The sequence below is a fragment of the Mycobacterium asiaticum DSM 44297 genome (genome assembly GCF_000613245.1).
GTDB lineage: Bacteria > Actinomycetota > Actinomycetes > Mycobacteriales > Mycobacteriaceae > Mycobacterium > Mycobacterium asiaticum.
This window is the reverse complement of sequence record NZ_HG964937.1, coordinates 1,398,407-1,447,193: the sequence shown is the minus strand read 5'-3', so window position 1 is coordinate 1,447,193 and position 48,787 is coordinate 1,398,407. Positions and strand designations below refer to the sequence as shown.

Here is a 48,787-nt window from a genome sequence, read left to right as displayed (position 1 = left end):
GGGATATCAATCCCTGGGATGCTGAGCCTCGGGAAATTGAACGCGCCCAGCGCTGTCCCCGCCGGGATGCTGACCGACGGGATGTCAATCGCCGGAATGCTCAAAGTCGGCAGGAAGGACGCGCCCAGCAACGTCCCGGCCGGGATCGAGATCGGCGGCACGTCGATTCTGGGGATGCTCAAGGCCGGCAAGTCGAACGCGGGAATCGCGATGCCGGGGATCTCCAGCGGCGGAAGCGTGATGTCGGGCGTCGTGATCAGGAAGTGCACACTGCCCTGGTTCACGCCCCGGTAGAAGACGCCGTTGCTGGCCTGGCCGGTATTGAACAGGCCGTTGTTCATATCGCCGAAGTTCAGGATCCCGGTGTTGACATTGCCGAAGTTCAGGAAGCCGGTGTTGGCGTTGCCGCCGTTGAAACTACCGGTGTTCGACCAGCCGGGATTGAAGTCACCCATGTTGAAGTTGCCGACGTTGAAGTTGCCGGTATTGGCGTCGCCGACATTGAACAAGCCGGTGTTGAAGGACCCCACGTTGAGGAAGCCGGTGTTGCCCGAACCTGAACTCCACAAGCCGGTGTTGAAGTTGCCGGAGTTGCCGATCCCGAAGTTGCCGCTGCCTGAGTTGAAGAAGCCGATGTTGCCGTTGCCGGAGTTGAACAACCCGAAATTGCCGGTGCCCGAGTTCAATCCGCCGATGCCGATCTGGCCGTTGCCGGTCAGACCGATGCCGATGTTGCCGGATCCGGAATTTCCGAATCCGAAGTTGCCGATACCGATGTTCCCGAAGCCGAAGTTGTTGCTACCCAAGTTGCCCAAGCCGAAGTTGCTCGAGCCCAGGTTTGCCGCACCGAGATTAGAGCTACCTGAGTTGCCCAACCCGATGTTCAGGTCGCCGAGGTTGCCAAAGCCGGTGTTGCCGCCACCGACATTGCCGATCCCCAGATTGATAACGAAGGCGCGGTCCGGCGTGATCACCGACGTCGCTTCGGCGGCGGGAAGACCGCCGGCGAGCCCGCCGGCAAGGGCTTGAAGCGGTTGGGCGAAGGGCGCCAGTGCGGATGCAATCGCCGCCGCCCCGGCATGATAGGCAGACATGGCGGCGACGTCGGCGGCCCACATCTCTTCGTACAGCGCCTCCGCTGTGGCGATGGCCGGGGCGTTCTGGCCGAAGATGTTCGAAAGCACCAGGGACACGAACTCGTTGCGGTTGGCCGCCACCAGGGCGTTGGGCACCATGGCGAGCCGAACGGCGTCGAATTCGGACGCCAGGGCACTGGCCTGCACCGCCGACTGCCCGGCCTGGGCCGCGGCCGCGCTGAGCCAGCCGGCGTAGGGCGCGGCGGCCGTCGTCATCGCTGCTGCAGCAGCACCCTGCCACGCTCCGTTGATCAATCCGGCTGTCACCGAGCCGAAAGAATCGGCCGCAGAAGACAATTCCTCGGCCAAGGATTTCCATGCCGCGGCCGCGGCCAGAATCGGTTCGGAACCGGCGCCGGCATTGATCAGGGCTGAGTTGATCTCTGGGGGCAGCACGAAAAAGCTCATGTGTCGACCTCTCTGGGGGCACGGGTGATTGCCATCTGGCGGGCGACGCACTCGGCCCCGAACCGGGGTCGCCTGCCAGGGTGCTTTGGTAGCGACGAAAGCTACGCCGAAGAAGCTACGCGACAGCTATGCATCGATAAGCCGTTGTTATACGACAAATATCTAACCGTTATCTTAACGTTATTCAGCACACAAGCTCTGCACATTTACTTTACAGCGCACACCTCGGGCATGGATTCCATGCTCGCTGTCAAGACTCAGAGGAGTGCCAAGACCAACTCCGTTTCCGCACAGATGTTTTGGCGTGCGCGTGAGAGGACTACAGGCAGGGTGATGATCTCGACGAGACCATTTCACCGCAGGTGAATATAAGGCTGGTCGCCGCAAATTCAATAAAAGTATTGACGACAATTTATGGAAAATGACGGCATTTTCAGCAAAAGGATCCCGACGCCCCCGTCGGAGCCTACCTCCCACGCGTCAGGTGCGATGCCAAACGAGCATTGTGTTCGCGTTCGCTACCCGATGTGGCCGCGAGACGAAGCCGTCATTCGCCAGAAGCGCACCGGGAGACCGGAACCGGCTGGGAAATCCCTAATGCAATCCGACGCTCAGGCACGCACAACCACTCGAGTTTCCACGCCCAGAGATGGGGGTATGCGACCCCGCATCGTTGAGACGCATCTTGGTGACGAGAGTGGAGATTGGTGAGATGAGAACTGAAGCTAGGACCGCTTTCGCGGTTTTGGGTGGTGGCGCGATGCTTTGCCTCACGGTCGCCTGCGGTGGCGGCGGCGATAAGTCGCCCAGCAGTAGCACCACCCCTTCATCGACAACGCCCACATCGGTGTCCACGACGCTGCCCAGCGGCGCAGTGCCCTCGGAAACCCAACCGGGCGGAGCACCGGCCGGACCCACCGGCGGCGGTGGACCCGGCGGCGGAGGCGGCGGCGTGCCCGGCGGACCCACTGGTGGCGGTGGTCCCGGCGGTGGCGGTGGCGGCGTGCCCGGCGGACCCACCGGCGGTGGCGGACCGGGCGGCGGAGGTGGCACCATTCCCGGCGTCGGCGGCGGCGGCGGGGGCCCGGGTGGTGGCAGCGGCTGCGTCGGCAACATCTGCGGCAGCATCCCGTGATCGGCAGACATTACTGACATCGGACAAGGACCGGGGCTGACCCGGTCCTTGTCTGCTTTTCCGTGGGGTTAGTGTTCGGTCAGCACCGATCGCAAGGGAGCCCGACATGGCGAAGCTCAGGTTCGGATATTTCATCGCCCCGTTTCACCGGGCCGGCACCAATCCCACGCTCGCACTCCAGCGCGATCTGGAGTTCGTCGAGCATCTCGATGCCCTCGGCTTCGACGAGGCTTGGATCGGCGAGCACCACTCCGCCGGCAGCGAAATCATCAGCTCGCCCGAGGTCTTCATTGCCGCCGCCGCGCAGCGCGCGAAGCGAATTCGATTCGGTACCGGAGTGATTTCGCTGTCCTACCACAACCCGCTGTGGGTCGCGGACCGGTTGATGCTCTTGGACCACCTCACCCACGGTCGCATCATCGGCGGGGTGGGACCCGGTTCCCTGCCCACCGACTCAGCGATGATCGGGCTGACTCCTACGGACACCCGCGAGCTTCTTGAAACCAACCTCGACATCGTCGTCCGGCTGCTGGCCGGCGAGACCGTGTCGGCGAAGACCGCCACCCACCAGTTGTTCGACGCCAAGCTGCAACTCGCCCCCTATTCCGACGGTGGCATTCCGCTGTCGGTCGCCGCGGTCGCCTCGCCGACGGGCGCTCGGCTGGCCGGCAAGCACGGCATCGGGTTGCTGTCCATCGGAGCGACCCTGGTGGTCGAGGGCTTCGACGCGCTCGCCTACCACTGGGGCATCGTCGAGGAGCGCGCGGCGGCCTTCGGCACCCAGGTCGACCGCAGCAACTGGAGCCTGGTCGGGCCGATGCATATCGCCGAGACGGACGAGCAGGCCCGTGCCGACGTGAAATTCGGCATCGAATCGTGGTTCCGCTACTTCCAGAAGGTCGCCGCCTTCCCGCAGATGACAATGCCGGGCGATCAGGTCGACGAGATGATCGACATCATCAACGAGAACGGTGCGGGCGTGATCGGCACGCCCGAACGCGCCCGCGAACAGGTGCAGCGGTTGTGGGACCAATCCGGCGGTTTCGGGTGCATGCTGCAGATGGGCCACGAGTGGGCCAATCCCGCGGCTACCAAGCGGTCCGCCGAATTGTTCGCCGCCGAAGTCATTCCGCATTTCCAGGGTCAGGCGCAACCGACTCTCGATGCGGCCGCGCGCGCCGGCCACATGCGTGAGGACCTGGCCGCTACCCAGTTGCAGGCCATCGAGCACATGACCAAGAAGTATCAGCACGAGGTCGAATCGAAATAGGCATTCACAGCTGACCGCTAACTTGTGCTCAGCGGGCGGCTAGCGGCTGGGCGCAAACCTGAAGGATGACCACTACCGCCACCCCGCAATCCCGATTCGCCCGAATGGGTTTCGCCGTCGCCGCCATGGCGTTACTCGTTCTCGGTCACGACGTTGTCCCGCAAGCCCTGGGTCCCGCCTCGGTTCACCTGGCAGACGACGACGACCAAACTCTGCAGCAGCAGTTGCAAGCTCAGCAGCAGATGGAGCAGGCGCAGCAACAGGCCGAAGAGCAGAACGAAATGGCTGAGCAACAGGCACAGCAGGCCGAGCAACAGGGCCAGCAGGTCGAGCAGCAGGCCAACGACCCGTAGTCGTTACCGGGCGGTGCCCGCTTCGCGTTCGGCCGCCTGCACCAGCTTGCCGGCGAAGAATTTGACCGCCCCGCCCATCGCGGCACGCGCCGCCGGGCCCGTGCCGCGGGCCTTCTCCACGAAGGACCCGCTCCAGCTGATCTCGGTACCGCCCGACGGCGTCGGCGTCAGCACCACTTCGGCGATGTAGTCGTTGACGGGTGTGCGCGGGCCGACGAGCTTGTACACGTGCCGGCGGTCCTGCTCGTACTCGATGGTTTCCTCCTGTACGAACACCGGCCACATCCCCAGCTTGCGAATTGCCCCGACGCCACCCGGCGCCGGGTCACCTTGGCGCGTCCAGCTGGACGAGACGACGATCGGCTTGGCCCAGGCCGACCAGTTTCCCCCGTCGGTAACCAGGCGGAACACCGTCGCGGGAGGCGCGCTGGTGGTCTTGTTGACTCCGAACGAGAATTTCCGACCCGACATGGCTACTCCCAAGTGACGACTGCCCCAGTTATTGCCGCGTACCCTACCGTGCCCCGGTCGTTGCGCGAGCAGACGCGGTGTGGCGCACCACCGCACGCCGCCCGGCACCGCGTAGTCTTTCTCGCACCGTCATGACCGGCCAGCAGAAGGACAGGTTCGAGCAGACAATTGAATTCACCGTCAGCGGGCGCCCGCACAATATCTGCGCTGGCTGCCGCGCTCCTGTTGGCGGCGTGCACCGACCCGCACGGCGCGCACAGCTCCGCACCGGCCACCAGCGCGACAACGTCGACGGCGAAGGCGAGCGGCAGTCAGAACGTGCTGGACTCCGCGGTCAAGGCCGACGGGCCGGGCTGCTCGGCGGCCATCGGCGTCGAGGGCAAGGTCGCCTGGACCGGCGTGGCCGGATTGGCAAACCTGGCGATCGGCGCCGCGATCACCGCGGACACCGTCTTCGACATCGCCTCGGTGTCCAAGCAGTTCACCGCGACAGCGATCCTGTTACTGGCCGATACCGGCAAGCTCATCCTCAACGACTCACTGGCCCAATACATGCCAGAGATGCCCCCGTGGGCAGCCGGCGTCACGCTCGCGCAGATGATGCACCACACCAGCGGGATTCCCGACTACATCGGACTGCTGCAGGAACAAGGCTTCAGCTATGCCGACCGCACCACGCAAGCCCAGGCGTTACAGGCCTTGGTCGGCGCGCCGGAATTGGTGTTCAAGCCCGGCGCCCGCTACCAGTACTCCAACTCGAACTATTTGCTGCTCGGTGAGATCGTGCACCGGGTGTCTGGGCAATCGCTGCCCGACTACCTGCGCAGCCAGGTCTTCGAGCCGCTGGGCCTAACCATGGTGATGGACCCCGTCGCAAGCATCCCGAACAAGGCGCTGTCCTACACCGGTGACGGCCGGGTGGCCGACGCGAAGTGGGAGCAGGTCGGCGACGGCGGCATTCAGACCAGCCCTTCAGAATTGGTGCGCTGGGCTGACAATTACCGCACCGGCAAGGTGGGTGGACCCCAGCTCCTGGATGCGCAGCTGGCGGGAGCGGTGCAAACCGAACCCGGTGGCGGCGACCGCTATGGCGCCGGCATCTTCTCGCTCGCCAACGGCATGCTCGACCACGACGGCGGATGGGCGGGGTTCGTCAGTGCGTTCCGCATCAGCAGCGACCGACGCACCGCGGTCGCGATCAGTTGCAACGTCGACAACCAGGACCCCGATGCGCTGGCCGACGCGCTGGGCCACATCTGGATGTAGGCGACGCCGGCAAACAAATAGCGCATTCCTATGCCCGCGCCGCCGGGGGAGCTGTAATCATTCACGGTATGGCGCAACCGTCCGTTCTCACCACCGACAATGGGCTTCCTTCCGGAGTGCAGGGAGCCTGCGACTCACGCTTCTTGAATGTGATCCGCGCATTCGCCGGGCTGTACCCCGGCCGCATGTTCGGCGGGGGAGCGCTGTCGGTCTTCATCGACGGCCGACAAGTCGTCGATGTATGGACGGGGTACTCCGACCGCAAGGGCGACGTGCCCTGGACCGCCGACACCGGTGCCATGGTGTTTTCCGCAACAAAAGGCTTGGCGGCCACCATCATTCATCTGCTCGTCGATCGCGGTCTGCTTGCCTACGACGAGCCGGTCGCCACGTACTGGCCCGAGTTCGGCGCCAACGGCAAGGACGAGATCACCGTGAGCGACGTGTTGCGGCATCGCGCGGGACTGTCTCACCTCAAGGGTGTCGACAAAGACACCATCATGGACCACCTCCGCATGGAGGAACGCCTGGCCGCAGCCCCGGTGGACCACGCGCACGGCAAGATGGCCTACCACGCAATCACCTACGGCTGGTTGCTGTCCGGTCTGGCCCGCGCGGTGACGGGCAAAGGGATGCGAGAACTGTTCCGTGAGGAACTCGCGCGCCCGCTGAACACCGACGGTCTGCACCTGGGGCGCCCGCCGGCCGATTCACCCACCAAGGCCGCGCAGACGCTGTTGCCTCAGGCGAAGATCCCAACCCCGCTGTTGGACTTCATCGCGCCGAAGGTGGCGGGCCTGTCGTTCTCCGGGCTGCTCGGATCCATCTATTTCCCGGGAATCATGGGGATGCTGCAGGATGACATGCCGTTCCTCGACGGTGAGCTGCCGGCGGTCAACGGCGTGGTGACCGCGCGTGCGCTGGCCAAGACGTACGCGGTGCTGGCCAACGACGGGGTGATCGACGACACGAGGCTGCTGTCGTCGGAAGCGGTGGCCAGTATGAAGGGCAAAGCCGAGCTGTGGCCGGATCTGAATCTCGGCCTGCCGTTCACCTACCACCAGGGTTACCAATCATCGCCGTTGCCAGGCTTTTTAGAGGGCTACGGCCACATCGGCCTCGGTGGCACCGTCGGTTGGGCCGATCCGGAATCTGGCAGCTCGTTCGGGTATGTGCACAACCGGCTGTTGACACTGCTGCTGTTCGACGTCGGGTCATTCGCCGGTCTGGCCCCGCTGCTGACCAACTCCGTCAACTCGGCACGCATTGACGGGCCGCTGGAGGTACCACACTTCGGTGCGCCGTTCTACGATCCGGACGAGCAGGAGCCGGCCGCGGGGGAGTAAGGCGCCCCGGCAGCTGCGCGAGCGTGCGCAGCTGGACGGCGACACGCCCGCGCGGCTGGCATTGCGCGCACCTTCGCCGAGGCAGCGCCAGGTAACCAGAACCACACCAGCGCGTACCCGGCGAGCCGCGACCGGGTTTATAGACTGCGGTCATGAATGGCGGCGCCCGGTCCGGGCAGGCAGTGCGCGAAGGCCTGCTGCAGATCGAGGACTGTCTGGACGCCGACGGCAACATCGCGTTGCCACCGGAAACGACGCTGATCTCGTTGATCGATCGCAACATCAAGTACGTCGGCGAGGAGATCGCGTATCGCTTCCTCGACTACACCGGCTCGGGGGAGGGACGCGCCCTCGAAGTGACCTGGGACCGGTTCGGGGTCCGGCTACGCGCCATCAGCGCCCGGATCCAGCAGCTGGCCGGTCCCGGTGACCGGGTGGCCATCCTGGCGCCGCAGAGTATCGACTGGGTGGCCGGTTACTACGCCGCGATCAAAGCCGGATCCGTGGCGGTGCCGCTGTTCGCCCCCGAACTCCCCGGCCATGCCGAACGGCTGCAAACGGCGCTGCGGGATTCGCGGCCGTCTGTCGTGCTGACCACCGCCGCGGCCCGGCCCGGTATCGAAGACTTCCTGGCCACGCTTGTCGAGCTGCCCAAGCCGGAGGTGCTCGTCATCGACGAGATACCCGACTCGGCGCAGGAGTCGTTCGTCCCCGTCCATCTAGATATGGACGCCGTGTCATATCTGCAGTACACCTCGGGAGCGACCCGCCCGCCGATCGGCGTCGAGATCACCCATCGAGCGGTCGCCACCAACCTGGCCCAGATGATCCTGTCGATCGACCTGCTGAACCGAAACACGCACGGCGTCAGCTGGTTACCGCTCTACCACGACATGGGCCTATCGATGATCGGCTTTCCCACGGTCTACGGCGGACATACCACGCTCATGTCGCCTACCGCGTTTGTGCGAAGGCCGCAGCGCTGGATCCAGGCGCTCTCAGACGGATCGCGCACCGGCCAGGTGGTGACCGCGGCGCCGAACTTCGCCTACGAGTGGGCGGCGCAGCGGGGACGCCCCGCCGACGGCGACGACATCGATCTGAGCAATGTCGTACTGATCATCGGTTCGGAGCCGGTCAGCATCGACGCGGTCGACGCGTTCAACAATGCGTTCGCGCCCTTCGGCTTACCGCGCACGGCGTTCAAACCCTCCTACGGCATCGCCGAGGCGACCCTGATGATCGCCACGATCGACCACGACGCCCAGACGTCCGTGGTGTATCTGGACCGGGAGCGGCTCGGAGCGGGCGAGGCAGTCCGGGTCGCCGCGGACGATCCCAAGGCCATGGTCCACGTCTCGTGCGGTCAGCCGGCACGAAGCCTGTGGGCGGTGATCGTCGATCCCGACACCGGTGCCGAGTTGCCGGACGGCCGGGTTGGCGAACCATGGCTGCAGGGCGACAACGTCGGGCGCGGGTACTGGGGCCGGCCCGAACAGACCCGCGCGACCTTTGGCGCCAAGCTAGGCCCGGTGCTGCCGAACCGCAGCCATGCCGGCGGCGCCCAGATCGATGGGAACTGGCTGCGCACAGGCGATTTGGCGGTGTATCTCGATGGGGAGATCTATGTAGTCGGCCGCATCGCCGATCTGGTGACAATCGACGGGCAGAATCACTATCCGCAGGACATCGAGGCCACCGTCGCGGCGGCCTCGCCGATGGTGCGGAAGGGTTACGTGACGGCGTTCGCCGTGCCGGAGGCTGACGGTCACGGCCTGGTGATCATCGCCGAGCGCGCGACGGGCACCAGCCGCGCCGACCCGCAACCCGCTGTCGAGGCGATCCGGGCCGCCGTGCAGGCACGGCACGGGTTGTCCGTCGCCGACGTGCGCTTTTTGCCCGCGGGCGCGATCCCACGCACCACCAGCGGCAAACTGGCGCGCGTCGCCTGCCGGTCCGCCTACCTCGACGGCAGCCTCTGATGAACGACATCCCGGCCGCTGCGGAACCCGGCCGGGCTCCCGAACTGGCGGGATACCCGGTCATCCCGCCGCCCCTGTCCCGCCCGGTCACCTCCGACCAGCGTTGGTCCGATCTGACCTTCGTGCACTGGCCGGTCACCCCCGAGAGCGTGACGCATCTCTACCCGCCCGGGACGCGTCCCGACGTCTTCGCCGACGGCACCACCTATGTCGGGTTGGTCCCATTCGCCATGACCGGCACGAAACTCGGCACGGGGGTACCGGTTCCGTACCTCGGCCGGTTCCTCGAGACGAATATCCGGCTTTATTCGATCGACGACGCCGGCCGGCACGGGGTGCTGTTCCGGTCGCTGGAGACCGCCCGACTGGCCGTCGTGCCCGTCACCCGGATCGGTTTGGGCATCCCGTACACCTGGGCGAAGATGCGAATGACCCGCTCGGGCAACCGAATCACCTACCGCAGCGTGCGACGCTGGCCGCGACGCGGCCTGCGCAACCTGGTGACTGTCGACGTCGGTGAGGTGATCGAGCCGACGCCGCTGGAGGTGTGGCTCACCGCCCGCTGGGGTGCCCACACCCGCAAGGCAGGCCGCACGTGGTGGGTCCCCAACGAACACGACGCCTGGCCGCTGCGCGCGGCCAAGGTGGTGGAACTGGACTGCGAACTCATCGCCGCGGCGGGTGTCACGCCGTGCGGTGATCGACTGCGGGCAGTGTATTCCGCCGGCGTACGAACGCTTTTCGGCCGGCCCTGCCTGGTTCAGTAGGACAGCACGCGGAAATGCCCACGGGGGCAGTTGCCTTCGATGCCGCTGAACGGGTCGTCGTCGAACTCCCGCCAATCCCAGTGCTCCCCGCAATAGCACGCCGGGCAGTCGGGACAGTGGAAGGGCGCGTAGGCGTAGCCCATTCGGTAGAGGGCGGCGGCGTCGGCGTCCGCGATCGCGTACCCCATCCATTCCACGCTCTCGCTGGAGACGGGGTGCGTGGTGGCGCCGAAGAACGTGTCCACCAATAGCGCAGCTTGGCGCCCGGGCCGTTCCAGCACGTCGAGTTCGACCAGCGCCTGCAGCGCCGGGCGGGTGTCGTCGGCCACCGCGTCTGCGGGGGTGACGAACCGGACGCTGCCGGCCCGCTCGCCGCAGACGGCGCAGGGGAACTCGGCGAACTCAGGGGCAGGTGTAGCCACCGTCGATCACCACGTCGGAGCCGGTCATGTAGCTCGAAGCCGCGCTGGCCAGGTAGAGGTAGAGGCCGGTGAGTTCCTCGGGCCGGCCGATCCGTCCCATCGGGATCTTCGGCTCCCACTGCCGGTGGTACTCCGCCAGCGGTTCGACGAGTTCGGTCATGATGTAGCCGGGACTGACGGCGTTGACCCGGATGTCGTACTGGGCGAACTCCACCGCCATCGCCTTGGTCAGGTGAATGACCGCCGCCTTGGAGGTGCAGTAGTGGCCCACCTGCTGCGGAATGTTGATGATGTGGCCCGACATCGAGGCGGTGGTGATGATCGACCCGCCCCGTCCCTGGCGCACCATCGCCCGGGCCGCGGCCTGTGCGGTCAGGAAGACACCGGTCACATTCGTGCTCTGGATCCGCTCGAACTCCTCGAGCGACATGTCCAGCATCGGCGTCACCGACACGATGCCGGCATTGCACACGGCAATGTCAATGCCACCCAGCTCGGCGGTGACCGCATCGATCATGGCGCTCACCTGATCTTCTCGGGTGACATCACAGGCGATGGGCACCGCCCGCCCGCCGGCCGCCGCGATCTCGTCGGCCAACTCCTCCAGGGCGTCCAAATGCCTTGCTGCAATTGCGACTTCGGCACCGGCCTGGACGTAAGCCAGAGCCACCTTCTTGCCGATACCGCTGGACGCACCCGTCACCAGGGCCTTCTTGCCGCGCAGGTCGAACAGGTCCAAGACGCTCATACGCTCTAGTGTGTCCGGTATGGGCAAGTTCGCCAAAATAGAGATCGAAGAAGCCGTCAACCACTACACCGAAGTCGCCGCGGGGTGTTCAGCGTCCGGGGACTGGCGCCCCTTCGCGGACCTTTTCACCGAAGACGTCGTCTACACCGAACACCACTACGGGGTCTTCCACGGCCGTGAGGCGGTGCGCGAGTGGATCGTCGACGTCATGGCGCCGTTTCCGCACATGCGGTTTCCGTCGGAGTGGATCGCCTATGACGAGGACAACGATGCCGTCGTCATCATGATCAAGAACCTTCTCGACCATCCGACCGATCCGAACGGCGAGCCTTTCTGGTTCCCGAACTGGACCCGGCTCGTCTACGCAGGCGACGGATTGTTTTCCAGTGAAGAGGACATCTACAACCCGAATCGCGATGCGCCGCGGGTGGTCGCGGAATGGATGCGCGCGGGCGGCAAGCTTGCCACCGATGCGATCCCCGCGCCGAAGGCTTAAACCCCAGTACCCACCGGCTGCCGCTTACGCCGGCGGGACCGAACCGCCGAAATGGCCTGGTCCCAGGCCAGCAGCGTGGCGGCCTTGAGGTTGGCCGGCTTCAGGCTGTCCTTGGACAGCAACGCGGTGGCGGCGGCCTTGGTGCTCACCGATGCCTTGGACTTGTGGCCGGAGTCGAACGGTGGCTGCGGGTCGTATTCGATGGCCAGCTGGATCGCTTTGGCGCGGCTTGGGCCGCCGATCTGTCCCGCGAGCCATAGCCCGAGGTCGATGCCCGCCGAAACCCCGGCACTGGTGATGACCTTGCCCTCGTGCACAATTCGCTCATCATCCACCGGGATGACGCCGAACGTCTTGAGCACCGGCAGCGCGACCCAGTGCGAGGTAGCCCGCTTGTCTTGCAGCAACCCGGCCGCAGCCAGGATCACCGATCCCGAACACACCGAGGTGGTCCACGCCCCGGTCTGATGGACCTGACGCAGCCAATCGAGCAGTTTCTCGTCGCGGGCGTGCACCGGAGTCGACGGGCCACCCGGCACCAGAACCACGTCGGGCGAAGGCGTTTCGGCCAGGGAGTGGGTCGCGCCGAGCACCAGCACCCCGGAGTCGGCGGTGATCGGGCCGGGTTCGTGCCAGACGAACCGCACGTCGGTGTCCGGCAATTGGCGCAACACCTCGTAGGGGCCGATCATGTCCAGGGCGGTGAACCCCGGGTAGGCCACGAAGGCGATCTGAGTCATCGGTGTGCTCCTCACTGGTAGTTACTAGGCGAAAGCCTTGCGGTACTGATCGGGCGGAACGCCGATCCGGCGAATGAAGTTGCGGCGCATCGTTTCCGCGGTACCGAAACCGCAGCGCGAGGCGATCGCCACCACGGTGTCGTCGGTCTCTTCCAGTTGCCGGCGCGCGGCTTCGGTGCGGATACGTTCGACGTACTGGCCCGGCGCCTCACCGACCTCTTCGGTGAACACCCGGGTGAAATGGCGTGGACTCATCGCGGCCCGCCGGGCCAGTTCGTCCACACTGTGCATTCCACCGGGTTCGGACTCGATGGCCTCCTGGACATCACGGATGGACGGCCGCTTGGCCCTGGGCATCCACACCGGCGCGGCGAACTGCGTCTGTCCGCCGGGGCGGCGCAGGTAGAGCACCAGCCAACGGGCCACGGTCTGCGCAACTTCGGTGCCGTGGTCGTCCTCGACGAGTGACAGGGCGAGGTCGATACCCGAGGTGACACCAGCTGCGGTCCAGATCCGTTCGCCACTGCGGAGGAAGATCGGATCGGGGTCGACATCGATGGACGGGAACTCTTCGGCCAACCGGTCGGCGAAGGCCCAATGGGTGGTGACGCGCTGGCCGTCGAGCAGTCCCGCCTCGGCGGCCAGGAACGCGCCCGTGCACACGGTGACAATGCGGCGCGCCGATCGGGACACGGCCTTGACCCAGTCGATGAACTCCCGGTCGGTGCGCGTCGCATCGATCCCGGCGCCGCCGGGCAGCACCACGGTATCGACCGGTTCTCGAGGATCGGGGAGCGGCGCCGCGTGAAAGCTGAGGCCGGTGGGAGTGCTGACGGGTTGTCCGCCGGGGGAGCCCACGATCACCTCGTAGCCTCCCTCGGTCAACAGCGCAGCGCCGGTGAAGACCTCGTACGGTCCCACCACATCGAGCGCCTGCACACCGGGGAAGCCGGCGATGACCACCTTGCGAGCCATGCAGATAGTTTCAGCCAGCATCATCGTGGCGTCTACGCCCTGCACCCCACGAATTAGGACATCGGACCCGGGCAAGAACCGCGCTGGGCTTCTTGGCAGACTGTGCGCATGGCACAGATAACCTTGCGCGGAAATGCGATCAACACCGTCGGCGAGCTTCCCGCCGTGGGGTCTCCGGCCCCTGCCTTCACGCTGACCGGCGCCGATCTGGGCCCGGTCAGTAACGACCAGTTCGACGGGAAAGCTGTGCTGCTGAACATCTTTCCGTCGGTGGACACCCCGGTGTGCGCGACCAGCGTGCGGACCTTCAACGAGCGGGTCGCCGGAACCGGCGCGGCGGTGGTGTGTGTCTCCAAGGATCTGCCGTTCGCGCAGAAGCGATTCTGCGGCGCAGAGGGCATCGAGAACGTCAACGTCGCATCGGCGTTCCGGGACAGCTTCGGTGAGGACTACGGCGTCACCATCGCCGACGGCCCGATGGCGGGCCTGTTGGCCCGGGCGGTCGTGGTGATCGGGCCCGACGGCAACGTCGTGCACACCGAGCTGGTGCCCGAGATCGCGCAGGAGCCCGATTACGACGCGGCGCTCGGCGCTCTCAAGTCCTAACCCGGTGGGGCGGCGCAGACCGCCGCACGGAGTTCGAGCGGCGGCTGGGCCGTGACCGGGCAGCCGGCGAGCATGAACGCGCCGACGACCGTCATCACCACGCCCAAGGCCACCCGGACCGCCAGCGTTCTCTGTTTGTCGGTCATCTCGGCTCCTCGGGTCGGTTGAAGCGAAATGCTAGCGTCGCGGCCACTCGGCGGGAATAGCCGTTTCGAAATTGCTCGGAACTTCTTATATACCCGGTCAAGACCCGAAACACGTTGGGTCCGAACATGATTCATGTCAAGACCGTTGACAACGGCTGATCCGTTCCGCGGCCTGCGATCGTATGTCAACTTTGCGGACTTTGCCCGTCGCGGTCATCGGAAAGCCGTCGACCACATGGACGTAACGCGGGACTTTGTAGTGCGCCAACCGCTCCGCGCAGAAGGCGGCGACCACGTCCTGGTCCAGCGCCGCACGGCCGGGGCGCATCCTGATCCACGCGCAGATCTCCTCGCCGTACCTGGCGTCGGGCACTCCCACCACCGCAGCGTCGGCGATGTCGGGATGGGTGTGCAGGAATTCCTCGATCTCGCGGGGTGAGACATTCTCCCCGCCGCGGATGATCATGTCCTTGGTGCGTCCGACCACCGCGCAGTAGCCGTCTTCTCCCATGACCGCCAGGTCACCCGTGTGCAGCCAACCCTCTCCGTCGATGACCTGGCGCGTCCGCTCGTCGTCGCGCCAGTACCCGGTCATGACGGAGTAGCCGCGGGTACACAACTCGCCGGCTTGCCCTCGTCGCACCACCTCGCCGGTGTCGGCATCGACCACCTTGATCTCGACGTGCGGGTGGGCGCGTCCGACCGTCGCGGTGCGCCTGGCCAGATCGTCGGTGCTCAGGGTCTGACAGGAAACCGGGGAGGTTTCGGTCATCCCGTAGGCGATCGACACCTCGGGCATGTGCAGTTCAGCGATGCATCGCTTCATGATCTCCACCGGGCACGACGCGCCGGCCATGATTCCGGTGCGCAGCGACGATACGTCGCGGTCGGCGAGGTCGGGGTGCTCGAGCAGCGCGATGAACATCGTCGGAACGCCATAGATCGCGGTGCAACGTTCCCGTTCGATTGCCCGCAACGTCGCGGCCGGGTCGAAGCCCGCGGCCGGGATCACCATCGTGGCGCCATGACTGGTACAGCCCAGGTTGCCCATCACCATCCCGAAGCAGTGGTAGAACGGCACCGGAATGCACAGCCGGTCCCCGGCTCGCAGGCCCAGCAGTTCGGTGACGAAATAGCCGTTGTTCAGGATGTTGCGGTGTGAGAGCGTGACCCCCTTTGGCGAACCTGTTGTGCCCGAGGTGTATTGAATGTTAACCGGATCCGACGGGCGCAGGCCAGCCAGCCTGCTTCGCAGCCGGTGCTCGGGCACCCGGTCGGCACGTTGCAATAACAGCTGCCAGTCTTCGGTGCCGAGAAATATGACTTCACCCAACTCCGCCGCCAGCGGGCGGACTTCGCCAAGCATGCTGCGATAGTCGGAAGTCTTGAATGCGGTGGCGGATATGAGCAGTCGCACCCCGGCGTGGCGCAAGACGTGGCACAGTTCGTGGCTGCGGTATGCCGGGTTGATCGCCACCAGAACGGCGCCGACCTTGGCCGCCCCGTACTGCAGGATGGTCCATTCCGCGCAGTTGGGGGACCAGATACCGACGCGTTCCCCAGGCTCGATGCCGCTGGCAATCAACGCCTTTGCCAGGCAATCGATCTCGGCGTTCAGACCGTGGTAGGTCCAGCGGCGTCCGGCGGCGACGTCGACCAGCGCCTCGACGCCCGGATGGGTCCGTGCCGTGCGCTCGAAGTTTGCGCCGATGGTCTCGTCCAGCAGCGCTGGGCTGACCGGTCCCTTCTCGTAGGAGTCCATCACGAGTCCATGGCGCGGCGTCACAATCCCGCGCGGTCGGCGAGCAGCGCCCGGTGCTGCGCACTGCTGCCGAACAGCGCTTCGGTGCTCTTGGCCCGGCGAAAGTACCGGTGCAGGGGGTGCTCCCAGGTGAACGCGATGCCGCCATGAATCTGTATCGCAGACTCGGCGCACTGCACAAACGTGTCGGCGGCCTGCGCCTTCGCCAGTGGCGCCGCTATCGCCAGCTCCTCGCCGCTGGTGGCGCTCATGGCCGCGAACATCACGGCCGCACGGGTGGCGTCGATCTCGATCAGCATCTCCGCGCACATGTGCTTGACCGCTTGGAACGAGCCGATCGGCCGTCCGAATTGGGTGCGCTGGCGCGCATACTCGACAGCCAGCTCGAGGCAGGCTTCGGCGCCACCGAGCATCTCGGCCGCGAGCAGCACCCGGGCGAGGTCCACGACAGGCAGGAGCTCGCCGGGCCGGCTCGCCCGCAGCGCCTCTGCGGGCACCTGACTCAACCGCAACCGCGCGACCGGCCGGGTGATATCGAACGACGGCAGCCGCTCAACGGTGAGGCCGGGCGCGCCGGCCCGTACCACGCAGGCCGTGATCTCACCGCGGGATGCGATGGCCGGCACCACAAACAGGTCGGCGACGTGACCGTGCAGCACCGGTGTGCAGTTGCCGGTGAGCAGGGTGCGCCCGTCCCGTTCCTCGGCTACCACGGTCGCGCCACTCGCCGCACCGGGGCCACAGGCGGCGAACGCCCCGATCTGCGCACCCGACAGCAACTTGGTGAGCAGTTCCTTGCGTTGTTCCTCATCGCCGAGGCGCAGAATTGCTTCGACCGCAAAGGCGTTGGCCGCGAACGGAACTGGCGCGAGTGCTCGGCCGAGCTCGGTGCAGGCGATCGCGGTGTCGACGAGGGTGGCTCCGGCGCCGCCGTACTCGGCCGGGATGTGTAGGCCGGGCAGTTCGAGATCGCCGCACAGGCGCTGCCACAGTGCGGCGTCGTATTCCTCCGGGGTTTCCTCAGGGGTTGAGCGCTGCAGGAAACCGCGCAGCGCCGCGCGGAAGTCGTCCTGCTCGGTGCTGTATCGAAAGTCCATGTCAGCGCGGCAATCCGAGGAGCTTCTCGCCGATGACGTTGCGCTGGATCTGCGAACTGCCGGCATAAATCGTCGCGGCGCGGGAGTACAGCAACTCCTCCATCCAGCATGCGGGGGAGTTCGGCGTGCCGGCTTCGGGCACCACCCGGGCTCCGCCGTTACCCGGCCCGTCCGGGCTCAGTACGTCGAGCCCGAGGATCTCTGCCGCTAGATCGGTGTAACTGCGGAAGTATTCGCTCCAGATGACTTTGCTGATCGCGGCGTCGGCACCGGGCAGTTCGCCGTGCAGCGCCGAGGTCAGGCCGCGGTAGCCGCGGTAACGCATGATCTGCACACGGGAGAAGCACCACGCCAGCCCATCTCGGACGCGCGGATCGGTGTTCAGGCCTCGTTCGCGCGCGAGGTCGCACAACCGCTGCAGGTCGCGGGCGAACTCGAGCGCGACCGTCGTCACCGCTGAGCCGCGTTCGAACCCCAGCAGCGTCATTGCGGTGGCCCATCCGTTGCCGACGCCACCCAGCACATTGGCCGACGCCGTGCGGGCATCGGTGCAGAACACCTCACTGAAGGACGAATGGCCGGCGGCGTTGACGATCGGCCGGACGAGGATTCCCGGCTGTCCGATCGGCACCAGCAGCAACGACAACCCCTTGTGCTTGGGCGCGCTGAACTCGGTGCGCGCCAACAGGAAGATCCAATTCGCTGTGCTACCGGCCGAAGTCCATATCTTCTGGCCGTTGATCACCCATTCGTCGCCGTCGAGCGCCGCACGGGTGCGCACGGCCGCGAGATCTGAACCGGCGTCGGGTTCGGAGAAGCCCTGGCACCAGCGGTCCTCGCCGGACAGGATGCGCGGCAGAAAGTGCGCCTTCTGCTCCTCGGACCCGACGGCAATCAGGGTGTTGCCGAGCAGATCGATGCCGAGCAGGTCATTCTCGGCGCGCTCCGGGGCACCCGCCCGGCTGAACTCCTCGGCGAGCACCACCTGCTCGAGGGGCGACAAACCGCCGCCGCCGTACTCTTTGGGCCACGACACCGCCACCAGTCCGGCCGCGGCCAGCGACCGCCGCCACCGGCTGGCGAATTTCTCGCGGTCTTCGGGTGCAAGGGCACCGAGGCCTGCCCAGTCGGCCGGCAACTGCTCGGCCAGGAACTCCCGGATGCGGCGGCGAAATGCCGTGACCTCAGGCGGATACGTGACGTCCACGTTGCGTGTCCTGATTCAGGGCCGCTGCTTGTCGGCCGGAAGGATTTCCGGAGCGCCCCGCCAGTCGTCCAGGCCGTACTCGACGGTTCCGTAGGACAGTTGCCCGCCAGTCACCTCGGCCCAGTGGGCGTGGTTGAGCTGGTGGATCTTGAAACACCCATCCAGGGCTGTAGTGAAACCCATTGCGTCGACGCTTTGATTGACCGACTCCTTGATGAGCAGCGCCGCCAGCGTCGGCACCTTCGCGACTCGGCGGGCGAATACGATTGTGCGCTCCGCTAATTCGTCATCCGGAAACACCTTGCTGACCATCCCAAGACGGTGGGCCTCATCTGCGCCGATCGAGTCGCCGGTGAGCAGAAGTTCCTTCGCCTTGCGCGGCCCGAACTCCCACGGATGGCCGAAGTACTCCACGCCGCACATGCCCAGCCGGGTACCGACGACGTCAGCGAACACGGTGTCCTGGCCGGCCACGATCAGGTCGCAGCACCACGCCAGCATCAGGCCCGCCGACAGCACCGTCCCATGGACCTGGGCAATCGTAATCTTGCGCAGGTTGCGCCACCGCTTGGTGTTCTCGAAGTAGTAGTGCCACTCCTGGCGGTTGCGTGATTCCACCCCGCCGAAGCTGCCGCCGTTGCATTGGTAGGTGGGGTGCTGGTCCGGCCCGGGTGTGCGCTCGCGAACGTCGTCAGCCGAGCCCAGGTCGTGTCCGGCCGAGAACGCCGGTCCCGCACCGCGCAGGATCACCACGCGGACGGCGTCGTCCGCTTCGGCGAGGTCGAACGCAGCACCGAGTTCCACCAGCAGTCCGCGGGTTTGCGCGTTGCGCTGCTTCGGCCGGTCCAGCGTGATCGCCGCGATCCGGCCGTCATCGATCGTCTCGTAGCGAAGGAACTTGAAGTCGGTTCCGGGCCGGTCCCCGTTGGGCCGGTGATCGATCGAACTCACCCCGGTAACGCTCATAACGGCTCCTCGCTGCTCAATGCACACGGCGAACGCGTGACCCGTGCGAGATTACGCGCGCGTTCTACATTATGTCCATAGCCAGTACGCGCTACTAGCGCTTAGATCCGAAGGAATTACCAAGCAATCAGGCTCTTGTGTACAACGAAGTATCTTGCTAGTACTGTGATAGACCTACAGAACGGCCGACCTGGCACCCGACGACGAAGGGTTAACGATGGAGATCGGAATCTTCCTGATGCCGGCCCATCCACCGGAGCGCACCCTGTACGACGCGACCCAGTGGGATCTCGACATCATCGAGCTGGCCGACCAGCTCGGCTATGTGGAGGCTTGGGTCGGCGAACACTTCACCGTGCCGTGGGAACCGATCTGTGCGCCGGATCTGCTGCTGGCACAGGCGCTGCTGCGAACCAAGAACATCAAGCTTGCACCGGGTGCACACCTGTTGCCCTACCATCACCCGGTCGAATTGGCGCACCGCGTCGCGTATTTCGACCACCTGGCCCAGGGCCGCTTCATGCTGGGCGTAGGCGCCAGCGGCATTCCCGGTGACTGGGCGCTGTATGACGTGGACGGCAAGAACGGTGAACACCGCGAGATGACCCGCGAAGCGCTGGAGATCATGCTGCGCATCTGGACCGAGGACGCGCCATGGGAACATCGCGGAAAGTACTGGAACGCCAACGGGATCGCGCCGATGTTCGAGGGACTGATGCGGCGCCACATCAAACCGTTCCAGAATCCGCATCCGCCCATCGGCGTCACCGGCTTCAGCGCGGGCTCTGAGACACTCAAGTTGGCCGGCGAACGCGGTTATCTCCCGATGAGCCTCGACCTCAACACCGAATACGTTGCCACGCACTGGGATGCGGTGCTCGAAGGTGCCGAGCGCAGTGGCCGCACGCCGGACCGCCGCGACTGGCGGCTGGTGCGCGAGGTGCTGGTGGCCGAGACCGACGAGGAAGCCTTCCGTTACGCCGTCGACGGCGCGATGGGTCGCGCCATGCGCGAGTACACCTTGCCGACCTTCCGCATGTTCGGCATGACCAAGTTCTACAAGCACCATCCGTCGGTCGCCGACGACGATGTGACCGCGGAATACCTCGCCGAGAACACCTTTGTGGTCGGTTCGGTCGAGACGGTGGTCGACAAGCTGGAGGCCACCTACGATCAAGTCGGCGGATTCGGCCATTTGCTGGTGCTCGGGTTCGACTACCGGGAGGACCCCGGGCCCTGGAAAGAATCGTTGCGACTGCTGGCCGAGGAGGTCATGCCCAGACTCAACGCCCGCATAGCCCGCAAGCCAGTCGCGTTGGTCGTCTAGCGGTGTCAGTCATGCCGGTTCGTCAGGTCAACGTCGGTTATTCGGACGGGACGCACAAAATCATGCCGGTCCGTCCAGACCAGACGATGCTCGATGCCGCAGAGGAGCACGGCGTCGCGATCGTCAACGAATGCCAGAGCGGAATTTGTGGTACCTGTGTCGCCTCGTGTACGGCCGGCACGTACGAGATGGGACGCACCGAAGGCCTCTCCGATGTCGAGCGTGCCGCCCGAAAGATCCTGACCTGTCAGACGTACGCCACCTCGGACTGCCGTATCGAGTTGCAGTATCCGGCCGACGACAACGCCGCGCTATTGGTCACCGGCGACGCACTGGTTACCGGAGTGGAACTGATATCACCCAGCACCGCGCTGCTGCGCGTCGACATCTCGGGCTGGGGCAAAGCCCTGCACTACAAGGCCGGCCAGTTCGCCCAGCTGCAGGTGCCCGGCACCGACATCTGGCGCAACTACTCTTACGCCCACCCGGCCGACGGCGGCGGGGAACTGGAGTTCATCATCCGGTTGCTCCCCGACGGAGTCATGTCGAACTATTTGCGCGACCGTGCCAAGCCCGGCGACCGAATTCCCTTGCGGTGCAGCAAGGGCAGCTTCTACCTGCGGCCCGTGGTACGGCCGGTGATCCTGATCGCGGGCGGCACCGGTCTCTCGGCGATACTGGCGATGGCACAGAGCCTGGATGCGCACACCAGTCAGCCGGTATACCTGCTCTATGGAGTGACCGACGCCGCCGATCTGTGCAAGCTCGACGAACTCCGGGAGCTACAGCGTCGCGTCGCCGCTGTGGACGTGCGCGTCACCGTGGTGGAGTCCAGCGACGAGTGGGATGGGCGCACCGGACTGGTCACCGACCTGCTGGATGAGCGGATGCTGGCCGGCGGCGACGCGGACGTCTACCTGTGCGGCCCTGCGCCGATGGTCGAGGCCACCCGAAGCTGGCTGGGCGACAACGGGTTCCACCGCGTCGGGTTGTACTACGAGAAGTTCGTGCCCAGCGGCGCGGCCAAGAGCCGCACCGCGGTCCGCCTCGACCAGGCGGGGCTAGACGTCGATGACATCAGGCGGCGCGGTCGTGGCACGGCCGTGATCATTGGCGGCAGCATCGCCGGCATCGCGGCGGCGAAGGTGTGCAGCGAGACATTCGAGCGCGTCATCGTGCTGGAACAAGACGACGCACATCGGCGCCGCGAAGGCCGGCCCGGTGCTGCTCAGGGCTGGCATCTGCATCACCTGCTGACCGCCGGGCAGATCGAGTTGGACCGTTTCTTCCCCGGCATCGTCGACGACATGGTCCGCGAGGGCGCGTTCAAGGTCGACATGGCCGCGCAGTACCGAATCAGGCTGGGCGGGTCGTGGAAAAAACCGGGCACCAGTGACATCGAGATCGTCTGCGCCGGAAGGCCGCTACTCGAATGGTGTGTGCGGCGGCGGCTCGACAACGAGCCCCGGATCGACTTCCGCTACGAGGCCGAGGTGACCGACCTGGTACTCGACCGCGCGAACCACAGCATCATCGGCGTCGCAGTGGGAGAAGGCGCCCAGGTTATTCCCGCCGAATTCGTGGTCGACGCGTCGGGCAAGAACACCCGGGTGCCGGAGTTCTTGGACCGCCTGGGAATCGGCGCGCCGGAGGTAGAACAGGACATCATCAACTGCTTCTATTCGACCATGCAGCACCGTGTTCCGCCCGAGCGGCAGTGGCAGGACAAGGTGATGGTGATCTGCTACGCCTACCGCCCCTTCGAAGACACCTACGCGGCGCAGTATTACACCGATAGTTCCCGCACGCTGCTGTCCACGTCGCTGGTGGCCTACAACTGCTACTCCCCGCCGCGAACGGCGAAGGAGTTCCGCGAGTTCGCCGATCGGATGCCGTCGCCGATCGTGGGTGAGAACATCGACGGGCTGGAACCGGCCTCGCCGATCTACAACTTCCGCTATCCGAACATGCTGCGCCTGCACTACGAGAAGAAGCGGAACCTACCGCGCGCACTGGTGGCGGTCGGAGACGCCTACACCAGCGCCGACCCGGTATCCGGTCTGGGAATGAGCCTGGCGCTCAAAGAGGTTCGCGCGATGCAGGTACTACTGGCCAAATACGGTCCGGGGCACCGGGACCTGCCACGCCGCTACTACCGCTCGATCGCCAAGATGGCCGACACCGCCTGGTTCGTGATCCGCGAACAGAACCTGCGGTTCAACTGGATGAAGGACGTGGAGAAAAAGCGTCCGTTCTACTTCGGCGTCCTGACCTGGTACATGGATCGCTTGCTGGAGCTGGTGCACGACGACCTCGACGCGTACCGGGAGTTCCTGGCCGTGGTCCACCTCGTCAAACCTCCCCTGGCGCTGATGAAACCCGGGATTGCGGGACGAGCGCTCGGCAAGTGGGCCCGCACCCGGCTGTCCGGCGAGAAGACGCTGATCGCACGAAATTACCAAAATCGGCCCGTACCCGCCGAACCCGTCGACCAGCTGGTCGGCGCCAGCAGACCATGACGGAGGCGACCATGGCGCAGGTTCATCGAACCCTGAACCATCGAGGCACCCGGATCCACGCCGTGGAGCAGGGATCCGGTCCGCTGGTGGTGCTGATCCACGGCTTTCCGGAGTCGTGGTACTCCTGGCGTCACCAGATACCCGCCCTCGCCGATGCCGGTTACCACGTGGTGGCCATCGACCAGCGCGGCTACGGCCGCTCCTCGAAGTACTTCTTGAATTCGGCCTACCGCATCAAGTATCTGGTCGACGACATCGTTGGTGTCCTCGACGCCTACGGCGAGGACAAAGCATTCGTGGTGGGTCATGACTGGGGCGCACCGGTCGCCTGGACCTTCGCGTGGCTGCACCCGGATCGGTGCGCGGGTGTGGTCGGCATCAGCGTGCCGTTCGCTGGCCGCGGCGTGATCGGGTTGCCGGGCAGCCCATTCGGCGAGCACCGCCCCAACGACTACCACCTGGAACTCGCCGGAGAGGGCCGGATCTGGTACCAGGACTACTTCGCGGCCCAGGACGGTGTCATCGCCGAGATCGAAGAGGACGTCCGCTCGTGGCTGCTGGGCCTTACCTATACGGTGTCGGGCGAGGGAATGATCGCGGCCACTAAGGCCGCAGTCGACGCCGGGGTCGATTTGGCGTCGATGGACCCGATCGACGTGATCCGGGCAGGCCCGCTGTGCATGGCACAGGGAGCAAAGCTCAAGGATGCGTTCCTCTACCCGGAGACGATGCCCTCGTGGTTCACCGATGTCGACGTCGATTTCTACGCAGGCGAATTCGAGCGGTCCGGTTTCGGCGGCCCGCTGAGCTTCTATCACAACATCGACAATGATTGGCATGACCTGGCAGACCAGGAAGGTAAGCCGCTCACCCCGCCTGCCCTTTTCATCGGCGGTGAATACGACGTCGGCACCACCTGGGGCGCCGAGGCTGTCGAGCGGGCCGACGAGGTGATGTCGGACTACCGCGGCACGCATATGATCGCCGGGGTCGGCCACTGGATTCAGCAAGAGGCGCCCGAGGAGACCAACCGGCTACTGCTGGAATTCCTTGACGGACTTCGATGACGATCATCGACCGATTGGACGAAGCGACGGTCCTCGAGGTGCGCTCGTTGGCCGCCGATCCGCGCGTACCGCCGCTGGTTTTCCACCGCAGCCGGTTTCGCCGGCTGGCAGTACAGGACGGCGTATGAAGACGACCGATGTGCGGGTACGGCGCGCCATCACCGCGATGGCCGCCGGTCGGCCCGTCGTCCTCAGCGACGGCGCCGACGACGACGGCCAACTGGTGTTCGCCGCCGACGCCGCGACCCCCTCGCTGCTGCACTTCGCCATCCGCCATACGTCGGGCTATGTCCGAGTCGCTTTGCCGGGCAAGGAATGCGCGCGCCTGAACCTGCCGCCGATATCACACACGGCCGAAGACGTCGTCAGTCATTGCGTGTCGGTGGACGCTTTCGGCACCGGCACCGGTATCTCGGCGGCGGATCGGGCGCGGACCATCGCCGCGCTCGCATCATCCGCCACGGTCGCCTCGGATCTGCAGCGGCCCGGTCACGTGGTCCCGGTCCGGGTCGAGGCCGACGGCGTGCTGAGCCGACGCCGGCCCGCGGAGGCGGCAACCGATCTGGCATTCCTTGCCGGACGGGGACGCTGCGCCGGCTTCAGTGAGATCGTCTCGCGCCGCGATCCCGCGCTGCTGGCAGGTGGCCACGAGGCGGTGGAATTCGCGGTCGCGCACGGATTGGCCGTGGTGTCCATCGCCGAGTTGGTGGAGTACCGACGCCGAACCGAGCCGCAGGTGGTTCGGCTGACGGAGACGGTCCTGCCCACCCGGGCCGGCAACTGCCGGGCGATCGGATACCGGGATGTGCACGATGGCGGCGAACATCTGGCATTGATCGTGGGAACCGCCGGCGCGGGGATCCCGCTGCCGTTGCACGTTCACGTCGAGTGCCTGACCGGAGATGTGTTCGGCTCCAACGCTTGTCGGTGTGGTGATGAACTCGACCGTGCCCTGGCCAGAATGTCGGGACAGGCCGGCGGGGTCGTGCTGTATCTGCGTCCGTCCGGCCCACCGCGGGCATGCGGTCTGTTCGCACCTCCAGATGCCAGCCCCCACGGGAACATCTCGGGCACCGTAACCTGGATCCTGCGCGACCTTGGGGTATTCGCGCTCGAATTGTCCGACGAAACACCAGGATTCGGTCTCGTGATGTTCGGGGCGATTCGCGAGCAGGGCATCGGTACGCAGACTCTCGCGGTCGCGGGCTGAGTGGTGGGGCACCCAGACCTGGCCGGGAAGGCCGCTATCGTCACCGGAGCCGGCGCCGGTATCGGCCTGGCCGTGGCGCAACGGCTCGCGACCGAGGGCTGTCGGGTGCTGTGTGCGGACGTCGACGCCGCCGCAGCCGACACCGCCGCCACGAAGGTCGGTTCCGGCGCGCTGGGTCACCGGGCCGACGTGAGCGTCGAGCACGAGGTCATCGCCATGGTGGCAGCCTGCGTCGACGCGTTCGGCGGGGTGGACAAACTCGTGGCCAATGCCGGTGTGGTGCATATGGCTTCGCTCATCGACACCGCCGTCGAGGACTTCGACCGGGTGATCGGGGTGAACCTGCGGGGTGCCTGGCTGTGCACCAAACACGCGACCCCGAGCATGATCGAGCGGGGCGGGGGAGCGATCGTCAACCTGTCGTCGCTGGCCGGTCATATCGGGGTGGCCGGGACCGGTGCATACGGCATGTCCAAAGCCGGCATCAGCCAACTGACCCGAGTTGCCGCGGCCGAACTGCGTGCCGTCAACATCCGCGCCAACGCGTTGCTGCCGGCTTTCGTCGACACGCCAATGCAGCAGACCGCAATGACGATGTTCGACCAAACCCTCGGAGAAGGGGGCGCGCGCAACATGATTGACCGCCTCCAGGGGCGAATGGCCACGCCCGACGAGATGGCCGGCATCGTGGCGTTCCTGCTGTCCGACGATGCCGCCATGATCACCGGGACCACGCAGATTGCCGACGGCGGCACCGTCGCCGCGCTCTGGTGACCGCGCCGACTCAGGCCCGGCTGGTGAGAATGGACAACGCGATGGCCGTGATCTCGTCCGCGACCCCGACATAGCGGGTGAGATGCCAAGTCCGGGCGGCGTCTTCGATAAAGCTGATCGCCGCGGCGACCAGCAGCCTCGCCTCTGCCGCAGCGGTCTGCGGGACCAACCCGGCGATGAGGTCTATCCAAATCCCCTCGCGGTCAGCCTGGTTGCGCAGGTAGCTGTCCCGCACTTCGGTGGAAGCATGCGACAACTCGGTGACGCACACCGCCACCAGGTCCGGCGAGTCCAGGCTGACTTGCACGTGACCGCGGACCAGGTCCCGCAGCCGTTGTGGCGGGTCGGATTTCGCACGCAGCGCCCGGATCGTTTCCAGGCTGCGCCACTCGTCGAGACGGCGGACGAGCGCGTCCAAAATAGCCTGCTTCGATGAGAACGAGCGGTACAGGCCCGGACCGGCAATCCCCGCGCCCTTGGCGATTTCGCTGGTGCTGACGGCCGGATACCCCCGCGCCCGGAACAGTTGGGCACCGGTGGCCAGCAGCGTTTCGGAGCGGGAGAACAGTGCATCGGTATCGCCGGCGCGGGCGTCCTCGATCGGCTCGAGCTCGGCGACGGGACGTGTGCGGGCCGCCGCCATACACGCGTCATAGAGGCGCTCGTTGAGTTCTGCGGCGGGCAGGGTCAGGTTATGCCTACCCAAGCTGGTCAGCGTGCTGGACACCGCCCAGGCGCGCAGTTCCGCGTGTGGTGGATTGAGCCCCGGTACTTGCAGCACAACGCTTTCCCGCATGCCGGCGACGATCGCGTTGATGCGGCGCCGAACCTCGCTGCGGTCCCCGTCGTTGAGATAGCGGGCCTCGCGTTGCCATAGGACGGTCAGCGATCGGGATGCGACGGCCGCAGCGATCAGATCGGGCAGATCGACGCTCAGCGGGCGAGGCGTCGGCCCGGCCGCGCCCTCGGTGAGGCGACGCGCACTCTGGTACTGGTCCTGGCCGGTACGGATCGCCTCGGCGAGCAACGCCTGTTTGTTGTCGTAATGCCGATACAGCGCGCGGGCGGTGACGCCGGCCGCCTCGGCGATGTCCTCCAGCTTGACCGAGTGAAAGCCGCGGTCGATGAACAGCCCGACGGCTTGATCGAGGATCTGCTGCTTGCGGTCCTTCGGCCGGCGCCGCACGGGCGCAACGGCGGAATCCATCGACGTACACCCCCTCCGTGAAACCTGAACTACAGTTTCAGTCCGCTCTGCTGCTCGAAGTCCGCTAGGTCAAAGTAGTCACTGAAGCGGGTGATCTTGCCGTTCTCGACCTCGAACACGCCGGTCACCGGCAGCACGACCTTCCGGCCGTCGTGCATCGTGAAGTAATCGACCCGTTCAGCCAGGACCAGTCCGGGCTCGGCCGCCAGTTTGACGATGTCGAGTTTGGCGTACGCGAAGGCATCCAGGAATCCCTGGAATACTGCGCGGATGTCGGTGATGCCCTCGATCGGCCGAACCGGCACATTGTGGTAGACGGCGTCGTCGGCGAAGGCGCCGCAGATGGTGTCCAGGCTGCGCCCCTCCCAGGACCCCAGGAAATCGCGGACGACTTTCGCACTGGCTTCCTTGGTGTCAGACACTGGGCGGCTCCTGGTGATATACCGGATCAACAAATTACATGATATCGGGCGAATACACCATTACATGCCGGTTCAGGTGCGGTTTTCGTTGTTAAGAAAGTATTCGTCATGGACTTAGCGATTCTCAGTTGATGTCCGGCACGCTGGCAAGCCGCACATAAGCCGACGCGGCTTCGGCGCGATTGGTCGCGTTCAGCTTCCGCAGCACCCGCTTCACATGGGACTTCACCGTGCCCGCCGAGATCACCAGCTCGTCGGCGATCTGTTGGTTGGTACGCCCGGCCGCCATCAGCCGCAAGACTTCGACCTCGCGCCGGGTCAGCACGGTCATCACCCGCGTCTGGACCTCGGCCAGGGACCGGGCGGCGGGACTGCGTTCGACCGGTTCGATCTTGCGCAGGTCCAGATCGGCGTCCTGCAGGGCGCGGGCCGCCTCGTCTGCGGACGCCAATGCGCGCAGCACCTCGGTGTGCTGACGGCGCATCCGCTCCAGCAGAACGGTGCGCTCGTAGGCGTATCCGAAGCCTTCGGCGAAGGCCCAGACCGTGTCGCGGTCGATCTCGTCGACGATGCGTCCCGAATAAAGCCGGTCGGCATGCAGGAACCCAATCACTTTGCCCGTCGGCATCACCGGCGCCGCTACGTAGGAGTGCGTCAGCGAGAAGTCGACGATCGGCCGGTTGACCCGCGGGTCATTGCGGGCATCGCGAACGATCGCGGGCGCGTGCCGGCGGATCATCTGTGTTTCGATCAGCATGTGATCCAGCAACGGTGCGACCGACTGCGCGAAGGCGACCATCTTCTCCGCCCCGTCGCTGTCGTCGCCGAAATACGCTGACTCCATTACCATTCGGCCCTCGTGGACCCGGAACAGCACGGCGCGATCGAATCCGCATGACTCCACCAGTTCGCGCGGAGCCCGGTCGACGATCGTTGCGACGTCGTCGACGACGCGCAGCTTGCTCAACGCCTCCTGCACCTGCAACAGCGCGAAGGTGCGCCGCTTGGCGCCGTCCTCGATCAACTCGCGCTCGAGCGCGGACAGCTCCAGCACCGATTCCAGCGCATCGAGCGCGTGCGCATCCCCGAGCGACTCCAGCGCGTTGTGCACGATGGCCGCCTTGGCGTCTATGGCCTCAGCGACCACCGCCGTCGCATCGTCGGTGGGGTCGACATCGTGAAACGTTTCCCGGTAGCGACGCGCGGCGTCGCTTTCCCTGGCAGGACGAGAAGCCCAACCCGGGTGAGGGCCATCGGCGAGCGTGCGCGATGTGCTGGGCTCGGGTGTCTGGCTGACAACGGTCACCCCGCTCACTGTCCTCTGGCCGGAGCAGCGGCGCGACCGAAATTCTGAATTCCCCTCCTACGGGGGTAGGAGTCCCCTCCAACGGGGGATCGATTTGCCGCCGGCGCTGGCACAGGCTGATTGACATGTCATCAACGACCGTCTCGGCCATCGAATTGCTGCCCACTGCGCAGGGCATCGCCAACCCATATCCGCTCTACGACGAACTGCGCAGCAGCTCACCCGTTGCGGGATACCGGGATTGGCCGCCCGGCACCATTCCGGGGGCCGACGAGCCGGTCACCGCGTGGGCGCTCTTCCGGTATGACCAGGTCTTCGAAGCCGCGCGCGACAGCACCACCTTCTCGTCGCGCGATCCCCTGCAGGAGGCTTCGTCGGCTCCAAGCCTGATGCTGGTCAACACCGATCCACCCAAACACGAGGTGGAGCGCAAACTGGTCAGCCAGGCCTTCTCGCCACGCCGCGTCAAGCGACTCGCGGGCTGGCTCAACGAGCTGATCCCGCAGCTGCTCGATGACCTCGGCGACGGCGACGTGGAGATCATGGACTTCGCCGCCGAAGTCCCCACTCGGGCAATGGTTCGGCTGCTGGGCTTGCCCGATGGCGACCACGTCCGATTCCGGCGCTGGGCCAACGCATTCATGCTCTCGTCGTCGTTGACCCCGGCCGAGCGCATCGCCAGCAACGAGGAGATGGTGGGCACGTTCGCCACTCGCTTGGCTGAACACACGGCCAGACTGGCCGGACGGCAACCCGGTGACGACAACGGAGAAACCGACGATGCCGAGGATCTGATCTCGGCGCTGCTGCGCGCCGAGGTGGACGGGCATCGGCTCACGCCTGAGGAAATAGTCCGCTTCTGCGTCACGCTGGTGGTAGCCGGCAGCGAGACCACCACCTTTCTGATCGGCAACCTGCTCCATGCGCTGGCCCGAGAACCGAAGGTGCAAGCGCGTATTCGGGCCGACCGAACACTGCTGAACATCTTTGTCGAGGAGACACTTCGGCTCGACGGACCACCGCAACGCCTGTTCCGCGTCGCAACCCGAGACGTCGAGATCGACGGCAAGCTGATCCGCAAGGGAGAGTGGGTGGCGCTGTTCTTCGGGTCCGCCAACCGTGACCCGGCGGTATTCCCCGAACCCGGGCGACTCGACATCGACCGGCCCAACATCCGCCAACAACTCTCGATGGGTCACGGCTTGCACTTCTGCCTCGGCGCCTCGCTCGCTCGCCTCGAGGTGATTGCGGTACTCAATGCCGTGCTCGACCGCTATCCGACGATCAACCTGACCGACGACCCCGGGACCAAACAGACCGCCAGCCTGTTGACCCACGCGTATGTCCGCCTGCCCCTGCACCTTTCATGAGCGAATCGCGCAACATCCGAGCCACCGAAGCAATCTACGCTGCGGTACCGGCCGGTGACCTGCACACCGTGCTCGCGCACCTCGATCCCGAGGTGCGCATCACCTACTACGGAACCGACAAGATCCCGTACGCCGGCGATTACCGGGGCATCGACGACGCGATGACTTTCCTGGCCCGGGTAGGGCGGGCGGTCGAGATCCTTGAGATGGCACCGTGGAAGTTCATCGCGCAGGGTGACGACCTGGCCACCTGGGGCCGTCAACGGTTTCGCCGCATCGGTACCGGATTCGAATGGGAATCGGAGTTCGCACACATCATCACGCTGCGCGACGGCCGATGGTTGCACTTCCGCGATTTTGCGAATTCGGCCCTCGCAGTGGATGCGTTCACCCGATGAGAGTCACCGCCGTCTTGGGTGCGGACGGCGGTCAAGCTGTGCCCGTCCGGCTGGTACCGGAATGATGCCCAGCGTGTACTGCCAAAATACATCATACGGTTCATACGGCCGTTTGCATCGCTGTTTACGTTCCAGATGCCCGGACAATTGCGTATCGGCTATGGACATGAGTGCGTCGCGCCGCGTAACCTCGCGGGTGTCACTCGTCCACTTCGACCTGTCCGGGGGGCCAGCGTGAGGATTCGCCGGCGGTGCGCAGAGAGATGGTGATCGCGGTCGGCAAGGCACCCGTCGCAGCCATCAAGCCACTAGGCGCGATGGGCGATTTCTTCGCAATGACGCTGGACACGTTCGTGTGCATGTTCCGTCGGCCCTTCGCGTGGCGCGAATACCTGTTCCAATGCTGGTTCGTGGCGCGGGTTTCCACCCTGCCGGGCATCCTGATGACGATCCCATGGGCGGTGATCTCCGGGTTCCTGTTCAATGTGCTGCTAACCGACATCGGTGCCGCCGACTTCTCCGGCACCGGCTGCGCGATCTTCACCGTCGACCAGAGCGCGCCGATCGTCACCGTGTTGGTGGTGGCCGGTGCGGGGTCCACCGCGATGTGCGCCGACCTCGGTGCCCGCACCATCCGCGAAGAACTCGACGCGTTGAGGGTGATGGGTATCAACCCGATTCAAGCGCTGGCCGTGCCCCGGGTGCTCGCGGCGACGACCGTCTCGCTGGCATTGAGTTCGGTGGTCACCGCGACCGGTCTGATCGGCGCATTCTTCTGTTCGGTGTTCCTCATGCACGTCTCGGCCGGTGCCTGGGTAACGGGCCTGACCACGCTCACCCACACGATCGACGTCTTCATCTCGATGATCAAAGCCACGCTGTTCGGGCTGATGGCCGGGCTGATCGCCTGCTACAAAGGCATGTCAGTCGGCGGTGGGCCCGCCGGGGTCGGCAGAGCGGTCAACGAAACCGTGGTGTTCGCCTTCATCGTCCTGTTCGTCATCAACATCATCGTCACCGCCGTCGGCATGCCGTTCATGGTGTCCTGAGGTGAAGCCATGACTGTGACCAAAACCCTTGCCGGCGAGTGGAATCGCATGGGATCACAGACGCGGTTCTATGTCAGCACGCTGACCGGAATTCCCGATGCCGTGAGGAACTACCGCGGCGAGTTGCTACGGGTGATCGCGCAGATGGGTTTGGGCACCGGGGTGCTGGCGGTGATCGGGGGAACGGTGGTCATCGTGGGCTTCCTGGCCATGACCACCGGCGCCATCGTGGCCGTGCAGGGCTACAACCAATTCGCGTCGGTCGGTGTGGAGGCGCTGACCGGGTTTGCGTCAGCGTTCTTCAATACCCGGGAAATCCAGCCCGGCACTGTGATGGTCGCGCTGGCGGCCACGGTCGGCGCCGGGGCCACCGCGCAACTTGGAGCCATGCGCATCAACGAAGAGGTCGACGCGCTCGAGGTGATCGGGATCCGCAGCGTCAGTTACCTTGCCAGCACCCGGGTGCTGGCCGGGGTGGTAGTGGCCGTTCCGCTGTTCTGCGTGGGTCTCATGACCGCCTATCTGGCCGCCCGGCTGGGCACCACGGCCGTCTACGGGCAGGGGTCCGGGGTGTACGACCACTACTTCAACACCTTCCTTCGGCCGTCCGACGTGCTGTGGTCATCACTGGAAGTCGTTGTCGTGGCGCTGATGATCATGCTGGTGTGCACCTACTACGGGTACACCGCGCACGGCGGGCCGGCCGGCGTCGGCGAAGCGGTAGGTCGCGCGGTGCGCGCCTCGATGGTCGTTGCCTCGATCGCCATCGTCATCATGACGCTCGCAATCTACGGCCAGTCCCCGAACTTCCACCTGGCGAGCTAGTGACATGGGTCGCGGGCCGGGGGGACATCGGGTCTCAGACGCGTGGTGGACGCTGATCCTGCTCGCGGTGATCGGGGTGGTCGTGCTGGTGACGGCGGTGTCCTTCACCGGCTCCCTGCGCTCCTTCGTGCCGGTGACGCTGGTTGCCGACCGTTCCGGCCTGGTCATGGACACCGGCGCCAAGGTGATGCTGCGCGGTGTACAGGTCGGCCGGGTCAGCCGGATCGGCCAAGGCAACAAGGGCACCAGCCTGTCGCTGGAGATCGATCCGGACCAAACCCGGTTCATCCCAGCCAATGTCGAGGCCCAGATCAGCGCGACGACCGCTTTCGGCGCCAAGTTCGTGGACCTGGTGATACCGGAAAACCCAAGCGCCGCCAGGTTATCCAGCGGCTCGGTGGTGCATTCACGGAATGTCAGCACGGAGATCAACACGGTCTTCGAGAACGTCGTCGACCTGCTGAACATGATCGACCCGCTCAAGCTGAACGCGGTACTGACCGCGGTGGCCGATGCCGTTCGCGGCCAGGGGGAGCGGATCGGCCAAGCCACCACCAGCCTCAACGAGGTGTTGCAGGCACTGAATGCGCGTCGCGAGACCATCGGCCGGAACTGGTGGTCGGTCCGGAATTTCGCCGACACTTACGACGCCGCCGCTGACGACATCGTCACGATCCTCAACGCCGCCAGCACTACCAGCGTCACTATCACGGATCACTCGAAACAGTTGGACGCGCTGCTGCTCAATGTGATCGGACTGTCAGACAGCGGTACGGCCCTGCTCGGTTACAGCAGAGACAATCTGGTGGCTTCCGTCAACGTCCTCGAGCCGACCACGAGCCTGCTGTCCAAGTACAGCCCCGAGTACACCTGCTTCCTGCAGGGCACCAAGTGGTACCTCGACAACGGCGGATACTCCGCGTGGGGCGGTGCCGACGGCCGGACGCTGCAACTCGATGTGGCGCTGCTACTCGGCAACGACCCCTACGTCACCCCGGACAACCTGCCGCGCGTCGCGGCCAAGGGCGGTCCCGGCGGACAGCCCGGCTGCGGTTCACTGCCGGACGCCAGCAAGAACTTCCCAGTGCGCCAACTGATTACCGACACCGGCTGGGGAACGGGACTCGACATCCGGCCCAACCCTGGTCTCGGGCATCCCTGCTGGGCGGACTACTTCCCGGTCACGCGCGCGGTGCCCCAGCCGCCGTCCATCCGCCAGTGCCTGCCCGGCCCGGCGCCCGGCCCGAATTCGGGTGGGCCACCGTACGGGGCGGCGCTGTACGGGCCGGGAGGAGTGCCGTTATGGCCCGGAATCCCGCCCGCAATCCCGCCTGGTGAACCCGGCGGTCAGGCGGGTGAGCACCCATGAGGGAGAACCTCCGCGGCGTCGTCGTGCGCCTCGCGGCATTCCTGACGGTCTGCGTGCTGACCGCGTTCCTGCTCGTCGCCGTCTTCGGCGAGGTGCGATTCGGTGACGGCAAAACCTATTACGCCGAGTTCACCAATGTGTCGAATCTCAGGGAGGGCAAGCTGGTACGCATCGCCGGCGTCGAAGTCGGGAAGGTCGGCAAGATCTCGGTCAACCCGGACGCGACGGTGCGGGTCGAGTTCACCGCCGAGGACTCGGTCGTCCTGACCGAGGGCACCCTGGGCGTGATCCGGTACGACAACCTGTTCGGCGACCGCTATCTGGCCTTGGAGGAAGGAGCGGGTGGGCTCGCGGTGCTGCGCCCCGGACAGACAATCCCGTTGGCCCGCACCAAACCGGCGCTGGATCTGGACGCGCTGATCGGCGGCTTCAAGCCGCTGTTTCGCGCATTGAATCCAGACCAGGTCAACGCGCTCAGCGAACAACTGCTGCAAGCCTTTCAAGGCCAGGGGCCCACCATCACCTCGTTCCTGGAGCAAGCCGCGGCCCTGACCAACACCCTGGCGGACCGCGATCAGTTGATCGGGCAGGTGATCGACAATCTCAACGTGGTGCTGGGTTCGCTTGGCGGCCAGAGTGATCGGCTGGATCAGGCGGTGGCCTCGCTGGCGCAGTTGGTGCACGGGCTGGCCGAACGCAAGGCCGATCTGTCCAATGCGGTGGCCTACACCAATGCCGCCTCGGGTTCGATCGCGGACCTGCTGGCTCAGGCCCGCGCGCCGATGTCAAAGGTCGTACGCGAGACGGATCGGGTCGCGAGCATCGCGCTCGCCGACCACGACTACCTGGACAACCTGCTCAACACGCTGCCCGACAAATACCAAGCGCTGGTGCGCCAGGGCATGTACGGCGATTTTTTCGCCTTCTACCTGTGCGATGTCGTGCTGAAGGTCAACGGCAAGGGCGGTCAGCCGGTTTACGTCAAGGTGGCCGGGCAGGCCACCGGGCGGTGCGCGCCGAAATGAAATCCTTCGCCGAGCGCAACCGGCTGGTCATCGGCACTGTGGGCATTGTGCTTGTTGCCGGCGCGGTCGCGGCCGCCCTGCAATACCAGCACCTGCCCTTCCTCGATCAGGGCCGAACTGTTGCCGCCTATTTCGTCGACGCGGGTGGTTTGCGCACCGACAACACTGTCGAGGTCTCCGGTTATCCGGTCGGGAAGGTGGCCAGCATCGAACTCGACGGACCGGGCGTACTGGTCACGTTCAAGGTGGACAACAACATTAGGCTGGGCAGCCGCACCGAGGCGGCGATCAAGACCAAAGGGCTGTTGGGCAGCAAGTTTTTGGACATCACTCCGCGCGGCGATGGCCGGCTGGAAGGACCCATCCCGCTCGAGCGCACCATGTCGCCCTACCAGTTGCCCGACGTGCTGGGCGATTTGGCCACCACGATCAGCGGACTGAACACCAACCAGCTGTCGGAATCGCTGGACACCTTGGCGCGTACCTTCGCCGACACACCGGCCGACTTCCGCGACGCGATGAAGGGCGTCGCCCGGCTCGCGCAGACACTGGATGAACGGGATGCCCAGCTGCGAAGGCTGCTGGACAACGCCGCCAAGGCGACCGGCGTGCTCGCCAAACGCAGCGACCAGATCGTCGGTCTGGTACGTGACACGACATCGCTGCTGGCTCAACTACGGACGCAAAGTGCGGCCCTGGAACAAATTTGGGGAAATATCTCGGCAGTGTCGCGACAACTGCAGGGCTTCATCGGAGAAAACCGGCAGCAACTGCGGCCGGCGCTGGACAAGCTCAACGGGGTCCTGTCGATCGTGGACGAGCGCAAGGAACGCATCAAGCAGGCCATCCCGCTGCTCAACTCCTATGTCATGTCGCTCGGCGAATCACTCTCGTCCGGGCCATTTTTCAAGGCGTATGTGGTGAATCTGCTACCCGGCCAGTTCGTGCAGCCGTTCATCAGTGCCGCGTTCTCCGACCTCGGGCTGGACCCGGCCACCCTGCTGCCCTCGCAGCTGACCGACCCGCCGACCGGGCAGCCCGGCACGCCGGCGCTGCCGATCCCGTATCCGCGCACCGGCCAGGGCGGTGAGCCGCGGCTGAACCTGCCGGATGCCATCACCGGAAAACCCGGCGATCCCCGCTACCCATACCGGCCGGAGCCACCGGCCCCGCCACCTGGTGGCCCACCACCCGGGCCACCGGGTCCGCTGCCGCCGGGAGGGCAACCATGACAAGGCAACTCAGGCGGCGCCGGTCCCTGCTCGCGACGGTCCTGACCCTGGTGCTGATGACCGGGGTGATAGTTGCGATGCGGAGCGCCGACGAGACCGCGCGGACCGTCGTGATCGCCTACTTCGAGAACAGCAACGGGGTCTTCGCCGGTGACGATGTCCGCATCCGGGGTGTGCCGGTCGGCAAGATTACCAAGATCGAACCGCAGCCGCTGCGGTCCAAGATCACGTTCTGGTTCGACCGCAAGCACAAGGTTCCGGCCAACACCAACGCGGCGATCTTGTCGCCGCAACTCGTCACCGGCCGCGCCATCCAGTTGACTCCGCCGTATTCCGGTGGGCCCGCCCTGGCCGACGGGGCGGTGATTCCGCAGGAACGCACCGTGGTTCCGGTGGAGTGGGACGACCTGCGCACCCAACTGCAGCGACTCACCGAACTGCTCAAACCCACCCAACCGGGCGGCGTCAGCACACTGGGTGCCCTGATCAACACTGCCGCGGACAACCTGCGCGGCCAGGGCACCACCATCCGCGACACGATCGTCAAGCTCTCCCAGGCGGTTTCGGCGCTCGCCGACCACAGCAACGACATCTTCGCCACCGTGAAGAATCTGTCGACCCTGGTGAGCGCGCTGCACGACAGCGCTGATCTGCTCGAACAGCTCAACCACAACCTGGCCGCGGTCTCTTCGGTGCTGGCCGACGATCCCACCAAGGTTGCGCAGGCGGCCGAGGACCTCAACGCAGTGGTCGACGACGTGCGGAGCTTCACGGCGGACAACCGCGAAGCGATCGGCACGGCGTCGGACAAACTCACGTCCATCACCAGGGTGCTGGTGTCCAGCCTCGATGACCTCAAGCAGACCCTGCACATCAGCCCGACGGTGCTGCAGAACTTCAACAACATCTTCGAACCAGCCAACGGCTCGCTGACCGGAGCGCTGGCCGGTACCAACATGGCCAACCCAATCGCCTTCCTGTGCGGTGCGATTCAAGCCGCCTCGCGGCTGGGCGGAGAGGAAGCGGCGAAGCTGTGCGTGCAGTACATGGCGCCCATCGTGAAAAACCGCCAGTACAACTTCCCACCGATCGGGGAGAACCTCTTCGTCGGGGCACAGGCCCGGCCCAACGAAGTCACCTACAGCGAAAACTGGCTACGGCCGGACTTCGTTCCGCCGGCCACGACCACACCGGCGGACCCCGCGGCCGGCTTGCCCGGCCTGATGATCCCCCCGGGAGCAGGCTCATGAGCGTGTGCCGCCGGCTGGTGTGCCTCGTGATAATCGTGTCGGCGGCATCCGGTTGCGGCTGGCGGGGGCTGAACTCGCTGCCGCTGCCCGGCACCGAGGGCAACGGTCCGGGATCCTTCGTGATCCAGGTGCAACTGCCGGACGTCAACAACATTCAGGCCAACTCGCGGGTCCGGGTCGCCGACGTGACGGTCGGTCATGTGACGAAGATCGAGCGGCAGGGCTGGCACGCCCTTGTGACGATGCGGCTCAACGGCGACGTGAATTTGCCGGCCAACGCTACCGCCAAGATCGGCACCACCAGCCTGCTCGGCTCGTATCACATCGAGCTGGCCAGGCCGAAAGGTGAAGCGGCCCAAGGCAGGCTGCGCGACGGTTCGGTGATAACGCTGGCGCGCGCGGGTGCCTACCCGAGCACCGAACAGACGCTGGCGGCGCTGTCGCTGGTGCTCAACGGCGGCGGGTTGGGCCAGTTGCAGGACATCACCGAGGCACTGAGCACCGCGTTCCGCGGCCGCGAGCACGATCTGCGGGGTTTGATCGGCGAGCTGGACAGATTCGCCGCCTCCCTCAACAACCAGTCCGGTGACATCATCGCGGCCAACGACAGCCTCAATCGCCTGGTCGGCAGGTTCGCCACCCAGCAACCCGTGCTGGACCGGGCGCTGGCAACCATCCCCGACGCGCTCACGGTGCTTGACGGAGAGCGGGACAAGCTGGTCGAAGCCGCCGACAAACTCAGCAAATTCGCCGCGCTGACGGTCGACTCCGTCACCAGGACCAAAGCGAACCTCGTCAACGAGCTCTCCGAGATCGGGCCGGTGCTCGAGTCGCTGGCCAACGCCGGGCCCAGCCTCACCCGCTCGCTGTCGCTACTGGGCACCTTCCCCTTCCCCAATGAGACATTCGAAAATTTCCAGCGCGGCGACTACGCCAACCTCACCGCCATCGTCGACCTCACGCTCAGCCGAATCGACCAGGGGCTGTTCACCGGAACCCGGTGGGAGTGTCACCTGACTCAGCTCGAACTGCAGTGGGGGCGCACCATCGGCCAGTTCCCCAGCCCGTGCACCGCCGGATACCGCGGTACCCCCGGGAACCCGCTGACCACTCCGTACCACTGGGATCAGGGGCCGTAGATGCTGCATCTCCCGCGCCGGATCTTCATTCAGCTGACCGTGTTCACCGTGATCGCGGTGGGTGTGCTGGCGGTGACGTTCCTGCACTTCGTCAAGCTGCCGGCGATGCTGTTCGGAGTCGGGCGCTACACGGTGACGGTGCAGCTACCCGAAGCCGGCGGCCTGTACAGCACCGGAAACGTCACCTACCGCGGCTTCGAGGTGGGCCGGGTGGAGTCGGTGCGGCTGGCCGACATCGCCGCCGGCGCCGGCACCCGCACCGGAGTCGTCGCGGTGCTGTCCCTCAAGTCGGGTATCGACATCCCGTCCGACCTGCGGGCCGAGGTCCACAGTCATACCGCGATCGGCGAATCCTATGTAGACCTGTTGCCTCGCAACGCCACATCACGGCCCCTGCGCGACGGTGACGTGATCACGCTGGCCGACACCTCGGTGCCGCCCGACATCAACGCCCTACTCAGCGGGGCGAACACGGCTCTGGCGGCGATCCCGCGCGAGAACCTGAAGACCGTCGTCGACGAGTCCTACACCGCGGTGGGCGGGCTCGGACCGGAGCTGTCCCGGCTGGTGCTCGGGTCGTCGAAACTGGCGATCGATGCGCGCCAGAATCTCGACCCGCTGGTGACGCTGATCGACCGTGCACCGCCGGTGCTCGATTCCCAGGCCCGCAGCTCCGACGAGATCGCCTCGTGGGCGGCACATTTGGCCACGGTCACCACCGAACTGCAGACGCACGACCCGGCCGTGGCGGCCATCATCGATCGGGGCGGGCCGGCTTTAGGGGAAGTGCGTGAGCTGACCGAACGCCTGCAACCCACCCTGCCCATCCTGCTGGCCAACCTGGTCAGCGTCGGACAGGTCGCGTTGACCTACCACAACGACGTCGAGCAACTGTTGGTGGTGTTCCCGATGGCGATCAGCGCCGAGCAGGCCGGCATCTTGGCCAACTTGAACACCAAGCAGGCATACCGGGGCCAGTACCTGAGTTTCAATCTCAACCTCAATCTGCCGCCGCCGTGCACCACGGGATTCCTTCCGGCGCAACAACAACGCGTTCCCTCCTTCGAGGACTACCCGGCGCGCCCCGCCGGCGACCTGTATTGCCGGGTGCCGCAGGACTCGCCGCTCAACGTGCGCGGCGCCCGGAACCTCCCCTGCGAAACGGTGCCGGGCAAACGCGCGCCGACCGTGAAACTGTGCGAGAGCAACGAACCGTATGTGCCGCTCAACGACGGCTTCAACTGGAAGGGTGACCCGAACGCCACCCTGTCCGGACAAGACGTCCCCCAGTTGCCGCCCGCACCGCCCATCGCGGCAGCGGAGTACGACCCGGCCACCGGCACCTATATCGGACCCGACGGGCGGCGCTACACCCAATCCGACCTGGCGCAGACCGCGCCGAAAGACAAGACGTGGCAGACGATGCTGCTGCCGCCGGGCAGCTGAGGGAGGACCTATGTCCAAATCACCCCGTCGGGCCATTGCGTTCGGGCTGGCCGCCGCGACCGCCTTGGCGACACTGTTGTGCTGGTTCGGCTTTCGCGTCCACAATGAGCAGCAGGAACAGTCTCAGCGCAATCAGTTCCTCCAGGTTGCACGGCAGGCCGCGCTTAATCTGACGACCATCGACTGGCGACACGCCGACGCCGACGTGCACCGGATACTGGACAGCGCGACCGGGGAATTCCACAACGACTTCGCCAAGCGGTCACAGCCGTTCATCGAAGTCCTGCAGGAAGCCAAGGCCAGCACAGTCGGCACCATCACGGAGGCGGCGCTGGAATCACAAACCTCGGATACCGCCCGAGCGCTCGTCGTCGTGTCCGTGCAAACCTCCAATGCCGGTGCGGCCGAACCGGTTCCGCGAGTGTGGCGAATGCGGATCACGGTCCAACGGACCGGAGCTGGGGTCAAGGTCGCCAACGTCGGGTTCGTGGCATGATTGTCCGCACACCAAAAGCATTGGCAAAGATCAACATTCGCTGGGCCAAGGTCATAGGCTACGCGCTGCTGCCAGCCCTGGCCATGACGCTGACAGGCGCCGCGGCGGCGCTGAAGTGGCGGGACGGTTCCGAGCGCGACGCCGCCGTTGCCCGCGTCGAGTCGGTGCAGGCCGCCACCCAGGCGACCATCGCACTGCTGTCGTACCGGCCGGACACCGTCCAACGGGATCTCGAGGCGGCACGGAGCCGGTTGACCGGCAATTTCCTCAACGCCTACACCCAGCTGACCCAAGACGTCGTGATCCCGGGCGCACAACAAAAGCAGATCTCAGCGGTGGCCACCGTACCGGCAGCGGGCGCGGTATCGGCTTCCGCCAGTCACGCCGTTGTGCTGTTGTTCGTGAACCAGACCATCGTGGTCGGTCAGGACGCTCCGACGAGCACCGCATCCAACGTGCGAGTCACCTTGGACCGGATCAACGGGCGCTGGCTGATCTCACGATTCGACCCGATCTGAGTATCCGATGCCGCGCTTACGCCACCGAACCGGAGAAATCAGTGCTGCGATTTTGGCCGGCGCACTTCTGACCGGCGCAACGGCACCCGGCGCGCACGCCGACACGGTTGCTTATCTGGTCAACGTGACCATGCGGCCCGGGTACGACTTCGCCACCGCCGACGTCGCGTTGAGTTACGGACATGCCCTGTGCGACAAGGTTGCTCAGGGCCGCGGGTACGCACCAATCCTGAGCGACATCGAATCCGACTTCGCGACCGCGGATGAGTATCAGGCTTCGTATCTACTCAGCCAGGCGGTCAACGAACTTTGTCCGGCATTGATCTGGCAGCTGCGCAAGTCAGCAGCGGCCCGGTAAGGGAGACACCATGCGACGCTTGTTGCTTGTCCTGCCCACCCTGCTGGCCATGGGCGCCGCGATGGACCCCGGTGCGGCGCACGCCGACAACAAACGGCTCAACGACAGCGTCGTGGCCAACATCTACACGGTGCAGCACCAGGCCGGCTGCACCAACGACGTCAGGATCAGCCCGCCGCTGCAACTGGCGGCCCAATGGCACGCCGTCGACCTGCTGAGGCACCGCGACCTCGACGGCGACAATGGCTCGGACGGATCCATGCCGCAAGACCGGGCGGTCGCCGCCGGTTTCCGCGGCAGGGTGGCCGAGACAGAAGCGATCAATCCGGCCATGGCCATCAGCGGCGTCGAAATCCTCAACCAGTGGTATTACCAGCCCGGGTATTTCGCGATCATGTCGAACTGCGCCAACAGCCAAATCGGGGTGTGGTCGGAGAACAGCCCGGATCGCACGGTGGTGGTGGCCGTCTACGGACAGCCGGACGGCGCCGCCCCGGCACCGCCGAACACGACGAAGCCGCCCGCCGTGGTGGCCCTGCCGGAGAACGTTCCGCTCGACCCCAGCCCGGACTACGACGCCACGGACGAGGTCGAGTACGCGATTAGCTGGTTCCCGTGGATCTTGCGGGGCGGGTATCCGCCACCAGCGATGCCCCCGCAGTGACGCGGGGCTTAGCCGTCGTCGCCGGCCAACCGCTCGGCGGTGGCCGCCAGGACCTGCCGGCAGCCGGCCCACATGCTTGCGATGATGTGGGCGGCCGGTGGCAGGTCCTCGATGCGGCCGGCCACCTGACCGGTGTTGGCGACGCTGGCGTCCATGTCACCGTCGAAGTACAGCCGCTGCACCCGCTGCAGCGCGGCGCCGCCCTCTTCGAATGAGGCTGAGGCGTCCAGCTTTTCGGCGGCCGGTGTGCGGATGACCCGCATCATCCGCCTGCCGTCCAGTGGCAGCAGCACGGTGGAGGTCTCGTCCGCCCGCACTACCGCCTGCTTGAGGTTGCCGTGCACCGGGGACTCCGCCGACGCGAGTAGGCGGGTACCCATCTGGACACCGTCGGCACCGAGCACGAACGCCGCAGCCATGGACCGGGCGTCGCAGATACCGCCCGCGGCCACAATCGGCACGTCGACGTGGGCCGCCACCAGCGGCAGCAGCACCATGGTCGAGGCCCCGAACCGGTTCTTGAACCCGCCTCCCTCGACCCCTTCGACCACCAGACCGTCCACACCGGCGTCGACCGCCTTTTTGGCGGCGGCCAGGGTGCCCACCACGTGGAATACGGTGATGCCCGCGTCGTGCAGGCGCACGGTGAACAGTCTCGGGTCGCCGGCCGACGTGGTGACAAAGCGAATGTCGTTGGCTACCAACAGGTCCACCACGGCTGGATCGCGGTTGAACAGCAGCGCGATGTTCGCCCCGACCGGTCGGTCGGTGAGCTCGTGCACCCGTTGCACATCGGCACGGCCCTGCTCCGAGGTGGTTTCGATGATGCCCAACCCGCCCGCGTTGGATACCGCCGCCGCGAGTTGGGCGCCCGCGATATAGGTCATCGGCGCCTGGATGATCGGAATATCGACCCGCGCCAGCGCGCAGAGCCGGTTGGTCCCGGAGGCGCGGGTCTCCTCAGTCGTCATGGTGGCCTGCGGATTCGGGGTGGCGCGGATCGACGAGGTCGCGAAACCCTTCGGCACGATGCACGGCGGCACCAAGGCTGCGGACCCGTTCGGTCAATGCCCGATCCGAGGTCACCACCCGGATTTCGCCCGGCGCAGGGTCGGCCCGCACCATCCGGACGATCTCGTCATCGGCCGAGTTGGCGGCCGCCCGCGGCGCATACGCCACCTGGATCACCGATGAGGTAAGGGGAGTCGCGAGCGGTCGCTCGAACACCACCGTGACCCGCTCCGCGTCGCTGCCGGAAGCGGCGGACGCCCACGCGTCCAGACGTTCCACCAGCGTCGCCATCGCCCGCCGGCGGTCCTTCCACCAGCCATCCGGGCGACTGCCGATCACGTTCATGCCGTCGACGATCCAGCGCACGAGCAGTTCAGAACCACCGGCGCCTGCGGGACCGCTGCGCGTGCCGCTGCACGGCGGCCTCCTCCAGCACCCCGAGCGCGTTGATGACCTCGAGCTGCGACAGGATGAGCAACCCATTGAGCTGCTTGAGTCGTTCAGGGTTGTTCTCGATCGCTTCCTGGTCGTCGACATAGATCTGCAGGAAGTCACGCAACGCCTTGCTGCCGGTCATCCGTTCGGGGACTTTCATTTGCCGCAGGATGGAGGCCATGTCGGGCTCATCGGTCACAGAACCGCTCCTTGTCGATCGAGTGTCAGCGTTAGCGTAGGAGACCGCGCCCGTATGGGGAGCGATCCGGGGCGGACACCCGAGGGTCGATCAGAGCAGACGCTCGAGGAATTGGCGGTCCGGGAGGTCCTCGCGATCCTGGCGGTCCTGGCGCTGATTGTCGTCCGACTCGTCGGGCGCCGTAGCCGACGCCAGACTCGGTTTTGCGGCACCGCCGGCCGACGTACCGGCTCCCATCCCGCTGCCCAGCGGGGCCGCGCCGCTCATCGCGGACGACCCGGCATTCGCGGCGGCGGAGGTGGCCGAAGATGTCGATGCTTCGGCCGCTCCAGCGACCAGAGGATTGCTTGCCGCCGCGGCGAGTTCGCTCTGCAGCGCGGCCGAACCCAGTCCGGCGCCGCCGCTCGTCGCCGCCGCCGAGCCGAGCCTGGACATCGGGTTGGCGCTGAACAGCAGGGCGCCGGCGGCGTTGTCGTCGGATTCGCCGTACATCCGGGCGATGTCCGTCAGCGCACTCCCGGTGCGCATCAATTCCTCTTGGGCGGCCGTGTTCGACGCCAGCATGGTCGCGGCTTCTTGCGCGAACGCCAGCACCGCCTGGGCGGACACCTCCTCGCCACCCGCCGGGATGAGCCCGCTCAGCACCGACATCGCCGCCGTCGAACCGGCGCTGACGCCCTGGCTACCGATGTCGACCAGTTGCGAGCCGATGTCGCCCGCCGCCGGGTTGTGGGACATGGAGTCCATTGCCATCTGCGTGTTGCTCCTGTGTTTGTGACCGCGCTTACCGCCGGAACCTCCGTTCCGACCGGTGCTGGACAACACATCAATTCTAAGGTCTGCTGCGCGTGCCGGATGCACCTTTTCCCGCGCCTGAGCACAATGCGCAAAACCACGAAATCGTCGCTTACTCCGACTATCGCCTAGAAGCGCGACGGGTCCCAAACAGCGCCATACGTTGGGTTTCAACGCATCACGCGAACAAGGGAGTATCCACATGGAACCCATGACTTTTCACCCCGTCGTTGCCGACCTCGGCGCGCAGGTAGTGCAACTCGGCGGCGACGCCCTCGAAGCCGGTGACCGCGCGTCGCTGTCCGTGACCGGCCTGCCGCCGGCCGGGGCCGATGAGATGTCAGCGCTGGCTTCGGCCGCCTTCCAGAACGAAGCGGCCTCGCTGCTGCAACTGCACGCGGCGGCGCAGCAGGAGCTGATGCGGGCGGGTACGGCATTCATCGAGATCGCGCAGACCTACACGGACGTCGACGAATCGGCAGCCCGCGCGGTGGTGTTCAGCGCTCTGCCGATGTCGGCTCGGTGGTCGGCGGCATAACGCGGCGAGCCGCGGGTCCGCGGGTCAGCGCGTAGGCCGCGCGGCCGGCTTGGGCGTCGCGGCGAATTCCTGTTCGGGCCGTCCCGTCGTCCCGTACCGCAACCCCACCGTGAGTTCGCCGGTGGCCGCCAGCGCGGCCAGGTAGCGCTGTGCGGTCGCCCTGGAGATGCCAATCGCGCCGGCGACCTCCGCCGCCGACATCGGTGCCGGCGAAGCTTGCAATGCCTGCAAGACGAGCTTTTTGGTGGGCGACGCCACGGGGGTAGAGGATTGCGGCGGAAGCACTTTGGGGCGTAGTGCATCCAGCGCGGAGTCCACGTCGGCGGCGCTGAGGTTGGGGCTGGACAGGATCTTGCGGTAGCGCGCGTAGCCCGCTAGCCGGGCGGCCAGCTCGGTCGTTGCGAACGGCTTCACCAGATAGCTGAGCGCCCCGGCCGCCAGCGCGGCGCGAATTGTCTCGGCCTCGGTGGCCGCGGTGAGCACCATGCTGTCGCCGCGCAGTTCACGGACGAAGTCAACACCGGAGCCGTCGGGCAGGTAGACGTCGACCAACGCCAGGTCTACCGGCGCGGCATGCCGCGCCGACGCGAGCGTGTTCGCGGTGGCGACCACCGTGAAACCCGGCATGGCTTCGACGATTCCCGCGTGCATGTTGGCGACCCGGAAATCGTCGTCGACCACCAGCACCGTCAGGTCTGTGCTGCCCATTGCTCCTCCTCCGCCATCACACCCGGAAGTCGGGCGATGAACTCCGCACCGGTCAGCCCCCGCGGGGCAGCCGGGTCGCCCGGACTCGACAACCAGAGTTCGCCGCCGAGGGCACGGCTGATCTGGCGGGACAACGCCAGCCCGATGCCGCGGCCGCCCGGGATCCCGGAGTCCGGCTTGGTGGAGGTGCCCTCGGTGAACAGCAGGTCCACGAAGTCAGTCGCCACCCCGTCACCGCTATCGGCAACGGTGACGTGCAGGGTCGAATCCTGCTGCAGCAGCTCTACTTCCACCACCTTGGTGCTGTTGGCGCTGGTCCGGGCCGCATCGATCGCGTTGTCGATCAAGTTGCCAACCACCGTGGTCACGTCCACTGCAAGTTCGAGCCGACCCGACACCCAGGTGTTGTCGCCGATCTTCAGGGTCACGCCCGCCTCGCGGGCGGCGGCGGCCTTCGCCGCGAGGAAGGCCTGCAGGTGGGTGTCACGGATGGCGTCGAGTCCAGGCACGGTCACACCGAGGGGACCGGAACCGAGCAATTCCTCCAAATAATCCAGGCCCTCCTCGAGGTGGCCGGTGTGCAACAGACCATTGAGCAGGTGCAACCTGTTGGCGAACTCGTGGCGCTGGGCGCGCAAGGCGGTGCTCATCACTTGTACCGCGTCCAGTTGCCGGGTCAGCGACTCGACATCGGTGCGATCGCGTACCACCAGCACGGTGCCCAGCTCGCGCCCTTCGCGCTGCACCTTGCGCGCCGAGACCACCACGATCCGGTGGCCCACGGTGGCCAGCGTGGGCGCCGCGTCTGCGGCGTGGAACACATCGAGAACTCTGGGCGTCAAACCGATCTCGTCGATCCGGCCGCCCAGCCGGGTACCGATCTCGAGCAGCCGGCACGCCTCGTCGTTGACGAAGGTGATGCTGCCGGTCTCGTCGGCGGCCAGCACACCCTCGCCGATCCCGTGCAGCACCGCCGCCTGGGTGCGAACCAGTTCGGCCATCTCGGCCGGCCGCAGCCCGAGGGTCATCCCGCGCCACCGCCGTGCCAGCGCGACCGAGCCCACCACACCGATCAGCAGGGCCGCGCCGCCCAGCGGCGCCAGCACCCGCAGGTTCTTGGAGAACTGTTCGTCGAACTCCTTGGTGGAAATCCCGACACTGACCATGCCCAGCACCCGATTCGTACCAGGTTCCAGCACAGGCACTTTCGCGACGATTGATCGACCCAGGGTGCCTGATTCATGGCGCACTTCCTCGTGCCCGGCGAGCACTTGCGCGGGATCGGTGCTGACCTTGCGGCCCAGTTCGTCGCGGTGCGGATGGGCCAGCCGTACCCCTTGGGTGTTGGTGATGACTACGAACAAGACATGGGTGCGTTGCTCGACGCGGGAGGCGACGGTCTGCAGCGGGCCGGTGGCGAGTTCGGCCACCGAGGCGGGATCGGGCGTGATCGCGGTGTCGTCATACCGGGCGATGTTGTTCAGCACCGTCGGGGAGGAAGCCACGACGCGGGCGATGTCCTTGGCGTGCACACCGTATTGCAGGTCCAGCCGGTGCCGATTGAACTCGGCGAACAGCACAAACGCGACGATCAGGGTCAGCGTGACCAGCACCAGTTGCAATAACAGCACCCGGCTGGCGAGCCGCAAGTCGATGCGACCGGGCATGCGGGGACAATATCACGCGGCGATGAGCAGAATGCGCAAAACTCAACCAAGATCTACCCGGATAGCCTGTCGCGTTCGAAAGGAAATGGTCCGTAGAAATTCTTGAACAGGTCATCCGACGAGCGAAATAACGATAGCCTCCACGAGCACACAGAGTCGTCTCTTTCATTGTCACGACAGCGAGGACAGCAATGTTTGTAGCAGTGATGCCCGAAACGCTCACGGCGACAGCCGCCGACGTAACTGGAATTAATTCGGTGCTCAGATCAGCCAATCTTGCGGCCGGTCCCCAAATTACATCGGTGCTGGCGGCGGGAGCCGACGAGGTGTCGGCGGCGGTCGCAGCGCTGTTCTCCGGGCACGGCGTCGCCTACCAGGGTCTGGCGGCAGAATTGTCCGCAATTCAAGAGCGGTTTGCGCAGGCTTTGCACACAGCCGCCATCAATTACGCCAGTGCCGAAACGACCAATCTCGCGCAGCTGCAACTCCAGGCGGCCACCGCCGGGCAACAAGTGCTCGACGCAGTGAATGCACCCTTCTACGCGCAGTTCGGCCGACCGCTGATCGGCAATGGCGCAGACGCGGCCGCAGGGAGCGGCCAGAACGGCGGTGCCGGCGGGATTTTGTGGGGCGACGGCGGCGCCGGGGGGAGCGGAACCGCCGGGAAAGCCGGTGGCAATGGCGGGGCGGCAGGCCTGATCGGCTCTGGCGGCCAAGGCGGCGCGGGAGGTGCCGGGGCGGCCGGAGGTGCTGGGGGCAGTGGCGGGTGGCTGTACGGAAGCGGCGGTAACGGCGGCGACGGCGGAGCCGCCACAGCGCTCAGTCTGGTCGGAGGTCGTGGCGGCGGGGGCGGAGACGCCGGCCTGTTAGGCACCGGAGGCAATGGCGGACGCGGGGGCGCCGGTTGGACCGGGGCCAACGGCACCAACCCGACCACCTCTACAAACCCGCTCCTGGACGGAGGGGACGGGCCGAGCAACACCGTGGTCAACGGAGTACTCACGGGCGGGAACGGCGTCAACGGCCAGCCCGGAACGGCCGGGGTCAACGGCGGTATGGGTGGCGACGGCGGCAGCGCCGATACCGATGTCGCGGGCGTGACGGGCAACGTCGTCGGTGGCCCGCGCGGAGACGGCGGCGGCGGGTTGCCAGCGTCGCACGTGG

The 48,787-nt window shown here is 66.0% G+C and carries 51 protein-coding genes; 31 read left to right on the top strand and 20 right to left on the bottom strand.

Translation table 11 applies throughout. The features are described from left to right. Nucleotides 1-1,544: PPE family protein (locus BN972_RS17125; RefSeq protein ID WP_036361144.1), on the bottom strand; the 1,544-nt coding region annotated here is incomplete at its 3' end. A 712-nt stretch (nucleotides 1,545-2,256) separates the two neighbouring features. On the opposite strand from BN972_RS17125, the gene BN972_RS29610 reads away from it, so the two are divergent. The 3 genes from BN972_RS29610 to BN972_RS17105 all read left to right on the top strand — a co-directional run bounded on the left by BN972_RS29610 (nucleotide 2,257) and on the right by BN972_RS17105 (nucleotide 4,302). After that, entirely contained in the window at nucleotides 2,257-2,679 is a 423-nt protein-coding gene (locus tag BN972_RS29610) for a hypothetical protein (protein WP_036361143.1), read from the top strand. Nucleotides 2,680-2,785: 106 nt separating this feature from the next. Continuing rightward, nucleotides 2,786-3,949: an LLM class flavin-dependent oxidoreductase gene (locus BN972_RS17110; RefSeq protein WP_036360094.1), complete on the top strand. Its 1,164-nt coding sequence runs from the start codon at nucleotides 2,786-2,788 to the stop codon at nucleotides 3,947-3,949. Between the two features lie 65 nt (nucleotides 3,950-4,014). Then, a complete protein-coding gene (locus tag BN972_RS17105; protein WP_142277108.1) occupies nucleotides 4,015-4,302 on the top strand; it encodes a hypothetical protein in 288 nt (95 codons plus the stop codon). A 3-nt stretch (nucleotides 4,303-4,305) separates the two neighbouring features. Here BN972_RS17105 and BN972_RS17100 read toward each other — a convergent pair whose 3' ends face one another. Then, nucleotides 4,306-4,773: an SRPBCC family protein gene (locus BN972_RS17100; RefSeq protein WP_036360090.1), complete on the bottom strand. Its 468-nt coding sequence runs from the start codon at nucleotides 4,771-4,773 to the stop codon at nucleotides 4,306-4,308. A gap of 168 nt (nucleotides 4,774-4,941) precedes the next feature. Here BN972_RS17100 and BN972_RS17095 point away from each other — a divergent pair, with 168 nt between their 5' ends. From BN972_RS17095 to BN972_RS17080, 4 genes are all read left to right on the top strand, one after another. Then, nucleotides 4,942-6,039: a serine hydrolase domain-containing protein gene (locus BN972_RS17095; protein WP_036360088.1), complete on the top strand. Its 1,098-nt coding sequence runs from the start codon at nucleotides 4,942-4,944 to the stop codon at nucleotides 6,037-6,039. Nucleotides 6,040-6,107: 68 nt separating this feature from the next. Beyond that, on the top strand, nucleotides 6,108-7,385 hold the full coding sequence (gene lipD, locus BN972_RS17090; protein ID WP_036360086.1) for a lipase LipD: 1,278 nt from the start codon (nucleotides 6,108-6,110) through the stop codon (nucleotides 7,383-7,385). Nucleotides 7,386-7,537: 152 nt separating this feature from the next. Beyond that, complete coding sequence (locus tag BN972_RS17085; protein ID WP_036360084.1) at nucleotides 7,538-9,367, top strand: fatty acyl-AMP ligase; 1,830 nt, start codon at nucleotides 7,538-7,540, stop codon at nucleotides 9,365-9,367. Next, nucleotides 9,367-10,134 (top strand): YqjF family protein, encoded by a 768-nt coding sequence (locus BN972_RS17080; RefSeq protein WP_036360082.1) that lies wholly within the window; start codon nucleotides 9,367-9,369, stop codon nucleotides 10,132-10,134. Before BN972_RS17085 ends, BN972_RS17080 begins: the two co-directional genes overlap by 1 nt. On the opposite strand, the gene BN972_RS17075 is transcribed toward BN972_RS17080, so the two are convergent. Both BN972_RS17075 and BN972_RS17070 read right to left on the bottom strand, forming a co-directional pair. Then, complete coding sequence (locus BN972_RS17075) at nucleotides 10,128-10,556, bottom strand: hypothetical protein (RefSeq protein WP_036360081.1); 429 nt, start codon at nucleotides 10,554-10,556, stop codon at nucleotides 10,128-10,130. The two genes, BN972_RS17080 and BN972_RS17075, sit on opposite strands and share 7 nt — an antisense overlap. Then, nucleotides 10,537-11,304, bottom strand: coding sequence for an SDR family oxidoreductase (locus BN972_RS17070; RefSeq protein WP_036360079.1), 768 nt, complete (start codon nucleotides 11,302-11,304; stop codon nucleotides 10,537-10,539). The genes BN972_RS17075 and BN972_RS17070 overlap by 20 nt, the downstream gene beginning before the upstream one ends. A gap of 19 nt (nucleotides 11,305-11,323) precedes the next feature. On the opposite strand from BN972_RS17070, the gene BN972_RS17065 reads away from it, so the two are divergent. Next, a complete protein-coding gene (locus BN972_RS17065; RefSeq protein WP_036360077.1) occupies nucleotides 11,324-11,800 on the top strand; it encodes a nuclear transport factor 2 family protein in 477 nt (158 codons plus the stop codon). Here BN972_RS17065 and BN972_RS17060 read toward each other — a convergent pair. After that, nucleotides 11,797-12,540, bottom strand: a complete 744-nt coding sequence (locus BN972_RS17060) for a DJ-1/PfpI family protein (protein ID WP_036360076.1) — start codon at nucleotides 12,538-12,540, stop codon at nucleotides 11,797-11,799. The genes BN972_RS17065 and BN972_RS17060 overlap by 4 nt on opposite strands. Nucleotides 12,541-12,564: 24 nt before the next feature. Continuing rightward, nucleotides 12,565-13,515, bottom strand: a complete 951-nt coding sequence (locus BN972_RS17055) for a GlxA family transcriptional regulator (RefSeq protein ID WP_036361142.1) — start codon at nucleotides 13,513-13,515, stop codon at nucleotides 12,565-12,567. Nucleotides 13,516-13,623: 108 nt separating this feature from the next. Here BN972_RS17055 and tpx point away from each other — a divergent pair, with 108 nt between their 5' ends. Next, complete coding sequence (gene tpx / locus BN972_RS17050) at nucleotides 13,624-14,121, top strand: thiol peroxidase (RefSeq protein WP_036360074.1); 498 nt, start codon at nucleotides 13,624-13,626, stop codon at nucleotides 14,119-14,121. Here tpx and BN972_RS29605 read toward each other — a convergent pair. The 5 genes from BN972_RS29605 to BN972_RS17030 all read right to left on the bottom strand — a co-directional run bounded on the left by BN972_RS29605 (nucleotide 14,118) and on the right by BN972_RS17030 (nucleotide 19,299). Next, nucleotides 14,118-14,267, bottom strand: a complete 150-nt coding sequence (locus BN972_RS29605; RefSeq protein WP_155769077.1) for a hypothetical protein — start codon at nucleotides 14,265-14,267, stop codon at nucleotides 14,118-14,120. The genes tpx and BN972_RS29605 overlap by 4 nt on opposite strands. 136 nt (nucleotides 14,268-14,403) lie before the next feature. Beyond that, the gene (locus BN972_RS17045; RefSeq protein ID WP_036360071.1) at nucleotides 14,404-16,029 is read right to left on the bottom strand and encodes an AMP-binding protein; all 1,626 of its coding nucleotides are present in this window, start codon (nucleotides 16,027-16,029) and stop codon (nucleotides 14,404-14,406) included. Between the two features lie 20 nt (nucleotides 16,030-16,049). Next, the gene (locus tag BN972_RS17040) at nucleotides 16,050-17,126 is read right to left on the bottom strand and encodes an acyl-CoA dehydrogenase family protein (protein ID WP_036360069.1); all 1,077 of its coding nucleotides are present in this window, start codon (nucleotides 17,124-17,126) and stop codon (nucleotides 16,050-16,052) included. A gap of 1 nt (nucleotide 17,127) precedes the next feature. Then, the gene (locus tag BN972_RS17035; RefSeq protein ID WP_036360067.1) at nucleotides 17,128-18,333 is read right to left on the bottom strand and encodes an acyl-CoA dehydrogenase family protein; all 1,206 of its coding nucleotides are present in this window, start codon (nucleotides 18,331-18,333) and stop codon (nucleotides 17,128-17,130) included. Nucleotides 18,334-18,348: 15 nt separating this feature from the next. Further along, nucleotides 18,349-19,299 carry an enoyl-CoA hydratase gene (locus BN972_RS17030; RefSeq protein ID WP_036360065.1) on the bottom strand — a complete coding sequence of 317 codons (951 nt, stop codon included), beginning with the start codon at nucleotides 19,297-19,299 and terminating at the stop codon, nucleotides 18,349-18,351. A 217-nt stretch (nucleotides 19,300-19,516) separates the two neighbouring features. On the opposite strand from BN972_RS17030, the gene BN972_RS17025 reads away from it, so the two are divergent. Genes BN972_RS17025 through BN972_RS17005 form a run of 6 tightly spaced genes read left to right on the top strand, consistent with a single transcriptional unit; the run spans nucleotide 19,517 to nucleotide 26,196 of the window. Beyond that, nucleotides 19,517-20,626, top strand: a complete 1,110-nt coding sequence (locus tag BN972_RS17025) for an LLM class flavin-dependent oxidoreductase (RefSeq protein WP_036360063.1) — start codon at nucleotides 19,517-19,519, stop codon at nucleotides 20,624-20,626. 11 nt (nucleotides 20,627-20,637) lie between these two features. Beyond that, nucleotides 20,638-23,145 carry an FAD-binding oxidoreductase gene (locus tag BN972_RS17020; RefSeq protein ID WP_036360060.1) on the top strand — a complete coding sequence of 836 codons (2,508 nt, stop codon included), beginning with the start codon at nucleotides 20,638-20,640 and terminating at the stop codon, nucleotides 23,143-23,145. An 11-nt stretch (nucleotides 23,146-23,156) separates the two neighbouring features. Beyond that, the gene (locus BN972_RS17015) at nucleotides 23,157-24,212 is read left to right on the top strand and encodes an alpha/beta fold hydrolase (RefSeq protein ID WP_036361141.1); all 1,056 of its coding nucleotides are present in this window, start codon (nucleotides 23,157-23,159) and stop codon (nucleotides 24,210-24,212) included. After that, nucleotides 24,209-24,340 (top strand): hypothetical protein, encoded by a 132-nt coding sequence (locus BN972_RS30860; protein ID WP_261785918.1) that lies wholly within the window; start codon nucleotides 24,209-24,211, stop codon nucleotides 24,338-24,340. The genes BN972_RS17015 and BN972_RS30860 overlap by 4 nt, the downstream gene beginning before the upstream one ends. Continuing rightward, on the top strand, nucleotides 24,337-25,422 hold the full coding sequence (locus tag BN972_RS17010; protein WP_036360058.1) for a 3,4-dihydroxy-2-butanone-4-phosphate synthase: 1,086 nt from the start codon (nucleotides 24,337-24,339) through the stop codon (nucleotides 25,420-25,422). Before BN972_RS30860 ends, BN972_RS17010 begins: the two co-directional genes overlap by 4 nt. Before the next feature lie 3 nt (nucleotides 25,423-25,425). Continuing rightward, entirely contained in the window at nucleotides 25,426-26,196 is a 771-nt protein-coding gene (locus BN972_RS17005) for an SDR family oxidoreductase (protein ID WP_036361140.1), read from the top strand. A 10-nt stretch (nucleotides 26,197-26,206) separates the two neighbouring features. Here the strand turns inward: BN972_RS17005 and BN972_RS17000 are convergent, their stop codons facing one another. The 3 genes from BN972_RS17000 to BN972_RS16990 all read right to left on the bottom strand — a co-directional run bounded on the left by BN972_RS17000 (nucleotide 26,207) and on the right by BN972_RS16990 (nucleotide 29,131). After that, nucleotides 26,207-27,403, bottom strand: a complete 1,197-nt coding sequence (locus BN972_RS17000; protein WP_036360056.1) for a TetR/AcrR family transcriptional regulator — start codon at nucleotides 27,401-27,403, stop codon at nucleotides 26,207-26,209. A 29-nt stretch (nucleotides 27,404-27,432) separates the two neighbouring features. Then, a complete protein-coding gene (locus BN972_RS16995; RefSeq protein WP_036360055.1) occupies nucleotides 27,433-27,825 on the bottom strand; it encodes a limonene-1,2-epoxide hydrolase family protein in 393 nt (130 codons plus the stop codon). 124 nt (nucleotides 27,826-27,949) lie between these two features. Continuing rightward, nucleotides 27,950-29,131, bottom strand: coding sequence for a LuxR C-terminal-related transcriptional regulator (locus BN972_RS16990; protein ID WP_099051151.1), 1,182 nt, complete (start codon nucleotides 29,129-29,131; stop codon nucleotides 27,950-27,952). Between the two features lie 125 nt (nucleotides 29,132-29,256). Between BN972_RS16990 and BN972_RS16985 the strand changes: the two genes are divergently transcribed. The 14 genes from BN972_RS16985 (at nucleotide 29,257) to BN972_RS16920 (ending at nucleotide 42,270) form a co-directional block, all read left to right on the top strand. After that, on the top strand, nucleotides 29,257-30,501 hold the full coding sequence (locus BN972_RS16985) for a cytochrome P450 (protein ID WP_036360051.1): 1,245 nt from the start codon (nucleotides 29,257-29,259) through the stop codon (nucleotides 30,499-30,501). Next, nucleotides 30,498-30,899 (top strand): nuclear transport factor 2 family protein, encoded by a 402-nt coding sequence (locus BN972_RS16980; protein ID WP_051545541.1) that lies wholly within the window; start codon nucleotides 30,498-30,500, stop codon nucleotides 30,897-30,899. Before BN972_RS16985 ends, BN972_RS16980 begins: the two co-directional genes overlap by 4 nt. Nucleotides 30,900-31,162: 263 nt before the next feature. Continuing rightward, a complete protein-coding gene (locus BN972_RS16975; RefSeq protein ID WP_036360049.1) occupies nucleotides 31,163-31,948 on the top strand; it encodes an MlaE family ABC transporter permease in 786 nt (261 codons plus the stop codon). 9 nt (nucleotides 31,949-31,957) lie between these two features. Further along, the gene (locus BN972_RS16970; protein WP_036360047.1) at nucleotides 31,958-32,773 is read left to right on the top strand and encodes an ABC transporter permease; all 816 of its coding nucleotides are present in this window, start codon (nucleotides 31,958-31,960) and stop codon (nucleotides 32,771-32,773) included. A 4-nt stretch (nucleotides 32,774-32,777) separates the two neighbouring features. After that, a complete protein-coding gene (locus tag BN972_RS16965; RefSeq protein ID WP_036360046.1) occupies nucleotides 32,778-34,142 on the top strand; it encodes an MCE family protein in 1,365 nt (454 codons plus the stop codon). Then, on the top strand, nucleotides 34,139-35,167 hold the full coding sequence (locus BN972_RS16960) for a virulence factor Mce family protein (protein ID WP_036360044.1): 1,029 nt from the start codon (nucleotides 34,139-34,141) through the stop codon (nucleotides 35,165-35,167). The genes BN972_RS16965 and BN972_RS16960 overlap by 4 nt, the downstream gene beginning before the upstream one ends. After that, nucleotides 35,164-36,399: an MCE family protein gene (locus tag BN972_RS16955; protein WP_036361136.1), complete on the top strand. Its 1,236-nt coding sequence runs from the start codon at nucleotides 35,164-35,166 to the stop codon at nucleotides 36,397-36,399. Before BN972_RS16960 ends, BN972_RS16955 begins: the two co-directional genes overlap by 4 nt. After that, nucleotides 36,396-37,649, top strand: a complete 1,254-nt coding sequence (locus BN972_RS16950) for a virulence factor Mce family protein (RefSeq protein WP_036360042.1) — start codon at nucleotides 36,396-36,398, stop codon at nucleotides 37,647-37,649. Before BN972_RS16955 ends, BN972_RS16950 begins: the two co-directional genes overlap by 4 nt. Then, nucleotides 37,646-38,788: a virulence factor Mce family protein gene (locus BN972_RS16945; RefSeq protein WP_036360039.1), complete on the top strand. Its 1,143-nt coding sequence runs from the start codon at nucleotides 37,646-37,648 to the stop codon at nucleotides 38,786-38,788. The genes BN972_RS16950 and BN972_RS16945 overlap by 4 nt, the downstream gene beginning before the upstream one ends. Continuing rightward, nucleotides 38,789-40,234, top strand: a complete 1,446-nt coding sequence (locus tag BN972_RS16940; protein ID WP_036360037.1) for an MCE family protein — start codon at nucleotides 38,789-38,791, stop codon at nucleotides 40,232-40,234. 10 nt (nucleotides 40,235-40,244) lie between these two features. Then, nucleotides 40,245-40,730, top strand: coding sequence for a hypothetical protein (locus BN972_RS16935; protein ID WP_051545539.1), 486 nt, complete (start codon nucleotides 40,245-40,247; stop codon nucleotides 40,728-40,730). A 35-nt stretch (nucleotides 40,731-40,765) separates the two neighbouring features. After that, the gene (locus BN972_RS16930) at nucleotides 40,766-41,248 is read left to right on the top strand and encodes a hypothetical protein (protein ID WP_036361131.1); all 483 of its coding nucleotides are present in this window, start codon (nucleotides 40,766-40,768) and stop codon (nucleotides 41,246-41,248) included. A gap of 7 nt (nucleotides 41,249-41,255) precedes the next feature. Further along, nucleotides 41,256-41,606 carry a DUF732 domain-containing protein gene (locus BN972_RS16925; protein WP_036360035.1) on the top strand — a complete coding sequence of 117 codons (351 nt, stop codon included), beginning with the start codon at nucleotides 41,256-41,258 and terminating at the stop codon, nucleotides 41,604-41,606. A 10-nt stretch (nucleotides 41,607-41,616) separates the two neighbouring features. Next, nucleotides 41,617-42,270 carry a CAP domain-containing protein gene (locus BN972_RS16920; protein WP_036360033.1) on the top strand — a complete coding sequence of 218 codons (654 nt, stop codon included), beginning with the start codon at nucleotides 41,617-41,619 and terminating at the stop codon, nucleotides 42,268-42,270. Between the two features lie 8 nt (nucleotides 42,271-42,278). On the opposite strand, the gene BN972_RS16915 is transcribed toward BN972_RS16920, so the two are convergent. The 4 genes from BN972_RS16915 to BN972_RS16900 form a co-directional block, all read right to left on the bottom strand. Then, nucleotides 42,279-43,241, bottom strand: a complete 963-nt coding sequence (locus BN972_RS16915) for an NAD(P)H-dependent flavin oxidoreductase (RefSeq protein ID WP_036360032.1) — start codon at nucleotides 43,239-43,241, stop codon at nucleotides 42,279-42,281. Beyond that, the gene (locus tag BN972_RS16910) at nucleotides 43,231-43,647 is read right to left on the bottom strand and encodes an NYN domain-containing protein (RefSeq protein WP_036360030.1); all 417 of its coding nucleotides are present in this window, start codon (nucleotides 43,645-43,647) and stop codon (nucleotides 43,231-43,233) included. The genes BN972_RS16915 and BN972_RS16910 overlap by 11 nt, the downstream gene beginning before the upstream one ends. Nucleotides 43,648-43,654: 7 nt before the next feature. After that, the gene (locus BN972_RS16905) at nucleotides 43,655-43,915 is read right to left on the bottom strand and encodes a hypothetical protein (RefSeq protein WP_036360029.1); all 261 of its coding nucleotides are present in this window, start codon (nucleotides 43,913-43,915) and stop codon (nucleotides 43,655-43,657) included. Nucleotides 43,916-44,005: 90 nt separating this feature from the next. Then, entirely contained in the window at nucleotides 44,006-44,662 is a 657-nt protein-coding gene (locus tag BN972_RS16900; protein WP_036361129.1) for a PE family protein, read from the bottom strand. 250 nt (nucleotides 44,663-44,912) lie between these two features. Here BN972_RS16900 and BN972_RS16895 point away from each other — a divergent pair, with 250 nt between their 5' ends. Beyond that, on the top strand, nucleotides 44,913-45,248 hold the full coding sequence (locus tag BN972_RS16895) for a PE domain-containing protein (RefSeq protein WP_036360027.1): 336 nt from the start codon (nucleotides 44,913-44,915) through the stop codon (nucleotides 45,246-45,248). Between the two features lie 24 nt (nucleotides 45,249-45,272). Here the strand turns inward: BN972_RS16895 and BN972_RS16890 are convergent, their stop codons facing one another. Next, nucleotides 45,273-45,956 (bottom strand): response regulator, encoded by a 684-nt coding sequence (locus tag BN972_RS16890; RefSeq protein WP_036360025.1) that lies wholly within the window; start codon nucleotides 45,954-45,956, stop codon nucleotides 45,273-45,275. Beyond that, the gene (locus BN972_RS16885; RefSeq protein ID WP_200869735.1) at nucleotides 45,938-47,623 is read right to left on the bottom strand and encodes a sensor histidine kinase; all 1,686 of its coding nucleotides are present in this window, start codon (nucleotides 47,621-47,623) and stop codon (nucleotides 45,938-45,940) included. The genes BN972_RS16890 and BN972_RS16885 overlap by 19 nt, the downstream gene beginning before the upstream one ends. Before the next feature lie 191 nt (nucleotides 47,624-47,814). Here BN972_RS16885 and BN972_RS30855 point away from each other — a divergent pair. After that, the coding region (locus tag BN972_RS30855) for a PE family protein (RefSeq protein WP_158497698.1) at nucleotides 47,815-48,787 on the top strand (973 nt) is incomplete at its 3' end.

Coding starts and splice junctions, on each gene's coding strand:
- BN972_RS29610 (WP_036361143.1), top strand. CDS start 2,257: ATGAGAACTGAAGCTAGGACCGCTTTCGCGGTTTTGGGTGGTGGCGCG.
- BN972_RS17110 (WP_036360094.1), top strand. CDS start 2,786: ATGGCGAAGCTCAGGTTCGGATATTTCATCGCCCCGTTTCACCGGGCC.
- BN972_RS17105 (WP_142277108.1), top strand. CDS start 4,015: ATGACCACTACCGCCACCCCGCAATCCCGATTCGCCCGAATGGGTTTC.
- BN972_RS17100 (WP_036360090.1), bottom strand. CDS start 4,773: ATGTCGGGTCGGAAATTCTCGTTCGGAGTCAACAAGACCACCAGCGCG.
- lipD (WP_036360086.1), top strand. CDS start 6,108: ATGGCGCAACCGTCCGTTCTCACCACCGACAATGGGCTTCCTTCCGGA.
- BN972_RS17085 (WP_036360084.1), top strand. CDS start 7,538: ATGAATGGCGGCGCCCGGTCCGGGCAGGCAGTGCGCGAAGGCCTGCTG.
- BN972_RS17080 (WP_036360082.1), top strand. CDS start 9,367: ATGAACGACATCCCGGCCGCTGCGGAACCCGGCCGGGCTCCCGAACTG.
- BN972_RS17070 (WP_036360079.1), bottom strand. CDS start 11,304: ATGAGCGTCTTGGACCTGTTCGACCTGCGCGGCAAGAAGGCCCTGGTG.
- BN972_RS17065 (WP_036360077.1), top strand. CDS start 11,324: ATGGGCAAGTTCGCCAAAATAGAGATCGAAGAAGCCGTCAACCACTAC.
- BN972_RS17060 (WP_036360076.1), bottom strand. CDS start 12,540: ATGACTCAGATCGCCTTCGTGGCCTACCCGGGGTTCACCGCCCTGGAC.
- BN972_RS17055 (WP_036361142.1), bottom strand. CDS start 13,515: ATGGCTCGCAAGGTGGTCATCGCCGGCTTCCCCGGTGTGCAGGCGCTC.
- tpx (WP_036360074.1), top strand. CDS start 13,624: ATGGCACAGATAACCTTGCGCGGAAATGCGATCAACACCGTCGGCGAG.
- BN972_RS29605 (WP_155769077.1), bottom strand. CDS start 14,267: ATGACCGACAAACAGAGAACGCTGGCGGTCCGGGTGGCCTTGGGCGTG.
- BN972_RS17045 (WP_036360071.1), bottom strand. CDS start 16,029: ATGGACTCCTACGAGAAGGGACCGGTCAGCCCAGCGCTGCTGGACGAG.
- BN972_RS17040 (WP_036360069.1), bottom strand. CDS start 17,126: ATGGACTTTCGATACAGCACCGAGCAGGACGACTTCCGCGCGGCGCTG.
- BN972_RS17030 (WP_036360065.1), bottom strand. CDS start 19,299: ATGAGCGTTACCGGGGTGAGTTCGATCGATCACCGGCCCAACGGGGAC.
- BN972_RS17025 (WP_036360063.1), top strand. CDS start 19,517: ATGGAGATCGGAATCTTCCTGATGCCGGCCCATCCACCGGAGCGCACC.
- BN972_RS17020 (WP_036360060.1), top strand. CDS start 20,638: ATGCCGGTTCGTCAGGTCAACGTCGGTTATTCGGACGGGACGCACAAA.
- BN972_RS17015 (WP_036361141.1), top strand. CDS start 23,157: ATGGCGCAGGTTCATCGAACCCTGAACCATCGAGGCACCCGGATCCAC.
- BN972_RS30860 (WP_261785918.1), top strand. CDS start 24,209: ATGACGATCATCGACCGATTGGACGAAGCGACGGTCCTCGAGGTGCGC.
- BN972_RS17010 (WP_036360058.1), top strand. CDS start 24,337: ATGAAGACGACCGATGTGCGGGTACGGCGCGCCATCACCGCGATGGCC.
- BN972_RS17000 (WP_036360056.1), bottom strand. CDS start 27,403: ATGGATTCCGCCGTTGCGCCCGTGCGGCGCCGGCCGAAGGACCGCAAG.
- BN972_RS16985 (WP_036360051.1), top strand. CDS start 29,257: ATGTCATCAACGACCGTCTCGGCCATCGAATTGCTGCCCACTGCGCAG.
- BN972_RS16980 (WP_051545541.1), top strand. CDS start 30,498: ATGAGCGAATCGCGCAACATCCGAGCCACCGAAGCAATCTACGCTGCG.
- BN972_RS16975 (WP_036360049.1), top strand. CDS start 31,163: ATGGTGATCGCGGTCGGCAAGGCACCCGTCGCAGCCATCAAGCCACTA.
- BN972_RS16970 (WP_036360047.1), top strand. CDS start 31,958: ATGACTGTGACCAAAACCCTTGCCGGCGAGTGGAATCGCATGGGATCA.
- BN972_RS16965 (WP_036360046.1), top strand. CDS start 32,778: ATGGGTCGCGGGCCGGGGGGACATCGGGTCTCAGACGCGTGGTGGACG.
- BN972_RS16960 (WP_036360044.1), top strand. CDS start 34,139: ATGAGGGAGAACCTCCGCGGCGTCGTCGTGCGCCTCGCGGCATTCCTG.
- BN972_RS16955 (WP_036361136.1), top strand. CDS start 35,164: ATGAAATCCTTCGCCGAGCGCAACCGGCTGGTCATCGGCACTGTGGGC.
- BN972_RS16950 (WP_036360042.1), top strand. CDS start 36,396: ATGACAAGGCAACTCAGGCGGCGCCGGTCCCTGCTCGCGACGGTCCTG.
- BN972_RS16945 (WP_036360039.1), top strand. CDS start 37,646: ATGAGCGTGTGCCGCCGGCTGGTGTGCCTCGTGATAATCGTGTCGGCG.
- BN972_RS16940 (WP_036360037.1), top strand. CDS start 38,789: ATGCTGCATCTCCCGCGCCGGATCTTCATTCAGCTGACCGTGTTCACC.
- BN972_RS16935 (WP_051545539.1), top strand. CDS start 40,245: ATGTCCAAATCACCCCGTCGGGCCATTGCGTTCGGGCTGGCCGCCGCG.
- BN972_RS16925 (WP_036360035.1), top strand. CDS start 41,256: ATGCCGCGCTTACGCCACCGAACCGGAGAAATCAGTGCTGCGATTTTG.
- BN972_RS16920 (WP_036360033.1), top strand. CDS start 41,617: ATGCGACGCTTGTTGCTTGTCCTGCCCACCCTGCTGGCCATGGGCGCC.
- BN972_RS16915 (WP_036360032.1), bottom strand. CDS start 43,241: ATGACGACTGAGGAGACCCGCGCCTCCGGGACCAACCGGCTCTGCGCG.
- BN972_RS16900 (WP_036361129.1), bottom strand. CDS start 44,662: ATGGACTCCATGTCCCACAACCCGGCGGCGGGCGACATCGGCTCGCAA.
- BN972_RS16895 (WP_036360027.1), top strand. CDS start 44,913: ATGGAACCCATGACTTTTCACCCCGTCGTTGCCGACCTCGGCGCGCAG.
- BN972_RS16890 (WP_036360025.1), bottom strand. CDS start 45,956: ATGGGCAGCACAGACCTGACGGTGCTGGTGGTCGACGACGATTTCCGG.
- BN972_RS16885 (WP_200869735.1), bottom strand. CDS start 47,623: ATGCCCGGTCGCATCGACTTGCGGCTCGCCAGCCGGGTGCTGTTATTG.